This is a genomic window from Bosea vestrisii (genome assembly GCF_030144325.1).
Classification (GTDB): domain Bacteria; phylum Pseudomonadota; class Alphaproteobacteria; order Rhizobiales; family Beijerinckiaceae; genus Allobosea; species Allobosea vestrisii_A.
This window is the reverse complement of record NZ_CP126307.1, coordinates 3480833-3538136: the sequence shown is the minus strand read 5'-3', so window position 1 is coordinate 3538136 and position 57304 is coordinate 3480833. Positions and strand designations below refer to the sequence as shown.

Sequence of the window (57304 nt, the reverse complement as noted above, 5' to 3'; positions counted from 1 at the left end):
GGACTGCCCATGACCGAGCGAGCGCGGCATGATGAGCGTCAACGACCTGAACTATGAAGTCACCACGGCAGCCGACCAGCGCGCCAATGTGCTGCGACACTGGATCGGCCTGATCACCGCGCTGGTCGATGCGGTGACGGTTCTGACCGTGGTCGGCGGCACCTCGATCGTCTACCACTTCGTCGCCTATCGCCATCTCGGCAACGACAAGGTCACCGTCGAGCTCGCCTCGATGATCGCTGCGATCTTCGTCTTCACCAATCTGATGCGCGGCCGCTACCGGCTGGAAAACTACCTCTCGACCAAGGGGCAGATCACCTCGGCCTTCACGGTCTGGAACCTGACGATGATCGCCTTCGTCGCCCTCGTCTTCATAGCCAAGGTGAACGACCAGTATTCGCGCGCCGTCGTCCTCGTCACCTATGTCGCCGGCGTGCCGCTGATCGCGCTCGCCCGCTCGGCGATCGTGCGCACCATCTCGATGGCCTCGAAGACCGGCAGGATCACCTCCGAGCGGGTATTCCTGATCGGCCGCGAGAGCGAGGTGATGTCCTTCGTCTCGCGCCACCAGCCCTGGAATATCGGGTTCTCGATCGTCGACGTCGCCTTCCTGCGCAGCAACGATTCGCGCCGCATCAACGATCCCGCCGCGGCCCTCGCTGCCGACCTCGCCACCGCCTCGGCCAGAGCCCGTGATCTCAAGCCGGACGCCGTCTTCATCGCCCTGCCCTGGTCGGACCATGAGACGATCGACGCCTGCATCGACGCCTTCATGAATCTGCCGGTCGCGATCCACCTGACGCCGGAGCGCGTCATGGACCGCTTCGACAATCCCCATATCGTGCGGATCGGCTCGCTCGCCTCGCTCAGGCTGACGCGCCCGGCCCTGTCCTTCGTCCAGATCCTGTTCAAGCGCGTCTTCGACGTCCTCGCCGCGAGCGCGATCCTGACGCTGAGCCTGCCGCTCCTCCTCCTGGTCGCGATCGCGATCAAGCTCGACTCGAAGGGCCCGGTGCTGTTCCTGCAGCGCCGCTTCGGCTTCAACCAGGAGCCGTTCCGGATCTTCAAGTTCCGCACGATGACGACGACCGATGACGGCGAGGTGGTCAGGCAGGCAACGCGCAACGATCCGCGCATCACGCGGATCGGCGGTTTCCTGCGGCGCTACAATCTCGACGAGCTGCCGCAGCTCCTGAACGTCATCGCCGGACAAATGTCGCTGGTCGGCCCGCGCCCGCACGCGCTCGCCCATGACCGCGAGTTCCAGCGCAAGATCGCGCTCTATGCGCGGCGCCACAACGTCAAGCCGGGCATCACCGGCTGGGCCCAGGTCAACGGCCTGCGTGGCGAGACCGACACTGACGAGAAAATGGCCCGGCGCATCGCCTATGATCACTGGTACATCGACAACTGGTCGTTCTGGCTCGATTTTGGCATCCTGCTGCGCACCGTGTTCAGCCCAAGCGCCTTTCGAAACGCGCGCTGAGGAGCCAGCCTGACGCAACCCTCCCTTGAGCTGCCGCGACTTTGCGGTGGATGGCTTTGCGCTAAAGTCCGCACGCAGTTCCAGGGAGGGGCATCATTTCAATGAATCAAATCGATTTGAACGGCAGGGTCGCCATCATCACCGGCGGCGCGCAGGGTATCGGCCGTGCCGTTGCCGAACGTCTTGCCAGCAGCGGCGCCAAGGTCGCGATCTGGGACCTCGACGGCAAGCTCGCCGATGACGCGGCCGCCGCGATCGGGCCGGCGGCAAGCGGGCTTGCAATCGACGTGACCGATGCCAAAGCGGTGAACGCAGCCGCCGCCGAGCTGGAGCAGCGTCATGGCAGCGTCGACATCCTCGTCACCAGCGCCGGCATCGCCGGGCCGAACCTGAAGACCTGGGAATACCCGCTCGACGAGTGGGCGAAGATCATGCGCCTCAATGTCGATGGCACCTTGCATTGCTGTCAGGCGGTGATCCCCGGCATGCTCAAGCGCAATTACGGGCGGCTCGTGCTTGTCGCCTCGATCGCCGGCAAGGAAGGCAACCCCAACGCCTCGGCCTATTCGGCCTCGAAGGCAGCGGTGATCGCGCTGACCAAATCGCTCGGCAAGGAGCTGGCCCAGCAGGACATCGCGGTGAACTGCATCACCCCGGCCGCCGCACGCACCCGCATCTTCGACCAGATGAGCGAGGAGCATATCGGCTACATGCTGGCCAAGATCCCGCGCGGACGCTTCCTGCAGCCTGACGAAGTCGCTTCGATGGTCGCCTTCCTCGCCTCAGCCGAAAACAGCTTCACCACCGGCGCCGTCTTCGACCTGTCGGGCGGGCGCGCGACCTACTGACAGCCAAATCGCTCCTGCCGCGCTAAAGCGGGCTGGCCACGTCCATGACCAGCCCGCTAGATTGACCTCATGACCACGCCCCTGCCTTCGCCCGCCGTGCTCGGCGCCCGCGCCTTCGCCGCCCTCGCCGGCCTCAACCGGTTCACCGACGAGCCGCGCAAGCTGACGCGGCTCTATCTCTCGCCGTCGCACCGGCAGGGCGCGGAATACGTCAAGGGCGCGATGGAGGTCTCTGGCCTGACCGCCTTCATCGATGCCGCCGGCTCGGTGCAGGGCCGGCGCGAGGGCGCAATCCCCGGCCTGCCGGCAGTGCTGATCGGCTCGCATATCGACACCGTCCGCGATGGCGGGCGCTTCGATGGCAATCTCGGCGTCGTCGCCGGCATCCTGGCGGTGCAGGCGATCAGGGATGCCGGCATCCCCCTGCCTTTCGCGCTCGAAGTCGTCGCCTTCGGCGACGAGGAGACCGTGCGTTTCCCGACCTCGCTCTCGACCTCGGCGGCGCTGACCGGCCGCTATGACCAGGGCTGGCTCGCGGCGCGCGACGCTGAAGGCGTCGTGCTGCGAGACGCACTTATCGCCTTCGGCGGCGATCCGGCGGGAATCGCGGCGCTCGCCCGCAAGCCGGGCTGCGTGAAGGCCTATCTCGAGGTCCATATCGAGCAGGGTCCGGTGCTCGAAGCCGAGAATGAAGCGGTCGGCATCGTCACCGCCATCGCCGCGCAGGGCCGCGCCGGCGTGCGCGTCACCGGCGAGGCCGGCCATGCCGGGACGGTGCCGATGGAGTTGCGCAAGGATGCGCTCACGGCGGCGGCCGAGATGGCGCTGGCGCTGGAGGCTATCGCGCGGGAACATGAGCGCGCGGTTGGCACGGTCGGCGTGTTCCGGGCCGATCCCGGCGCCACCAATGTCGTACCGGGCGCGGTCGACTTCACCATCGACTTCCGGGCACCGGACGGGACGATCGTCGCCAGCATGGACGTGGAGATCCAGCGTCGCTTCGCCGAGATCGCGACGCGCCGCGGGGTCGACCTGACGATCACGCCCTATTCGCGCGGCGACGCCGTGCCGATGGACGAGGGCCTGCAGGAGGCGCTCGCTGTCGGAATCGCCCGCACCGGCTCGAATTTGACGGCGCGGCGCCTGCCCTCGGGCGCTGGTCACGACGCCATGGAAATGGCGAAGCTCTGCCCCTCGGCCATGCTGTTCGTGCGCTGCGAGAAGGGCATCAGCCATTCGCCGCTGGAGGCCATGACCGAGCTCGACGCCGGTATCGCCATCCGCGTGCTGATCGAGACCATATTGGAGCTAGCGCGGCGCGAGGGCTGAGGCTCAGCCGCCAGCCGCCTCGGAGGCCATTGCCGGCGGGCGCTCACGCCTTGCCGGCTTCGGTGCAGGCTTGCGGAAAAGATGCAGCACCGCGAGCCCGAGCCCGACCAGCGCAACCCAATGGCCCGGCCGCACAGCCGTCCAATCCTGATAGACGACGATGTCGGCATTGGCCTGGAAGATCAGCCAGGCCGAGGCGCCGGTGGCGAAGGCGTACCACGCGGTTTCGGCCAATGCGGTGGCGAGGCCAGTGGCTAGGGCGGTCAGCGCGAGCGAGCCAAAGCTCAGCGGAATGCCAAGGCGACCCAGCCCGCGATAGGCCAGCAACAGCGCGAACAGGCCGGTCAGCAGCACAGGCTGGGTCACGTCGATCTTCGACTGCAGCGCGAAATGAAACAGGCCGAGGCAGGCGATCAGGTAGACGAGGTTGTGCAGGCGCTGCCAGCGCCCCGAACCGAGACGGCGGATCATGCCGTCGGTCGAGGTGATGCCGAGCACGACGAGGCCGATGAGCCCGGTGATGCCGACGACGAGATAGAAGCGCTTGACGATCTCGGAGACGATCAGGCCCCAGTCGAAGGCGAGATCGATGCAGTACAAGGTGAGATGGCCCAGCGCATAGGCCATGGCCGACAGGCCAAGCATGCGGCGAATGCCGATCAGCTTGTTCCAGTCGAGGATGCGGCGCAGCGGCGTCACCGAGAGGGTGATGACGAGGATGCGCAGGGCCCAGGTGCCGGTATCGTGCACGGCCTGCGTCCAGGGTTTGGAACCGAGCTGATGGCTCCAGGCCTGCCAGGCGAGGATCAAGGCGGGGATGAGCACGAGCGCAAAGCAGCAGGCCCGCAGCGCCGAGAAGCGCCCCTGCCGGTCGTTCCAGGGCCAGTAACTACCTCTTGCTGCCGAAGCCATCCGTCGCGCCTTTGCTGATCCTTTACGCGAATACGCCAAAAGCCTTGTGAAGGTTACGTGCGTCCGTGCACAAGGGCGTGAGTTGCATCAGCTACGTCGATGCACGCCTGACTGGAGAAGCCTACCGATGCCTGCAAATCGCAAGGTCGTGTTCGATGTCGGCAACGTCCTGTTGCGCTGGGACCCGTTCCATCTCTATCGCGACCTCATTCCCGATGATGCCAAGCGCGACTGGTTCCTGAAGAACGTCTGCACCTCCGCCTGGAATATCGAGCAGGATCGCGGCCGGCCCTGGACCGAAGCCGTGGCGACATTGGTCGCCAGCCATCCGGAATGGGAAGTCGAGATCAAAGCCTTCGACGAGCGTTGGCACGAGACCGTGCCCGGCACGATCGAGGACAGCGTCGCGGTGCTGGCCGATCTCCAGGCCAAGGGCGAGCAGGTCTACGCCATCACCAATTTCTCACGCGAGAAATGGGCAGAGTGCCTGATCCGCTTCCCGTTCCTGCAGAGCTTCGACGGTGTGATCGTCTCGGCGCATGAGCAACTGCTGAAGCCCGATCCGGCGATCTACAACGTGCTGCTGGAGCGTTACGGGCTCGATGCCGGCGAGTGCATCTTCGTCGATGACAGCGCCAAAAACGTCGAAGCCGCCCGCTCGGTCGGCATGCAGGCGGTGCACTTCGTCGAGCCGATCGACCTCAAGGCAGAGCTGCGCGGGCTCGGCGCCAATCTCTGACCGCTGCTACGCCCTGCGCGGCCCGAGCTGCGCAGGGCGGTCAGATGGCTACCAGTAGCGGCGGCGATAATAGTAGCGCGGCCGGTAATAGCGACGGCGGTAATAATAGCGCGGCCGATAATAGCGGCGGCGCCAGTAGCGCCTGCGCCAGCGCCGACGACGGCGATAATAATACTGGGCGTAATCGGCATCGGTCTTGTCGAGCGCTTCCGCATCGACCTGCGGCGCAGCTTCAGGCGGGTGAGGCTCTGCTGCTACCACCGGTTTCGGCTGCGGCTTGGCAAGCGCTGCCGTGCCGAAGCTCGCCGCGGCCAGGCCACCGACCAGACTCGCCAGGAAAGAGCGTCTATCCACGATGCTGTCCTCCCTTCGGTTGAGGGTTCCGGATCAACACCGTGTCTGCCGGAATGGTTCCCTGACCTGCGGGCGCTTCGGCTGAGCCTCCCGGCTCAGCTGTCCATCTTCAACGCGGCGATGAAGGCTTCCTGCGGGATCTCGACGCGGCCGAACTGCCGCATCTTCTTCTTGCCTTCCTTCTGCTTGTCCAGGAGCTTGCGCTTGCGCGAGGCGTCGCCGCCATAGCATTTCGCGGTCACGTCCTTGCGCAGCGCCCGGATCGTCTCGCGGGCGATGATCTTGCCGCCGATCGCCGCCTGCACCGGAATCTGGAACATGTGCGGCGGGATCAGCTCCTTGAGCTTCTCGCACATCGCCCGGCCGCGGGCGTCAGCGCGTGAGCGGTGGACGAGCATGGAAAGCGCATCGACCGGCTCGGCATTGACCAGGATCGACATGCGCACGAGGTCACCCTCGCGATAGTCGGTGATGGCGTAGTCGAAGGAGGCATAGCCCTTCGAGATCGACTTCAGCCGGTCGTAGAAATCGAACACCACCTCGTTCAGCGGCAAGTCGTAAACGACCTTGGCGCGCGAGCCGACATAATTGAGGTCGATCTGCAGGCCGCGCCGATCCTGGCACAGCTTCAGCACCGAGCCGAGATACTCGTCCGGGGTGAAGATCGTGGCGCGGATCCAGGGCTCCTCGATGGTCTCGATCTTCATCACGTCCGGCATGTCGGCCGGGTTGTGCAGTTCGAGCGTCGAGCCGTCCCGCAGCTTGAGATGGTAGACGACCGAGGGCGCGGTCGAGATCAGGTTGAGGTTGAACTCGCGCTCGAGCCGCTCCTGGATGATCTCGAGATGCAGCAGCCCGAGGAAGCCGCAGCGGAAGCCGAAGCCGAGCGCCGCCGAGGTCTCCATCTCATAGGAGAAGCTGGCGTCGTTCAGGCGCAGCCGCGACATGGCGCTGCGCAGCACCTCGAAATCGGCGGCATCGACCGGGAAGATGCCGCAGAACACCACCGGCTGCACCGGCTTGAAGCCCGGCAGCGGCTCGGCGATCGGCTTCTTGTCGTCGGTGATGGTGTCGCCGACAGCGGTGTCGGCGACCTCCTTGATCGAGGCGGTGAAGAAGCCGACCTCGCCGGGGCCGAGTTCCTTGACCTCCAGCATCTTCGGCTTGAACACGCCGACGCGGTCGACGCCATAGACGGCGTTGGCGCGCATCATCCGGATCGTCATGTTCTTCTTCAGCACGCCGTCGATGATGCGCACGAGCACGACAACGCCGAGATAGGCATCGTACCAGCTATCGACCAGCAGCGCCTTGAGCGGGGCTTCGAGGTCGCCCTTCGGCGCCGGCAGCCGCTTGACGATGGCTTCGAGCACACCCTCGATGTTGAGGCCGGTCTTGGCCGAGATCGGCACGGCCTCGGAGGCGTCGAGGCCGATCACGTCCTCGATCTGCTGCTTGATCCGCTCCGGCTCGGCCGCCGGCAGGTCGATCTTGTTGAGGACCGTGACGATCTCGTGGCCGGCGTCGAGCGCCTGGTAGACATTGGCGAGCGTCTGCGCCTCGACGCCCTGCGAGGCGTCGACGACCAGCAGCGAGCCCTCGCAGGCCGCGAGCGAGCGCGAGACCTCATAGGCGAAGTCGACGTGCCCGGGCGTGTCCATCAGGTTCAGGATGTAATCCTTGCCATCCTCGGCTCGGTAATCGAGCCGGACGGTCTGCGCCTTGATGGTGATGCCGCGTTCCTTCTCGATATCCATCGAGTCGAGGATCTGCTCGCTCATGTCGCGCGCGGCGACCGTGCCGGTCTGCTGGATCAGCCGGTCGGCGAGGGTCGACTTGCCGTGGTCGATATGGGCCACGATCGAGAAATTGCGGATGTTGTCGAAACTGCGGGTGCTCATGCGCGCGCCATAGCAGTGCGCGCCCCTTGCGCCAAGGGTGTGGGGCAGATCGGCCGCCGTTTCACTCCGCCGCGAGCAGGCGCTCCTGCGCCCAATTCAGCCTCTTATAGTCGAAACCGGCCTCCAGGGTCGGCTTCACCACCGAGAAATAGGGCGAGATGTCGAAATCGCGCGGCATATAGAGCGAATGGTGCCGGATGTGCAGGATCTCCTCGAAATCCTGCTCGTCCATCGCGCTGGCATATTCGACCGTCGGCAGCACCGGATAGCGCGCCGCCTCGAAGGCCTGGGCGATGAGGGTCGAGCAGATCGCCCGTGTCGGATCGCCGGAGCCGAGCGCGATCATGCGACGGCGGAAGCCGGCTGGCGCCCAGGGAATCGGGATCAGCCAGCGCGCCAGGTCGAGGATGTTCTTGAGGTCGTACTGCGTGCCGAGCCGCTCGAGCACGTAGTCGACGGCGATCTGGCGGCCTTCGCGGTCGAGGGCCTGGGGCCGGCAGATCCGGGTGCCGAAGGCGCCGTATTTCGACAGGGGCGAGAGCACGCAGCCGACATCCATCTCGACTTCGGCCAGTACCAGCGGCTCGCCCTCGGGACTGAACTTGCCGGTGTCGCCGACATAAAGCGCCGCATGCGACCAGGTCGACTGGGTCAGGTATTTGATCGCCGCCGAGACTTTCATGTGGCCTTCGACCAGCAGCACATCGCCCGGTCTGAGCGCGGCCTCAAGCCGCGCCAGGGCCTTGCGATCGACCGGGCCGCTTTGCGGCTTGCCGCGCGTGATGAAGCGGACCACCGACCGGCCGACGTATTCCAAGCCCCTGTTCATCGACGCCTCCCCTTGCGCCGGCGCCGTTTCCGGCGTCTTCCGGCCCTGAGCAAAACGCGAGCCCGTGACTTTTTCGGAAATCACCTGCCCGATTTGGGCTGGAGAGACCGGAATTCGCCAAACGTCGTAAAATCCGGGTTGACGGTCGGGCGGAGTGGCCGGGCTTACCGTGATCTATTATAGTAGAATCAATCTTGCATAGTAGACACTGCCGCCAGCCGGCGGCCCGCGGAGACGAAGCATGACGGAGTTGGACAGCGTGACGATCGAACAGCTCGACGGGGACGCCGCGCTAGCCGCCATCCCAGCGCTAGCCGAGATTTTGCGCGACGCCGTCGCCAATGGCGCCTCGGTCGGCTTCATGAATTGGAACACGCAGGATGATTTCGCCGGCTTCTGGCGCGGCATCGCCGCTGAGGTCGCTGCCGATCGCATTGTGCTCTTCGTCGCGCGCGACGAGAGCGGCATCGTCGGCACGGCCCAACTCCATCCGACGGCCAAGCCGAACCAGCCGCATCGAGCCGAGATCGCCAAGGTGCTGGTGCATTCGCGGGCGCGCCGCCGTGGCATCGGCGAAGCGCTGATGCGGGCGGCGGAGGCTGCTGCGCTGGCGCTCGGGCGCGACCTGCTGGTGCTCGACACCGACGAGGCTGGCGCGGCGCGCCGGCTCTACAACCGCCTGGGCTGGACCGAGGTCGGCACCATCCCGCGCTATGCGCTGATGCCGGATGGAAGCGATTGCGCTTCGACCTTCTTCTACAAGGCACTTTCGCGGGAAGCATGCTAGCTCTGGTTGTACGCTCTGCGAGAGGGAGACCCGGTTGCCATTCGGGGATGGATACGAGGCGCTGATCGACGGTCTCTATGAGGCCGCCGTGATTCCCGAACGATGGCAGGGCTGGCTCGAGGGGCTGGCGCGCGATTGTGACGCAACGGCTGCGCTGTTCTCCCGGATCGGCGAGGCGCGCTTGTCGGTCGTCAGCACGAGCGACACGTTCAAGGAGATGTGGGACGACATATGGCTCGCCCAGGGCGGAGCGCAGAACGAACGCACCAAGCGGGCCATCGCCTTTCAGCACGCCGGCTTCATCACCGACGGCGACGTCTTTGCCCCCGGCGAGGCCGAACAATTGCCCCTCTATAGCGACTTTCTGATTCCGCGCGGCTACGGCTCCGGTGTCGCGACCGCGATCAGCATCCCCTCCGGCGACTTCGCGATGATCAATCTCGAAAAGCCGTTCGCGGACGGACCGTTCCCCCGGACGATCGTCGCGGCGCTCGACCGGGTCCGGCCCCATCTGGCGCGGTCGGCCTTGATCGCCAACCATCTGGAGGTCGAGCGTGCGCGCAGCGCAGCCGCAGCGCTGGAGCTGATGCGCCTGGCAGCAGCGGTGCTCGGCAAGGGTGGCCGGATTCTCGCCGCCAACAGCCTTCTCACACGGCTGATGCCATCGGCCATCGAGGACCTTCCCTCACGCCTGAAGCTGACCGATGCCGGCGCCGATGCGCTTTTCGCGACCGCGCTCGAGGCGCTGGGCCGGGGCGGGCCGATGGCTGCGGTCCGTTCGATCCCGATGCGGGCGCGCAATGACCTGCCGCCGATCATCTTTCACCTGGTCCCGATCAAGGGCGCAGCCCACGACCTGTTCAGCCAGGCGACCGCGATCCTCGTCGCAACTCCGCTGGTCCAGGCCAAGGCGCCGTCAGCCGACCTCGTCGCCGGCCTCTTCGACCTCAGCCCGTCGGAAGCGCGGCTCGCCGCGCTGATCGCGGGTGGCCACGCCCCGCGCGAGGCCGCCGTCATGCTCGGCTGGACTGAAGGGACAGCCCGCACCACGCTGAGGCAGGTCTTCGCCAAGACCGGCATGACCCGCCAGGCCGACCTCGTGGGACTGCTGCGCGGCGCCGTGCCGGGCTGACGTAGAACGGCATCGACTTTCGGTGTGGGCGTTGGTCTAGCTCGACTCCCCTGTGCGCGAGAGCGTGCCGACGATGCGGCGCAGCCCCACCAAGAAAGCTTCGCGCTCGTCATCGGAAAACCCGGCCAATGCCCGCGCATTGACACCCTTGGCGGCGGCGAGCGCCGGTTCCTGCAGAGCCCGCGCCCGTCCTGTGAGCTGGACGCGGCGGGCGCGGGCATCGGCCTGATCGCGCCGACGCTCGATCAGCCCGTCGCGCTCCATCCGGGCAAGCGTCGCCGCCATCGTCGCCTGCTCGACATCGAGCCGGCCAACCAGGTCCTTCTGCGTCAACCCTTCCTCGCGCCAGAGCTCGAGCAGCACCATGAACTGCGCCGGCGCGAGGCCGAGCGGGCGGACCGCCTCGGCCAGCTCACGTGCGAACAGGCGGGCGACATGGTTGGCGAGGTAGCCGGCGGAGCTGGTCTTGAAGCTGGTCATGCAGGACTCGTTTCGACGAGATTGCAATTGAACAGCATGCTATGCAATAATGAATAGCATGCTGTTCATTTCAAGGAGGCGGCCATGCCTGACTCCAGTCTTGATACGACCACGCAACGCCGCGGCGTTTCCGCCATCGGCCTCGCCGCGCTGATCCTGGCGACACTGTTCGCCGGTGCTGCGATCTACATCCTCGTCGCCGAGCAGCCAGCCCGACTCGCATTGGAGGATCGCTCGCTTGTGCTGCACTGGCAGGAGAGCTATCCGCGCGCGGCGCGGATGCAGGCCGGGCTCGCAGTGCTGGCGAGCCTTGCCGGGGCGTTCGCTTTCTGGCGGAGGCGAAATCCACTCTGGCTCGCCGGCGCGGCGCTGATGCTCGCCAATCTGCCCTTCACGCTGATGGTGATCGCACCGGTGAACGACACGCTGCTAGCGCTCGGCGCCGAGCAGGCGAGAGCGGCAAGCCGGGCGCTGATCGAGCGCTGGGGAGCGCTGCATGCTGTACGCGCCGGTCTTTCCGTACTGGCGATCGCCGCCTTCGCGCTGGCGATCGCTCGCGGCGGCGAGTCTCAATCGGCCTTGCGGAAATAGGGCTCGACCGTGCCCTTGAGCTTGATCGTCATCGGGTTGCCATGGCGATCCTTGGCATTGCCGGCGGTCAGCCGGACCCAGCCCTCGCTGACGCAGTATTCCTCGACATTGGTCTTCTCGGCGCCCTTGAAGCGGACGCCGATGTCCTTCGCGAGCAGCTCCTCGTTGTAGAAGGGGCTGTTGGGATTGGAGGACAGCCGGTCGGGCAAGGTCTCGGTCATGGCGCTACTCGTCGGTCGAGGTGATTTGCCGGACAGGTAGCAGGCTCAAGCTGTCGGGGCAAAGTCGCTGGGCAAGCCATGAATACAAAATGGCCGACCTGTGGGTACGGGCCGGCCATTCAAAGCGGTTTTCGCTAGAATTCAGCGCTCGGCAAAAGCCTTCTCGATGACGTAGTCGCCGGCTTCGCCGTGATTGCCTTCCTCGAGGCCGCGCTCGTCGAAGATCTGCCTGAGGTCGACCAGCATCTGCGGGCTGCCGCAAAGCATGAAGCGATCGCCGGCCGGGTCGAACGGTCCCATGCCGGTATCGCTGAAGAGCTGGCCGGAGGTGATGAGATCGGTGATGCGGCCGCGATTGCGGAAGGGCTCGCGCGTCACGGTCGGATAGTAGACGAGCTGCTCGCGGATCATCTCGCCCAAAAACTCGTCGTTCGGCAGCTCCTGCTGGATGCGCTCGCCATAAGCGAGCTCGGAGACCTGGCGGCAGCCATGGACGAGAACGACCTTCTCGTAGCGCTCATAGGTCTCGGGATCGCGGATCAGCGACAGGAACGGGGCGAGACCCGTGCCGGTGCCGAGCAGGAACAGGCGCTTGCCGTCCTTGAGGTTGTCGAGCACGAGCGTGCCCGTCGCCTTCTTGCCGATGATGATGGGGTCGCCGACCTGCAGGTTCTGCAGGCGCGAGGTGAGCGGGCCATCCGGCACCTTGATCGAGAAGAACTCGAGGTTCTCGTCGTAATTGGTGCTGGCGACGCTGTAGGCGCGCAGCAGCGGCTTCTCGCCGACCTTGATCCCGATCATCGTGAACTGGCCGTTCTTGAAGCGGAAGGTCGTGTCGCGGGTCGTCGTGAAGCTGAAGAGCGTATCGGTCCAATGATGGACTGAGAGCACGCGCTCCTCGTAGAAATTGCTCATCTCATCGATCCTCAGATAGTCTAGCGATTTAGCAGATTATCGGATGCAGGCCACCCAATATCACATTCCCGGGCGTTCGGAAAGCAGGTCGATCTTGTCCGGTATTCCCTTCCAGTCGTCGGCATCAGCCGGCGGCTCGCTCTTCTGGGTGATGTTGGGCCAGAGCGGCGCCAGTCTTGCGTTCAAAACCAGCCATTGCTCGGCCCCGTCGACGCTGTCGGCGACGATTGCCTCCGCCGGGCACTCCGGCTCGCAGACGCCGCAGTCGATGCATTCGTCCGGGTGGATGACGAGCATGTTCTCACCCTCATAGAAGCAGTCGACAGGGCAGACCTCGACGCAATCCATGTACTTGCAGCGGATGCAGGCGCTGGTGACGGCGTAAGGCATGCGCGATCCTTGCTGCTTGACAGCCGGGTTCGGACGGGGCAGAAATTCATTCGTATACAAACAATATCTCGCATCCCGCCGCGCTTGTCAATCAGGCTTGCGGCGATGAGGATGGCGGCAGATTTCGAACAATGACGACAGGGCGGATACGATGGCTGAACAGCAGGCGACCACGGTCAGCAGCACCCACAAGCTGGTGGTGAAGAATATCGGCCTGATGCTCTCCGGCGATATCGAGCGCCCGATCCTCGAAGCCGACACGCTCATTGCCATCGGCGGCCGGATCGCCGCGGTCGGCCGTTTCAAGGATCTCGACACCGACCAGGCCGATACCGTGATCGATGCCAACGGCACCGTGCTCTCGCCCGGGCTGATCGACAGCCATGTCCATCCGGTCGCGGGCGACTGGACGCCGCGCCAGAACCAGTTCGGCTGGATCGACTCGACCATGCATGGCGGCGTCACCACCATGATCTCGGCGGGCGAGGTGCATACGCCCGGCCGGCCAAAGGACATCGTCGGCCTGAAAGCCATGGCGATCTACGCGCAGCGCGCCTTCACCGCCTTCCGCCCCGGCGGCGTCAAGGTTCATGCCGGCGCGCCGGTGATCGAGCCCGGCATGGTCGAGCAGGACTTCAAGGATCTGGCCGATGCCGGCGTGAGGCTGCTCGGCGAGGTCGGGCTCGGCGGCGTCAAGGACGGGGCGCGGGCCAGGGAGATGGTGGCCTGGGCCCGCAAATACGGGATCCAGTCGACCATCCATACCGGCGGTCCGTCGATTCCCGGCTCGGGGTTGATCGGCGCCGATGTCGTGCTGGAGGCGGACACCGACGTGGTCGGGCACATCAATGGTGGCCACACCGCTTTGCCGGACAAGGAAATCCGCTGCATCTGCGAGGGCTGCAAGCGTGGCCTCGAACTGGTGCATAACGGCAATGAGCGCGCCGCGCTCTACACCCTGCGTGTCGCCCGCGAGATGGACGAATTGCAGCGCGTCATCCTCGGCACCGACGGGCCGGCGGGCTCGGGCGTGCAGCCGCTCGGCATCGTCAGGATGGTCTCGATGCTGTCCTCGCTCGGCGACGTTCCGGCCGAAATCGCCTTCTGCTTCGCCACCGGCAACACCGCCCGCATGCGCAGCCTCGATTGCGGGCTGATCGAGGTCGGCCGCAGCGCCGATTTCGTCTTCATGGACAAGGCCCAGCACTCGGCGGGAAAGAACTTCCTCGACTCGATCCAGCTCGGCGACCTGCCCGGCATCGGCATGATCGTGATCGACGGCATCGTCCGCAGCGGCATCAGCCGCAACACCCCGCCGGCGGAGAAGATCCCGTCGGTGGCGCACTGAGCGCGACTGGCTTCAGCGTCATTCTCGGGCAAAGCCAAGCGCAGACCCGGGAATCCCAGGACAAGAAGGCGCCGATCGGAGCCTCCTCCGGCCTGAGATGCTCGGGTCAAGCCCGAGCATGACGGAGTGGGCCTCCCCACCAAGATCCCGCTTGCGGGGCAGTTCGATTTGTCATTATTCTCATTCGTATACGAATGATCTTGGTGGCCGTGACGATCAGGATGAACAGGCGCGCCTCGCCCCGCTCGGGCGAGCCATGAGGGCGACGCGGCGCTTCACGCTTCGCGTCAACGGCGCGAGCCATGAGGTCGAGGGCGAAGCCCAGACGCCGCTGCTGTTCTTCCTGCGCAATGACCTCGCGCTCAACAGTCCGAAATTCGGCTGCGGCCTTGGCGAATGCGGCGCCTGCACGGTGCTGATCGACGGCCAGGCGGCGCGCGCCTGCGCCCTGCCGGTCAGGCTGGCGGTGGAGCGCCAGATCGTCACGCTCGAAGGGCTAGGCAGCGTGGAAGCGCCGCACCTAATCCAGCAGGCCTTCATCGATGCGCAGGCGGCGCAGTGCGGCTACTGCATCGCCGGCATGGTGATGACGGCGAAGGCTTTCCTCGATGCCCAGCCGAACCCGAGCGAAGCGGAGGTGCGCGAGGCGCTGCGCCACAATCTCTGCCGCTGCGGCACCCATGTCGAGATCGTCAGGGCGGTGATGCTCGCCGCCGAACGCGGTCGGCAGGACGCAGCGGCGCCATGAGCGAGCCCCTCTCCCGCAAGGCGCTGTTGAAGCGCGCCGGCGTGATCGGCGTTGTGGCGCCGCGCAAGGGCGCAGCCGCGGACGCCGCGCCGGAGGATGGGCTCGACCTGCATGTCTGCCTGACGGCGGAGGGGCGCGTCCTCGCATTCAACGGCCATGTCGACCTCGGTACCGGCATCCGCACGGCGCTGGCCCAGATGGTGGCGGAGGAGCTCGATTTCCCGCTTGCGGCAGTCGAGATGGTGCTCGGCGACACCACCGAGACGCCCGATCAGGGCCCGACCATCGCCAGCGAGACGATCCAGGTTACCTCGCTGGCGATCCGGATCGCGGCGACCCAGATCCGGGCCAGATTGATCACGCTCGCAGCTGCCGCGCTGAGCTGCGGCGAGGACGAGATCGCGCTGAGCGAGGGCGTGATCTCGCGCAAGGGCGAGACGGTCCTCGCCATCACCCTCGACACGCTGCTCGCCAATGAGCGCATCCTGCTGCCGCTGGCCGAGAGTGCTGACTTCAAGCAGGTCGACCAGCACAAGCTCGTCGGCCGCTCGGTCGCGCGCGTCGACATCCCGGCCAAGGTCACCGGCAGCTTCGCCTACGTCCACGATGTCCGCGTCGCCGGCATGCTGCATGGCCGGGTGGTGCGCCCACCCTATGCTGGCATGGATGCCGGCGATTTCGTTGGCCGGAGCCTGATTTCGGTCGATCGCGACTCTATCGCCGACGTGCCCGGCATCCGTGCCGTGGTGGTCGAGGGCGACTTCATCGGCATCGTCGCCGAGCGCGAGGAGCAGGCGGCGGAAGCGGCGCTGAAGCTCACCACGCAATGGCGCGCGTTCACGCCGCCCGACCTCTCCGATCTCGGCCAGGCGCTGCGCACCCATCCTTCGACGCCGCGCCTTTTGGCCGAGGAGGGCGATGTCGAGGCGGCGCTGGAGGGCCTCGAGACCCGGCTCGACCGATCTTACGTCTGGCCCTACCACATGCACGGCTCGATCGGCCCGTCCTGCGCCGTCGCCGATGTGCGCGCGGACGGGATCACCGTCTGGACCGGCAGCCAGAACCCCTATCCGCTGCAGGACGACCTTGCCGTGCTCACCGGCCTGCCGAAGGAGCGGATCGAGGTCATCCGCTTCGAGGCCGCCGGCTGCTATGGCCGCAACTGCGCCGACGACGTCGTCGCCGACGCGGTGCTGTTGTCACGCGCGGTCGGTGCGCCGGTGCGGGTCCAGCTCACCCGCGAGCAGGAGCATCTCTGGGAGCCGAAGGGCGCGGCCCAGCTGATCGACATCAAGGGCGGGCTCGGGCCGGGCGGCTCGCTCAAGGCCTACGACTTCCACACCTGGTACCCGTCCAATGCCGCCCCGACCCTGGCGCTGCTGCTGACCGGGCGCATCCCGAACCAGCCGGCAACGCTACGGATGGGTGATCGCACTGCGATGCCCTCGTATAATTACGAGAACATGCGGCTGACGGCCTATGACATGCCGCCGATCGTGCGGGCGTCCTGGCTGCGCGGCGTCTCGGCGATGCCGAACGTCTTCGCCCATGAAAGCTATATCGACGAGCTCGCGCATGAGGCCGGCGTCGACCCTGTCGAGTTCCGCCTGCGCCACATCAATGACGAACGCGCCGCCGAACTGACGCGGGCGACCGCCGAGCGCGCCAACTGGCAGCCGCATGTCGGCCCGCGCATGCAGGCCGATGGTGAGGTGCTGCGCGGGCGCGGCTTCGCCCAAGCCCGCTATGTCCATGGCAGCTGGCCGGGCGTCGGCGCCGCCTGGGCCGCCTGGGTCGCCGATGTCGCGGTCAACCGCATGACGGGCGAAGTCACCGTCAATCGCGTCACCGTCGGCCAGGATACCGGCATGATGGTCAATCCCGCCGGGGTGACGCACCAGATCCACGGCAATGTCCTGCAATCGACCAGCCGCGTGCTGCGCGAGGAGGTGAGCTTCTCGCAAACGACCGCCGTCGCCAGCCGCGACTGGGGCTCCTATCCGGTGCTGACCTTTCCGGAATTGCCGACGATCGACGTCATGTTGATGGACAGGCAGCATCTGCCGCCGATGGGCGCGGGCGAGTCGGCCTCCGTCCCGAGCGCAGCGGCGATCGTCAATGCCGTCTTCGACGCGACCGGGGTACGCTTCCGCGAATTGCCGCTGACGCCGGAGCGGGTGCTCGCCGGCCTCAACGGCACGAAGCTGCTTAAAGCCCCGCCGCGCGAGCCGGCAAAACGCCTGCCCTGGTGGAGCAAGCTCGGCGCCGCCGTGGCGGGCGCCGCGACCTTCGCCGCGGTGTCGCTGGCCTTCGCACCTTCGATCGCGCCGATCGCCCGGCCGGACCCGTCGACCTGGTCGGCGGCGACGATCGAGCGCGGCCGCCAGCTCGCGGCGCTCGGCGCCTGCGCGGTCTGCCATACGACGAAGGATGGCGTGCCCTATGCTGGCGGGCTTGCCCTGCCGACCCCCTTCGGCACGGTGCTGACCACCAACATCACGCCCGATCCGGAGACCGGCATCGGCAACTGGTCCTATGCCGCCTTCGAGCGGGCGATGCGCGCCGGCCTGCATCGCGACGGCCGTCAGCTCTACCCGGCCTTCCCCTATCCGAGTTTCGCCAAGACGAGCGAGGCCGATCTGCAGGCGCTCTACGCCTTCCTGATGTCGCAGCCGGCGGTGCGGCAGGAGAATGAGACGAGCCGGCTCACCTTCCCCTTCAATCTGCGCCCGCTGATGGCCGGCTGGAACCTGCTGTTCAACCGGCAAGGCGAGCTGACGCCCGATCCGGCCCGCTCTGTCGCATGGAATCGCGGGCGCTATCTCGTCGACGGGCTCGGCCATTGCGGCGCCTGCCACACGCCGCGCAATGCGCTCGGCGCGGAGAAGGGCGGCAGCGCCTATCTCGCTGGCGGCCAAGCCGAGGGCTGGGAAGCGCCGGCGCTGACGAAGCTCTCGGCCGGGCCGATCCCCTGGAGCGGGGCCGAGCTCTACGCCTATCTGAAGACCGGCACCTCGCAGCATCATGGCGCGGCGGCGGGGCCGATGGCGCCTGTCATCGCCGAGCTCAGGGAATTGCCCGATGCCGATATCCGGGCGATGGCGAGCTATCTCGCCTCCTTGAACGAACCTCTACCCGCAGCTGAAGCCGAGGCGCTGGCGGCGCGGGTCGGGCAGCAGACGGCGCGGGCTGCCAATCCCGCAACCTCGCCTGCCGCGCGTCTCTATGAAGGGGCTTGCGCCGCCTGCCACGAGACAGGCCGCGCCGCGCCATTGCTCAATGCCGGACCGGCGCTCGGCCTGTCGTCGAAGCTGCATGCGGCGACGCCGGCCAATCTCGTCAACATGCTGCTCGAAGGCGGCCAGCACGGCATCGGCTCGATGCCGTCCTTCGCCGGCGCGCTCGACGACCGGCAGCTGGTGGAGCTGGCGGCCTATCTGCGCGGGCGCTTCGCGCCCGGGAAGCGGGGCTGGGAGGGGATCGAAGCGGCGGTGGCGCGAGCCCGGAAGTAGAACGCGGGAGCCGCAACAGAAAACCCCTCTCCTGGAAGGAGAGGGGCAGGGGTGAGGTGCTGAATCGTTGGGCTGAAGCCAACCGCGCGGTGAGCGCTCGCGGAACTGGTCACCGGGCCTACCCCTCACCCTGCCCTCTCCCTCCGGGAGAGGGTTCCCCGCGCTTCCGTCTTACTATCACGCGGATCGGGCTTTTACCGCAGCCCGTCCTCACCCTCGGCCTCGGCATGGGTCAGCCCACCGACGCGCGGCAGCGGCCGCCCGCCGCTGGTCAACGCCACCGCGACGACGATTTCGCCGGCGCGCGGCGCGTCCGAAATCCGGACCTCCATGCCGTCGAAATGGCTGCGGACATAGGCCGCCGCCTTGTGGCCGAGCGGCACGTCGAGCACGACACCGAGCGGGCCGCGCTTCTTCGAGGACGGGATCAGCGCCGGCGCCTTGCCCAGGAGCTTTCGCAGGGGGGCACCGAGCTTGGGATGCAGGATCGCGGCGGCGTGCTCCAGCTCGCCGTCCTCGCCGACGGCGGCGGCCTTGCCATAGCCCTGGACCGCCTCGCCTTCGATACCGAGCGCGGCGAGCGCATGGCGGCCGAGCAGGTCACCGAGCTCTTCGCCGATATCGATCAACTCGGAGAGGTCTTCCTGATAGGTGCCGGCGAAGGGATTGGCTATCACGGCGACGGCGGCAGCGCGGCGGATCGGCGGCGAGACCGGCCGGCCGAGCTCGCTATGGGTCTCGTCGAGAACCGTGACGATCTTGCGAATCCGGGCTTTCATCGCAGGCCGTCCTCACCCTTGATCTCGCTCGCCTTGAGCCCGCCGACGCGGGCGTGGATGCGCGAGCCGGTCGTCATCACCAGCGCGAACAGCAATTCATCGGCCCGGGGCGCGTCGGTGATGCCGATCTCGAAGGAGTCGAAATGACTGCGGACATAGGATGCGTTGACATGGGTGACCGGAATGTCGAGCCGCGTGCCAGGGCCACCAACCTTCTTGGTCGAGGGCACGATCGCCTTGGCGTCGCCCAGCAGTTCGCGCATGGCGTAGCCGCCCGGCACATGCCAGAGCGCACCATGCTCGATCTCGCCGGCGGCGCCGACGATGGCGCCCTTGCCGTAGCCCTGGATCGCCTTGGCGTCGCCGCCCATCGCCGCGAGCAGGCGCTGGGCCATGGCCAAACCGAAGGGCTTCAGATCGTCCATGAAGCCCTGGATGTCCTCGACATAGCGGCCGGCATAGGGGTTGGCGATCACGGCCAGCGCCGCGCCGCGCTTCAGCGGCACCGCAGCGGCCGGGCCGCCCTCGTGAAAGATCTCTTCCACGGTCACGGCGTATTTTCGCACGACGATCTCAGGCACGGGCAAGTCTCCTCTCGGCTTGTTCTTGAACGATCATAGGGGTGGCGAGCGTGCGGCTCACGCCCTGCAGATGCATGGCGGCCGAGACGATCAGGCCTGCGGCGCGCAGGCGCTCCGCTTCGGCGAGGCCGGCAGCGAGCGCGGTTTCGATCTCGTCCGCGGCCAGCGGGCCGACATGACGGGTGACGAGCCGCTCTCCGAGATCGCTGTCGGCCTGGATCGAGCTGGCCGACCGGCGTTCGATCGCGGGATGGCCGGGCAGGTCGATCGCATTGGCGATCACAGTCGCAGCGGCGTCGGCCATGGCAGCCGACGGCGCGAGCACCGTCACGGCCTCGGCGATCCCCAGCGAGAAGCTGCGGCCGGGATAGCCCGAGGTCGCGATGCCAGCGACGCCGTCCTCGAGCCGGATCGTCGCGGTGGCGAAAAAGTCCGGCTGGTCGGGGCGCTTCACCAAGCCGATGCGGAATTGCTCGCCGGAGGCGAGATGCAAGGCGATGTCACCGCCATTGTTGACATAGGCGCGGGTGAGCGGCGCGGCCGCGCACATCACACCGAGGATCTCCTGCGCGACCGAGCCGGCGACGGCGGCCATCGGGGTGATGAAGCTGTGCTCGGCAAAAGGCGCCACGGCAGCGTGCATGCGTCGAGCGGCCGGCCCAAGCGGCAGCGGGCTTTTCGGGCTTACCGCCGTCCGCAACAGCTTCAACTCATCGCAAAGCTCGGCGAGCAGGCCGTCGAAGCGGCGGATCGCCGCCTCATGCGCGGCCCTGACCGCGTCCCGCTCTCCGACGGCTTCGATGACGAGATCGATCGGCCCCTGCTGCAGGAGCAGACGCCGGCCATCCGGCAGGAAGCGCGCGGAGGGAGCTTCGAAGCGCATCGCTAAGCCCTGCCGCTCTGGTGCGGAACCACAACAGGCTCTCTCTCCCGCTCGCGGGGAGAGATGGAGAGGGGGCTTGCCACCCGCGACGATCGACCTGCTCACGATGGGAAAGGGCGAGGCCTCGAAAGGCCCCCTCCCAACCCTCCCCGCAAAGCGGGAGAGGGCTCCAGCGCCCTATTGGCAACGTCGAACGGATGGGACAGGCCAACATCGCCCTAGCCGAGCGAGCGGCGCGGCTGCTCGGGCGCCAGCGGCCAGGGATTGTCCGGGCGCTGGGGCAGGCGCAGCTGGCTGCCGCCCTTGAGCGAGGCTAGCGGCTGGATCGCATCCATATGGCCGCCGAGCGCCTCGTAATCGGTCCGGCTCATGGTGAACTCGAGCGGTGCGACCAGCGCCGGCGTCGGCACATAGCCGAAGGCGTTCTCGGGCAGGCGGGTGACGTCGACCATGAAGGTGATGCCGCCGCCCGGCCAGATATAGACCGGCGCGCCGCCGCAGGTGACATAGGTCAGCGCGTCCTTGACCGAGCGGGTCAGCCGGACCGGATTCTCGGTAACGCCGGCGCGCAGCGAGCCGCCGGCGCCGCCAATGAACAGCACGGTCGAGAGCGCCGGCTCGCAATTCTCGGCGATGCGCTCGACCGGCTCGACCAGCGGCTGCGGCATCTCAGTCTCGACCGGCACGAGATTCTCGTCGAGCTCGTAATAGGCGGCGTGCTCGCCGGTGGTCGAGACCATCAGCAGGCGCAGGCCGGGATAGGCGACCTTGGGGTCGAACGGCCCGAGAATGGTGAGCGGATCGCTGATATTGGTACCACCCCAGCCGGTGCCGGGCTGCGCCACTTGGAAATAGCGACCGGGCGTCGAGCGGCGGCCCTTCAGCTTGATGCCGGTGCCCGCCATGCCGAGCAGCTTGCCGGCCTGGTGCTCGGAGAGCACGCCGGTGATGTGGTCGTCGACGACGACGACCTCGTCGACCTTGCCGTGCCATTGCTTGGCGAAGATACCGATCGTCGCCGAACCGCAGCCGACGCGCATCCGGCTCTCCTGGATGCCGTTGACGATCGGCGGCTTGCCGGCTTGGACGATCACGCTCTCGCCGCCGTCGATGGTGAGCTCGACCGCCTTGCCGTTGCTGAGCTGGAGCAGCGCGTCGCAGGTGACGCGGCCCTCCTTCTTCGAACCGCCGGTGAGATGGTGGACACCGCCGAGCGAGAGCATCTGCGAGCCGTATTCGCCGGTGGTGACGTGGCCGATCGCCTCGCCCTCGACCCGAACCGTCGCCTGCTCGGGGCCGAGGAAGCGGTCGGTGTCGATCTTCACCTTGACGCCGCAATAGCTGAAGATGCCCTCGGTCACGACGGTGACCATGTCGACGCCGTCGACCTCGGACGAGACGATGAACGGGGCCGGCTTGTAGTCGGGATAGGTCGTGCCGGCGCCGATCGCGGTGATGAAGGTGCCCTGCTGGTGTACGATTTCGCCTTCCCATTCGCGCGATCCGGCGAAGGGAACGATCTCGCCGCCGTGTTCCAGCGTGCGCTCGAGCACGACATGCGGCTCCATCCGCACCAGCTCGCCCTCGATGTTGCCATAGCGGTCGCAGGCGCCGACAGCGCCGGGCTTGATGAAGCACATCACCGGGCAGGCGTCACAACGGATCTTGTCGTCCGCGACCGGGCTCGCTTCGTCCAGCGCCATGCTTGATCCTCGCCGCAAAGCGGGTGTTCTGATTTTGTTTGTGTACAAACGATACTGGCGCGCCTCTTAGACCAAGTCAAGACAGCGGCGAGGCGCGGGACGGCTGCCACTCTACGCCCGATCTCAGGATTGGCCCACGTTCTCAGCCGGCGCGGCCAAGCCAGCGCTGGTCCGTCGGCGGGAAGAAAGCTACGGCCGGCAATTCTTGCATACAAGATTACTTGCAGCGGCACCGAAGCATGATTCTACCCGGCGGAGATGACCTCGCCATGACGCGATTGCCGGTTGCAAGCACGGCTTTGATGGCGCATTGACAGCCAAATTTCCCCGCTGCTATTGTTTGCATACAAACATGTTTCGAGCGGCGTCGCCGCGGGAGAGAGGGCCTGCCATGTATGACAGCTTCGCCACGGATCGCCTGATCGACCATTGGCTGATCGAGGACATCGGCGCCTGCGACCTCACCGTCCAGGTGATGATCGAGCCCGGCGAGACCGGCAAGTTCCAGATGAACGCCCGCGAGCCGATGATCGTGGCCGGCGTCGAGATCGCAGCCCGGGTGTTCAAGCGCTACGATCCCGAACTCAAGGTGACGCTGCTGGTCAAGGACGGCGACAAGGTCGAGAAGGGCGCGATCCTCGTCGAGATCGAGGGCGCCGCCCGCAGCGTGCTCACCGCCGAGCGCACCGCGCTCAACATCGCCCAGCGCCTCTCCGGCATCGCCAACGAGACCGCCCGCTATGCCGCCGCCATGGCCGGCAGCAAGGCGCGCCTGATCGACACCCGCAAGACCACGCCGGGCCTGCGCATGATGGAAAAGCACGCCGTGACCTGCGGCGGCGGCCTCAATCACCGCCTCGGCCTCGATAACGGTGTGATGATCAAGGACAACCACATCGCCGTCTGCGGCAGCATCACCGCCGCCGTCGAGCGCGCCCGCAAGAAGCTGCCGGTGCTGACCAAGCTCGAGGTCGAATGCGACCGGCTCGAGCAGGTCGAGGAGGCCGCCAAGGCCGGCGCCGACGTGATCATGCTCGACAACATGTCGGTCGCAGACATGACAAAGGCAGTTGAGCTGATCGCCGGCCGCGCCAAGGTCGAAGCCTCCGGCGGCATCAACATCGACACGATCGGCCCGATCTCCAGGACCGGCGTCGACTACATCTCGACCAGCAAGATCACCCAATCGGCGCCGGCGGTGGATATCGGCCTCGACGAAGCCTGAGCGACGATGCGGCCCGGTACCTTCTTCCTCGTCGTCGGCCCGAGCGGGGCCGGCAAGGACTCGCTGATCGACGGCGCCCGCGCCCTGCTGGAGCCGACCGGCCGCTATGTCTTCGCGCGTCGCGTCGTCACCCGCCCGGCCGGCTCGCCGGGCGAGGATCACGACGCGGCGACGGACGAGGCCTTCGATGCGCGCGAGGCCAAGGGCGACTTCCTGATCACCTGGGGCGCCCATGGCCTGCGCTACGGCCTGCCGGCCGAACTCAAGCGCCTGGTCGAGGCCGGCCGCAATGTCATCGCCAACGGCTCGCGCGCCACAATCGCGGCGCTCGCCAACAGCCTGCCGCGCTTCGTCGTCGTCGAGGTGACCGCGCCGCCCGAAGTGCTCGCCGCCCGCATCGCCGGGCGCGGGCGCGAGAGTGGCGAAGCGATCGAAAAGCGCCTGTCGCGCACGGTCGAGCCCCGCCCGGAAGGGATCAGGGCGGCGACGATCTGCAACGACCAGAGCGTCGAGATCGGCGTCGAGCGCTTCATCGCCGCGGTCGAGGCGGCCGCCAACACGATGCGGCTGCGCCGGCTGCCGCTCTTCGCAGGCAGAGCGCATTGCGCCTATCTCCCGGCCAAGGGCGAGATCGTCAACGGCTTCGACTATCTCGGGCCGGGCCGGATCGAGATTTCGGGAGCCACGGCCAGCACCCGCTCGGACGTGCAGGTGATCGACCTGCCCTCGCTGCTCGCCGGCGACGAGATCGGCCTCTCGGCCGAGGCTTTCGACGAGCTCGGCTTGCCCGAGGGTAGCGAGGTCACGCTCCGGCGCACGCCTTCGCCCGAGAGCCGCGCCGCGCTGACCCGCAAGATCCAGGGCGGCGAGCTCTCGGAAGAGCAGTACCACACGCTGATCCGCGACATCGTCGAGGCGCGCTATCCCGATGGCGAAGTCGCGGCCTTCCTGGTCGCGGCGACGCAAAAGCTCTCCGACAAGGAGGTCGTCGCGCTGGCGCGGGTACGCACGCGCTTCGCGCAGAAGATCACCTGGCCAGACAAGATCGTCGTCGACAAGCATTCGATGGGCGGCATCCCCGGCAGCCGGATCACGCTGATCGTGGTGCCGATCGTAGCGGCGCACGGCGCCTTCCTGATGCCGAAGACCTCATCGCGCGCCATCACCTCGGCGGCCGGCACGGCCGATGCGATGGAAGCGCTCGCGCGCGTCGAGCTCAATCCGGCCGAGTTGCGCGCCTGTGTCGAGACGGCGCGTGGCTGCATCGCCTGGAACGGGCGATTGAACCATTCCGTCGTCGACGATGTGATGAACGCGATCACGCGGCCGCTTGGGATCGATTCGAACCGCTGGTCGGTCGCCTCGATCCTGTCGAAGAAGCTCACCGCAGGCTCGACCCATGTCATCGTCGACCTCCCCTATGGCCCGCGCACCAAGCTGAAAAGCGGGGCGGAGGCCGCCGAACTCGCGAAACTGTTCGAGACGGTCGGAGCCGGGCTCGGCCTCGTGGTCAAAGCCTTCCCGACCGACGGCAGCCGCCCGATCGGGCGCGGCATCGGCCCGGCGCTGGAATGCCGCGACGTCGGCTGGGTGCTCGACAACGACCCGCAGGCGCCGACCGACCTGGTCGAGAAAGCGCTGTTCTTCGCCAGCCGCATCCTCGGCTGGGACCCGGCGGTCGGCTCGGTCGCGGCCGGGCGTGCACGGGCAGAGGAGCTGCTGCGCTCCGGCGCGGCACGCACCGCCTTCGAGCGGATCATCGATGCGCAGGGTCGGCGCGAGCCGCCGGTCGCGCCCGGTCTGCTTGTCCATACGGTGCGCTCGCCCAAGGCCGGCACGGTCAGCGAGATCGATGGCTGGGCGGTCGCCGGCATCGCCCGGCGCGCCGGTGCGCCCTTCGACAAGGCGGCGGGCATCGACCTGCGCCGTCATGTCGGCGATCGGGTCGCGGTGGGCGATCCGCTTTTTGTCATCCACGCCAGCGCATCGAGCGATCTCGATGAAGCGACGGCGATGGCTGAGAGCTGCGACTGCTACGTGATCGGCTAAAGCTCTCATCGTCATCTGGGCGAACGAAGCTCGGCCCGGGATCCATCGTAGAGCTCCGGAACCTTATGATGGATCCCGGAGCTGCGCGGCTTCGCCGCTTGTCCAGGATGACGGCGGGGTTCCGAGGAACATCAGCTTGCTTTAGCGGCCTCGCCTCAGCGCAACTGCTTCAGCAAGGCGATCAGCGTGGCGCGCTGGTTGGTGGCGAGCGGGGCCAGCGTCACCTTGGTGACCGTCTCAGCCTTCGGCAGGAGCTCGCGGGTGTAGTCGACGCCGGCCGGGCTGAGCTCGACGATGAGCCGGCGGCCATCCTCGGGATCGGGCTTGGTCTGCACCAGCTTGCGCTTGAGCAAACGGTCGACCACGCCCTTGATCGTGGCGGCGTCCATTGCGGTCTGGCGGCCGAGCAGGTTCTGCGAGGAGCCGCCATCCTGATAGAGCCGCGCCAACACCGCCCATTGCGTCGGCGTCAGGTCGCTGCCCATGATCTCGTTGAAGATCGAGACATGGCGCTGCGCCACCTGGCGCATGATGAAGCCGACCTGTTCGGCGAGATCATAGCTCTCATCGGCAGGTTCGGGCGTCTCGGCCGCAGTGCTCGGTCGCGCCATCGCTGATCCTCGTTCGTATACGAACGATACCCCTAGAGCATGTCCAGCGAAAGTGGGAACCACTTTTGCGATCAGTCAAACCGTCGTCCAGCGCCCCTCGCGGAAACTCCTGGCCGCAGCCTCGACCGTGCGCTCGATGCGCAGGCCGGCCTCGAAATCGAGGAGATGTGCCGGTTCCCCCGTGATCGCGCGCAGCAGTTCGCGGCATTCGATGATCTTGAGCTCGTTGAAGCCGAGCCCGTGGCCGGGAGCCGGGATGAAGTTGCCATAGGGCTCATGCGTCGGGGCTGTCAGGATGCGGCGGAAGCCCTGGACATCGCTCGCGCTCTCGGCGGTGTAGAGCTCGATCTCGTTCATCCGCTCCTGATCATAGGCGATCGTGCCCTTCGCACCGAAGACCTGCAAGGCGATGCGGCCCTTGCGGCCCCAGGCCGAGCGGTTGAGGGCGACGAGCGCGGAGGCGCCGGAGGAGAGGCGCAGCAGCAGGGTGGCGATGTCGTGCGTCTCGACCTCACGGCTGCCACCGGCCGCGAGCGGACGCTCGGCATAGGGCCTGGCCATGTCGGCCATCACCGAATCGACCTCGCCGATGAGGACCTTGATCAGCGAGAAGGCGTGCACGCCGAAATCGTCGAGCGCGCCATGGCCGGACGCAGCCTCGCTCTTCCAGGAGAAGAGTGCTCCGGCATCAGCCATGAAGTCCTCGTCCATCTCGACGCGGACATGGTTGACTGCGCCGATCGCGCCATCCGCGATCAGGCGCTGCGCCAGCCGGATCGCCGGGTTCTGGATGTAGTTGTAGCCGAGCGCCGCAACCGTGCCTGCCTCCTTCGCCGCCGCCAGCATGGCTTCAGCATCGCCGAGGCTGGTCGCCATCGGCTTCTCGCACCAAACATGCTTGCCGGCGGCAAGCGCGGCGATTGCCATCTGCGCATGGAAAGCGTTCGGCGTGGTGATCGAGACGACATCGACATCGGGATGGGCAATCAGCGCCTTCCAGTCGGCGGTCGCCCCGATGAAGCCGAACTCACCGGCGCGCTGCGCCGCCAGCGCTTCATCGACCTCGCAGAGCATGGCGAGCTTGGGACGCGGCACATCGCCGAAGACCGGCGCGACCGCGTTCCAGGCCAGGGCATGGCACTTGCCCATATAGCCGGTGCCGATCAGGCCGACGCCGAGCGCGCGCATGAGCAATCTCCGTAGTGAAGAGGAGGGAAGGATCGGATGTTCGCCAGAAGTCAGACCGTACCGCCGAGCTCCTCGGAGACCGCCTGCAATTCCTTGCCGCCGGCCATCAGGTTCTGCAGCTCGTCCATGGCGATACCGGACTTGGCGTAGGTCCCGAGCGTCTTGCCACGGTTGAGCACGGTGAAACGGTCGCCGACGGCATAGGCGTGGCGGACATTGTGGGTGATGAAGATCACGCCCAGCCCCTTGGCGCGCACGAGGTTGATGTACTTCAGCACCATCGAGGTCTGGGCGACGCCGAGCGCCGAGGTCGGCTCGTCCAGGATCAGCACCTTGGCTCCGAAATAGACGGCGCGGGCGATGGCGACGCATTGCCTTTCGCCGCCGGACAGCGTGCCGACCGCCTGATGCGGGTCGCGGATATCGATGCCGATCCTGTGCATCTCGTCGCGGGTCACCGCATGGGCGAGATCGAAATCGATCCATTTCAGCGGGCCGAAGCCGCGGATCGGCTCGCGGCCCATGAAGAAGTTCCGCGTGATCGACATCAGCGGGATCATCGCCAGATCCTGGTAAACGGTGGCGATGCCGGCATCGAGCGCGTCGCGCGGGCTGGAAAAGGCGACCGGCCGGCCCTCGACCAGGAACTCGCCCGAGCTCGGCTTATGACAGCCCGACAGCGTCTTGATCAGCGTCGACTTGCCGGCGCCGTTGTCGCCGAGCAGGCAGAGCACCTCGCCTGAGGAGACCTTGAGCGAGACGCCCGAGAGCGCGATCACCGAGCCGAAATGCTTGACGATGTCACGGACTTCGATGAGCGGCGCCTGTTCCGGAGCTGCGTTTGTCATGTTCAGCGCTCCCCTGTCGCCTTGCGGCGGATGAAGTTGTTGAACAGCACGGCGAGCAGCAGCATGCCGCCGAGGAAGACCTGGAACCAGTCGCTGTCGAAGCTGGTGTAGGTCAGGCCGATCGAGACCATGCCGAAGATGATCGCGCCAAAGAAGGCACCAACCGCCGAGCCATAGCCCCCGGTCAAAAGGCAGCCGCCGATCACCGCAGCGATGATCGCCTCGAACTCCTTCTGGAAGCCGCGGCGGGCATCGGTCGAGCCTGCGTCGAGTACGGTCAGGATGGCGACGAGCGTGGCGGCGCAGGCGGTCAGCACGAACAGCGTCGTCTTGACCAGGTTGACCGGGACGCCGGAATTGCGGGCCGCGTTGGGGTCGCCGCCGGCGGCGAAGATCCAGTTGCCGAAGCGGGTGCGCAGCAGGACATAGGTCGCAAGCGCTGCGATAGCGAGGAACCAGAGGACCCCGACGGGAACGCCGGTCACGGTCGGCGTGCCGTTGGGAAACTTGGCGATCCAGTTGGCCTGCGCCAGCCAGGCGAACAGCCCCTCCAGCGCCTGGCCGGAGAAGAGCTCGCGCACCACGCCCTGCCCCGCCTTCTCGCCGATGCCGCGCAACTGCGTCGAGCCGCCCGTCGCCCATTTCAGCCCGACCAGCGAAAGGCCGCGCAGGATGAACAGGAAGGCGAGGGTGACGATGAAGGAGGGCAAGCGCGTCCGGATGACGATCTGCCCGTTCACCGCGCCCATCAGCCCGGCGAAGACGAAAGTCGCGACGATCGCCGCCAGCAGCGGCAGGTCGCCGACGACGATCAGCGCGCCGAAGACGAGGCCGGAAAAGGCGATCATCGAGCCGATCGAAAGGTCGAACTCGCCGCCGATCATCAGCAGCGCCGCCGCGATGGCGAGGATGCCGAGCTGCGCCGCCGGCGAGAGCACGGTCATCACCCCGGCGAGGGTGAACATCGCCGGGTTGGCGGTGAGCCCGAAGAAGACGGTCACCAGGACGAGACCGGCGACCGCCCCGAGTTCGGGCCGGCGCATCAATCGGGCGATCAGCGAGACGCGGCGCAGACGCTCGTCGCGGGCCTCTTCGGCCGGGTCGGCGGGACGGGACGCACCCGTGGCGAGATCGGCGGTCGACGTCGTCATGGCGCGCACCCTCAGCTTCTGAACCGTCCGGGAGGGGAGCGGCGGCGCTGGACGCGCCGCCGCAGAACGCTCAGCGGATGCCCTTGGCCGAGAGGTCGACGACCTGGGCCGCCTTCTCCTTGGTGACGAGGTTCGGGCCGGAGGGGACATTGCCGCCGGGAACGAGCCCATATTCGGCGTTGAGCGCCAGGAAGGCGACTGGCAGATAGCCCTGCAGGAACTGCTGCTGGTCGATGCCGAAGGCGGCTTCGCCCGCGACGATCGCCTTGAGGAAGTTGGCCGAGAGATCGAAGGTGGCGACGCGGACGCTGGCGATCTTGCCGGCCTCCTTGACGCCCGCCAGGGTCGGCTCGCCGCCGAGCGAGGCGCTCAGCGCCATCACCGTATCGACGCTGGCGTCGGAGAGTGCCGCCTTGACCTTGGAGCGGATTTCGGACGGATCATTCGAGACCGGCAAGGTCGTGACCTTGCCCTTGAAGCCTTCGGCGAAACCCTTGCAGCGCAAATCGAGCGCGACATTGCCGACCTCGTGATTGACGCAGACGCCGACCTTGCCGCCCATACTGGCGAGCTTCTCGCCGGCAGCCTTGCCGGCGTCGAACTCGTCCTGGCCGACATGCAAGAGGGCGCCGAGCTTCTTCGAGACATCGGAGCCGGAATTCATCGAGATCACCGGGATGCCGGCAGCGACCGCCTTCTGGATGGAGGGGCCGAGCGCCGAGGCGTCGGGGATCGAGACGACCAGACCGGCCGGCTTCTGGTTCACCGCGGCGTCGATGAGCTGGCTCATCGCGACCATGTCGAAGGTCTCGGGAGCGCGGTAGTCGACGGCGACCTTGAGGTCGGCGGCAGCCTTGGCGACGCCGTTCTTCACCACCGACCAGAACGGGTCCGCGGCCTGGCCATGGCTGACGACGATGATCCTGGTGCTCTGGGCGACGCTCGGCGTCGCACCGGCGATGGCAGCGGCAGCAATCATCCCTGCGAGAAAACGCTTCATCTCATCCTCCCTTGCGGGGATGTTCCCCGCTTTCGTTGTCGGTCCGATCGGGCGCGATCGGCCGGTTGTCGGGCGATTTGGCGGGCCGCGAAGCGTCGCGACCGACCTGGATGGCGAAGAAGGGAGGACGCACTTCGAGCGCGGCCGCCGACTCTGCGCTTCATTCAAAACGAAACAAAAAAACCGTTTTTGATATTCAATAGAATAATCATTCCACTGGGCATGCATACCTGTCAAGCGCCTTCTGCGCCGATCACACACCGGAGCGTGTGCCTGTTCATTCCACCCGGACCGGAGAAACCCATCACCAATATCGATTTGCCAGAAGCGGGCTGCGGCCCCGATTGTCCTTCGATCGAAGCGGCACCAATTGGCCGCCAGATCGGGGGAATCCATGGGTCTGCCAGCGACTGCGCGCATCGATATCGGGCGCTTCTGGACGACGATCGAACGCTCCGGCGAGATCGGCACCGGCCGGCCGGGCGGGCTGTCGCGGCTGGCGCTCGGCAATGCCGACAGAGAGGTGCGCGACGTCTTCATCGAGTGGTGCCGGCAGGCGGGCCTGAGCGTGCGCATCGACGGCATCGGCAACATCTTCGCGCGCCGGGCCGGGCAGGACGACAGCCTGCCGCCGGTGGTGATCGGCAGCCATCTCGACACGCAGGTGAATGGCGGGCGCTTCGACGGCATCGCCGGCGTGCTCGGCGGGCTCGAGGTCTGCCGCACGCTCGACCAGCTCGGCCATCGCACCAGGCGGCCGCTCGAGGTCGTCAACTGGACCAATGAGGAGGGCGGGCGCTTCTCGCCGCCCATGGTCGGTTCGGGCTGCTTCACCGGCGCCTATGCGCTCGACTGGGCGCTGGGCCGGCACGACGACGACGGCAGGACGATCGGCGAGGAGCTCGACCGCATCGGCTATCGCGGCGCGATGGAGGCGGCGCCGCATCCCCTCGACGCCTATGTCGAGTTCCATATCGAGCAGGGGCCGATCCTCGATCGCGAGGGCATGCAGGTCGGCGTCGTCACCGGCGGCTTTGCCAGCACCGGCATGCTGGTCGAGTTCAAGGGCGAAACGGCCCATACCGGCCCCTGGCCGATGGAGCGGCGCCGGAACGCGCTGATCGCCGGGGCGCGCCTGCTGGTGGCGGTCGACGATCTCGGCTGGGAACATGCCGGCAGCGGCGGCAAGGCGACGGCATCGCGGCTGGTGGCCTGGCCGAACAAGCCGGGCATCCTCTCCGACTGGGCGCAGGCGACCTGCGATGTCCGCCATGCCGACCCGGAAACCGCAGCAGTCATGGCCGAGCGGGTGCGCCGCGCCGTGCACGAGGCGGCGGCGCGGGCCGACTGCACCGCCGAGATCCTCGATGTCTGGAACTGGGGCGGCAAGGTCTTCGCCGACGAGCTGATCGAGCAGGTCCGATCGACCTCGCTCGGGCTCGGCTACCGCACACGCGATATCCTGAGCCAGGCCGGGCACGACGCCTACTTCGTCGCCCGCCATGCGCCGACGACGATGATCTTTTCGCCCTGCAAGGGCGGCATCACCCACAACAATCAGGAGCTCTGCACCCCGGACGACCTGGAACCAGGCCTCAACGTGCTGCTGCACACGGTGGTGGCGCGGGCGGACCGCTGAGTCGCAGGCTCAGCCGATCGCCGCGACGCATTCGATCTCGATGTCGAAGGGCAGCGGCCAGGGCCGGATCGCGGCGCTGGTCCGGGCCGGAAAGCCATTGGTGAAATAGGTCCGGTAGACCGCGTTGACGCCAGCCATCAGGGCGGGGTCGGTGACGAAGATCGTCGCCTTGACGACCGCGTCGAGCGAGGAGCCGCCATGGCGCAGGGTCACGGCGAGCGCATCGAGCGTGGCGCGGGTCTGCACCTCGATATCGCCGCTGACGATCTCGCCGGTCACTGTGTCGATCGGCGGCATGCCGCAGGTGAAAAGCAGGTCGCCGGCGCGCGCCAGAGCCGAGGTCGGCGCACCGAGCCGGCGGATCGCCTCGGAGATGACGGGAACTTCGATGATCTCGCGGCGCATGATGTGACCCACTCTCCCTTGTCTGCGACCTAGTAGACCAGCTCAGCGGCCCCGCAGCAGCCCGTCGATGCCGGCGGCGCAGAAGCCGGTCAGGCGCTGCAGCAGGAGATCGGCGTTCTCGGCCACCGGAACGGAATCGCGCGCCTGATCGAGCCGGGTCGCGCGGTCGCCGGCAGCCATGGTCATGACCAGTGCGCCGACCATGAAGAGATAAGCGTCGACCAGAGCGCCCTCCGGCGCCTGCGGATAGAGCTTGCCGAGCGCGGCGAGGAACTGCCGCGCCGTCGGATCGAAATGCTCGGCGAGGACACCGCGTGCCGCCTCGCGCGGGTCGACGGCCTCGCGGGCGGTCATCAGCGCAAAAGCCGCGCCCTGCACGCCTTCGGTAAAGCGCTGGCGGACGGAGGGGCCGATGAAGGCGGCGACGATCTCGTCGATGTCGAGCGCCGACCGGGCCAGCGCTTCGCCGAGCGCCTGGGCACGCGCCAATGCCAAAGCATGCGCCCGGCGGGCGAAGACGGCGCGGTAAAGCGCCTCCTTCGAGCCGAAATGATAGCTGAGCTGCGAGAGCCGCACACCCGCCGCAGCCGCAAGATCGCGCATGGATGCGCCGTCGGCACCGCCGCGCTCGGCGAAGAGCCGTTCAGCAGCGTCGAGAATGCGGTCGCGCGTCGGCATCGCGGACATCGGGTCCTCCGGAAATCCCAGCGAACCCGCTCTTACCAGAAAGCCGCGGGCTTGCTATAGGTCGGACGTTCGTCCAAATTCGAACCTCAGAGAACACGCGTCAAGGGAGGACACACCGGCATGCTGCCTGGCCGCCTCGTCGACCTGTCGATTCCGCTCGAGAACGACGTCCCCGCCGATCCGCCCTTCCAGAAGGTCAGGATCGACTATCGCACGCATGAAGCGACGGCGACGGACATCGCGGCGGCATTTCCAGGCCTGAAGCCCGAGCAGCTTCCGGACGGCATGGGCTGGGCGGTCGAGCTCGCGACGATCTCGACCCATAACGGCACCCATGTCGACGCGCCCTGGCACTACCACCCGACGCAGGATGGTGGCGCGCCGGCGCTCCGGATCGACGAATGTCCGCTCGACTGGTTCCTGCAGCCGGGCGTGAAGCTCGACTTCCGCCATCTGCCGGACGGGCATGTCGTCAGCCCCGCCGAGATCGACGCCGAGCTGGCACGGATCGGCCACAGACTCAGCCCGCTGGAGATCGTCATCGCCAACACAAGGGCGGGCGCCCGCTATGGTGAGGCCGACTATGTCGATTCCGGCTGCGGCTTTGGCCGCGAGGCGACGCTGCATCTGGTGCGGCAGGGCATCAAGGTGGTCGGCACCGATGGCTGGAGCTGGGATGCGCCGTTCAGCCACACCGCCCGCCGCTTCGCCGAGACCGGCGACGCCTCGTTGATCTGGGAAGGCCATAAGGCGGGGCGCGAGGCCGGCTACTGCCAGATCGAGAAGCTGCACAATCTCGAAGCGCTGCCGGCGACAGGCTTCACCATCAGCTGCCTGCCGGTGAAGGTCCGCAACGGCTCGGCCGGCTGGACGCGCGCCGTGGCAATCCTGCCAGCCTGACCGTAGCGAGGAAAGAGAGCTCGATGAGCAAGGTCATCATCACCTGCGCGATCACCGGCGGCATCCATACGCCGACCATGTCGGACCACCTCCCGATCACCCCCGACGAGATCGCGAGCCAGGCGATCGCGGCGGCGGAAGCCGGAGCGGCGATCCTGCACCTGCACGCGCGCGATCCGAAAGACGGCCGCCCGACGCCGGACCCGGCGGTGTTCATGGAGTTCCTGCCGCGGATCAAGCAGGCGACCGATGCCGTGGTGAACATCACCACCGGCGGCGGCCTGACCATGACCGTCGAGGAGCGCCTCGCGGCGCCGCTCAAGGCCGCGCCCGAAATGTGCTCGCTCAACATGGGCTCGATGAACTTCGCGCTGCATCCGCTGGCGGAGAAATACAGCGACTGGAAGCATCCCTGGGAGCAGCCCTATCTCGCGGGAACCAAGGATTTCATCTTCCGCAACACCTTTGGCGACATCGAGCGCATCTACAAGCTGCTCGGCGAGGGGCACGGCACCAAGTTCGAGCACGAATGCTACGATGTCGGCCACCTCTACAATCTCGCCCATTGCCTCGATCGCGGCTGGTTCCGGCCGCCGGTCTTCCTGCAGTTGATCTTCGGCATTCTCGGCGGCATCGGCGCCGATCTCGAGAATCTGATGTTCATGAAGCGCACCGCCGACAAGCTCTTCGGCAAGGATTACCACTGGTCCGTGCTCGCGGCAGGTCGCCATCAGATGGCGTTCTGCACTCAAGCCGCGATGCTGGGCGGCAATGTCCGCGTCGGGCTCGAGGACAGCCTGTTCATCGGCAAGGGCAAGCTCGCGACCTCCAATGCCGAGCAGGTCGCCAAGATTCGCCGCATCGTCGAGGAGCTCGGCTACGAGATCGCGACCCCCGAGGAGGCCCGCGCGACGCTCGGCCTCAAGGGTGGCGACCGCGTGAACTTCTAGGGCTCGGCATGTCGCGTCGCCCCAACCCGCTCGACGGCTTTGCCATCGATCCGGCTGCTATCGGCTATGTCGGCGAAGGCCTGCAGCGGCCGGAATGCATCCTTGCTGAGCGCGACGGCTCGCTCTGGAGCGCCGATGCACGCGGCGGCGTCGTCCATATCAAGCCGGACGGCAGCCAAAGCCTGATCGTGCAGACGGCGAGCCGCGGTTTCGCCGAGGCGGCGGACGAGGAGGCACGCTTCGTCTCCGGCACCTTGCCGAACGGCCTCGCCTTCGCCCGCAATGGCGACGTGCTGATCTCGAATTTCGGCACCGACCGGCTGGAAGTGATGACGCGCTCCGGCGAGAGCCGCGTGCTGGTCGATACGATCGACGGGCAGGCGATCGGCAAGGTCAATTTCGTGCTGCGCGACAGCAAGGACCGGATCTGGCTGACGATCTCGACAAGGACGAAGAACTGGATGCGGGCCATGAGCCCCAATGTCCGCGACGGCTATGTCGCGCTCTATGATGGCGGGCGCTTACGCATCGTCGCCGACGGCTTCGCCTTCACCAACGAGATCAGGCTCGATGCCAGCGAAGAATGGCTCTATGTCGCCGAGACCTGCGCCTGCCGGGTGACGCGGCTGCGCGTTGGGGCCGATGGCAGCCTCACCGATCGCGAGACCTTCGGCCCGAGCGACCATGGCGCCTTCATCGACGGCATCGCCTTCGACGCTCATGGCAATCTCTGGGGCACGCATGTGATGCTCGACCGGGTCTTCGCGATCACGCCGGAAGGGGATCTTCGCATCCTGCTCGACGACGATCGTGGCAGCGCCGCCGGCAAGGCGCTGATGGCCGCCTTCGCCCGGGACGAGGCGACGCCCGAACTGATGCTCGCCTGCGGTGGGACGATCGCACCCTGGTTCGCCAGCATCACCTTCGGCGGGCCTGATCTCCACACCGCCTATATCGGCAGCCTGCGCGGCAGCCGCGTTCCCTTCTTCAGATCGCCAGTGGCTGGCCTGCCGATGGCGCACTGGCACGACCGCTAGCAACAACGAACGACATTCCGGGAGGATTTCACATGAAGGGACTGGCCTCGGCACTCGCCATCGCCACCGCATTGCTCGGCGCCCTGCCTGCCGCGGCCGAGATATCGGACGGCGCCGTCAAGATCGGCGTGCTGACCGACATGTCCGGCGTCTATTCCGACATCACCGGCAAGGGCTCGATCGCTGCGACCCGCATGGCGGTCGAGGACTGCCTGAAGGCCGAATGCGCCGGCATGAAGATCGAGGTGATCTCGGCCGACCATCAGAACAAGGCCGATGTCGGCTCGGCGATCGCGCGCGAATGGATCGACCGGCAGGGCGTCGACGTGCTCGCCGACATGTCGAACGCCTCGCTGCAGCTCGCCATCCCGCCATTGCTGAAGGACAAGAACCGGGTCGGCCTGTTCCCCGGCGGCACGGCTCGACTGACCGGCGATGCCTGCCAGCCCGACCATGTCGTCCAGTGGATGTGGGACACCTATGTCCAGGTCGCCGGGATCGCCAACCACCTGACCAAGCCCGGCACCAAATGGTATCTGGTCACCGCCGACTATGCGCTCGGCCACCAGCTCGAAGCCGACGCCAAGACGCTCGTCACCGCCAAGGGCGGCAGCTATGTCGGCTCGGTCCGGCACGCTTTCCCGGCGGTCGATCTCTCTTCGCAGCTCCTGACCGCGCAGGGCTCGGGCGCCGACCTGATCGCGCTCGCCAATGCCGGCGGTGACACCGTTGCCGGGATCAAGACCGCCCGCGATTTCGGCATCGGCCAGGACAAGCAGAAGCTGGTCGCCTTCTTCCTGACCGCGATGGACGTGAAGAGCGTCGGCCTCGCCTCGGCGCAAGGCACGATCCTGACCGAGGGCTTCTACTGGAACATCGACGAGCGCACCCGCGCCTTCTCCGAGCGCTTCAAGACGGCGCATGGCGCGGTGCCCTCGGCAATCCAGGCCGGCGTCTATTCCTCGGTCCGGCATTACCTCAAGGCGGTCGTCGCGGCGAAGTCGGACGAGGCCAAGACGGTGATCGCCAAGATGCGCGAGCTGCCGATCGAAGACGAGGTCGTGCGCAATGCCAAGCTCCGCGAGGACGGGCGCATGGTGCACGACTTCTACGTCTTCCAGGTCAAGAAGCCGGCGGAGTCGAAGGGCGAATGGGACCTCTACGACCTCGTCGCCACCATCCCCGGCGACCAGGCCTTCCGCCCGCTCGCCCAGAGCGCCTGCCCGGCGATCAAGAAGTAGCCGGACCGCTCAGGCGACGCGGCGCAGCTCCTCCCCGGTGACGCCGAGGCTGCTCAGCAACTGGCTGCGCACTTCGGCGAAGCGCCTCTGCCGCGCTCCGGCCTCGGCCGGCAGATCGACATTAAGATCGACGACGAAGCGCCCTTCGTCGAGCACCAGCACGCGCTGGGCGAGGTGGATCGCCTCGTCCACATCATGGGTGACGAGCAGCACCGCCGGGCGATGGCGGGCGCAGAGATCGAGCAGCAGCGCCTGCATGCGCAGCCGGGTCAGTGCATCGAGCGCGCCGAAGGGCTCGTCGAGCAGCAGCAGCTCGGGCTCGCGCACCAGTGAGCGTGCGAGGGCGGCGCGCTGCTGCTCACCGCCGGAGAGCTGCGTCGGCCAGGCCTGCGCCCGCGCCGTCAGCTCGACCTCGGCGAGGGCGTGCAGAGCGCGTTCGCGCGGCGTTTCACCCCTCAGCCCGAGCGTTACATTGTCGACGACCTTCTTCCAGGGCAGCAGGCGCGCATCCTGGAAGACGACCGAGACGGCATCTGGCGTTCCCAGCCGGCCGGAGCCGGGCACGCCATGGTCGAGCCCGGCGAGGGCGCGCAGGAAGGTGCTCTTGCCCGAGCCCGAGCGACCGAGCAACGCGACGAACTCGCCGCGGCCGATGTCGAGATCGACCCCGTCGATGATGGTGCGCTCGCCATAGCGGCGGGTGAGGCTGCGGACTTCGACGACAGGCGGCTGGGTCAGTCGGCCAGAATCTTGCGCCATGGCAGAGCCTTTCGGGTGATGAAGCGGACGAGCCAGTCCGAGCTCAGGCCGAGCGCGGCATAGACGGCGAGGCACAGGATGATGACCTCGGTCTGGCCGTAGGTACGGGCGAGGTTGATCATGTAGCCGAGGCCGCTGGTGGCATTGACCTGCTCGACCACGACCAGCGCCAGCCAGGAATAGGTGACGCCGAAGCGCAGGCCGAGCAGGAAGCCGGGCAGCGCCGCCGGCAGCACGACATGGCGCAGGAACTGCGCATTGCTGAGGTCGAGCGTCTCGGCGAGCTCGATGAAGCGGGCATCGGTCGAGCGCAGCCCGTCATGGGTCTGGATGTAGATCGGCGCGAAGGTGATCAGCGCGATCGTCAGGACCTTCATGCCCTCGCCGATGCCGAACCAGAGCATCAGCAGCGGGATCAGCGCCAGCGCCGGAATGGCGCGCTTGATCTGGATCGGCCCGTCGACGAGGTATTCGCCGATGCGGCTGAGGCCGGCGATGACACCGAGCGAGGCACCGGCGACGATGCCCCAGAACAGGCCCCAGAAGGAGCGCTGGAACGAGGTCCAGAGGTTCTCCTGCAGGCGCCCGTCCTGGATCAGCTCCCAGCCGGTCGTCGCTACCGTCCAAGGCGCGGAGAGGATGCGGTCGTCGATGATGCCGGTCGCTGAGCCGACGCTCCAGAGGATCAGCAGCAGGGCCGGCCCGAGCGCGGCGCCATAGGGGATCGGCCGGCCAGGGCCGAGCTTGCGCCGGCGGCGGGGCTTGTCGATTGCGCCGGTCGTTTGGCTGCGGCGCAGCTTGAGCCAGGCGGGGTCGATGGCGCCCTGTCCGCCGGTGAGCGAGAGATCGGCCATGCTCATTCTCCCTGATAGGCTGCGCCGGCGACCTGCTCGAAGCGCCGGTCGAACAGCGCCGCCGCCCTGAGCACCGGCTTCTTCAGCTCGGCGGCGAGGAGATCGATGGTTTCCTGCTGGCGTTCGATCGCCCCGCTCCAGTCGAGTGGCACATCGGGATCGCCGTTCGATTCGACCAGGAAGCGACCGGAATCGGCCTTCAGGCCCTGATCCTTGACGTAGTAGCCCTTGATCCACTCTTCGGGATGGGTCTCGACCCATTTCGTGGCGCGGCCCCAAGCCTGGACATAGGCACGGATCGCCGCCGCCTTGCCGGGGTCCTCCAGAGAGGCCTTCACCACGTAGAGATAGGCGGGATCGTCGCGTAGGCCGTGCGGCAGCGCCCTGGCGCCGTCGCGCTCGTAATTCTGGACGAAGCGCTGCTTGTTCGCCTCTGCGATCGGCGCTGCGTCGACGAGCTTGCTCGCCAGCGCGTTGACATAGGCGTCGCCGACACTCGGCAGTTCGACGAGCTGGACCTCGTCATGCCTGAGGTTCAGCTTCTTCAGCACGCGCAGGACGAGCGCGCCCTGCGCCTGGCCGGGGCTGAAGGCGATCTTGCGGCCCTTGACGTCCTCGAGCTTGGTGATGCCGGAGCCCGGAGCGGTGGCGATCACGTAGATCGGATGGCCGACCGGGTCGCGCCGGAACTTGGCAGCGACGATCCTGACCTCGAGCCCGGTCCATTGCGCATGGATCGGCGGAATGTCGGCGACGGAGCCGATATCCAGCGCCTTGGCCCGGAAGGCCTCGATCGTCTGCGGGCCGCCGGAGATGTTGGCCCATTCGACCTTGAACGGCAGCTTGGCGAGCTCTCCCGACAAGGTGAGTGCAACCCTGGTCTGCGGATCGCCGATCACCAGTGTCGTCCCCGACGGAACCCGCTCGGGGATCGCTGCGGTCTCCGGCAGCTTCTGGGCTGCGGCAGGGCCGGCGAGCAGCGCGGCGGCGAGCGGCAGGGCGTAGATCAATTTCATCGAATATCCTCTGCGGGGCCGGCAAGGCCCGTCGCGTCTTGGCTGAATCGAAAAGGCCCGGCGGGTAGGCTCAGGCGCTCTTGCGCTGCTCTGCGGCGAAGAAGCTATCCGGCCGCGGCAGCCCGTAATGGTCGCGCAGCGTCGCGCCGGAATACTCCTGCCGGAACAGGCCGCGCTGGCGCAGGATCGGCACCACCTCGGCGACGAAGTGGTCAAAGCCGCCGGTCAGGTAAGGCGGCATGACGTTGAAGCCGTCGGCCGCGCCCCGCTCGAACCAGCTCTGGATCTCGTTCGCGACATGCTCCGGCGTGCCGACGACGACGCGATGCCCACGCGCTCCGGCGAGGCGCCGGATCAGCTGGCGGATCGTCGGGTTCTCGCGGTCGACGATGTCGACGACGAGCTGAAAGCGGCTCGCCAGCCCCTTCGGCCCGTCGGTGTCGATGATGTGGCGCGGCACGGGGCCGTCGAGATCGTAACCGCTGAGGTCGACACCGATCATGCGCTTGAGCTGGTCGAGCGACGCGGCAGGCTGGATCAGCTCGTTGATTTCCTCCTCGAGCCGGCCGGCTTCCGCCTGCGTCGAACCAAGGAAGGGGCTGATCCCCGGCAGGATGCGCAAATGATCCGGCCGACGGCCGAGAGCGGCGGCGCGGGCCTTGATGTCGGAATAGAACTCCTGCGCGCTTCCCAGCGTCTGGTGCGCCGTGAAGATCGCCTCGGCGAACTGGGCGGCGAAGGAGCGACCGTCCTCGGAGGAGCCGGCCTGGACGTAGACCGGCCGCCCCTGAGGCGAGCGCGAGACGTTGAGCGGCCCGCGCACCCGGTAATGCTTGCCGACATGGTCGATGCGGTGGACCTTGTCGGCATCGGCGAAGACGCCGCTCTGCGGATCGGCGACGAGGGCGTCGTCCTCCCAGCTGTCCCAGAGCTTGGTGACGACGTCGAGGAACTCACGCGCCTTCTCATAGCGCTCACCATGCGGCGGATGCTCCGGCAGGCCGAAATTATGGGCGGCCCCGGCATCGCTGGTGGTGACGATGTTCCAGCCGGCCCGGCCGCCGCTGATATGGTCGAGCGAGGCAAACAGCCGGGCGAGGTTGTAAGGCTCGTTATAGGTCGTCGATGCCGTGCCGATCAGGCCGATCTTCTCGGTTGCGGCGGCGATTGCGGTCAGCCAGGTGATCGGCTCGAACCGAACGCGCGAAGAGTAGCGGACGTTCTCCGGCAGCGACGGCCCATCGGCGAAGAAGATCGCGTCGAACTTCGCCGCCTCGGCCTTCTGCGCCAGCTCCTGATAGTAGCGGATGTCGAGCACCCGCGCCGGCTCGGAGTCCTTGTAGCGCCAGGCAGCCTCGTGATGGCCGCCAGGATAAATGAACAGATTGAGCGTGAGCTGGCGGCCAGCACTGGACATCGCGGACCTCGCATCGAGCGAATGTTTCGGCGGGATGCGAGCCTCGCGATCCCTTACATTCACGATGACGGACGGCTCCGCGCATGGTCAAGAGAAGTGTTTTTTAAAAAGAACGCTCGCGAGAGCACATTTTATTAGAAAACGGGAGAATCAATAAATTCATTCCAAGAATAAAATTTCGATTAAACGTATATTATTGATAAATATTCGCTGATTCGGGCTCGAAAATTAGAACAATAATCTTAGCAAGACCTCACAACCTCGGTACAGTTCTTCGATAACGTACAGGTTCGGAGTGAATCAGATCCGCGGCGTCGAACGTCATCCGGCGTTTTGAAGGATGGCATGTCTGGAAAGTCGCACTTGCGCCGAATGGCAAGCGTCTGACGGGTCGTGCCGGAGCCGAGCTGTGTCGATGGCAAAATTGTCCGTTGATCGGCCTGAGGCCGGCCCCCAACGTCTTTGCGGGTTCCGAAGCGCTCTCTCACCAGGCGTGCGGCCGGGAAAACCAGATATCGATCTATCAGGGAGATTTGGTGGAGCCAGGCGGAATCGAACCGCCGACCTCTTGAATGCCATTCAAGCGCTCTCCCAACTGAGCTATGGCCCCACACTGCCGACCTTCTTGGGGAAAGGCCGGAAAATCGTCGCGGTCCTGAAGGCTCTCAGAGCCGGTCCGCGCCCGCCGCCGCAGCGACGAAGCGCTCTATAGGCAAGCTTGCGCCGAGACACAAGCACTGATGTCACGTTCCCCTCGCGCTTTTTCCAAAGCCGCGACTCTGGCGCAACTCAGACGTCCTCGTCGCCCTCGATGTCGCTATCGATCAGGTCCGCGACGTCGTCGTCGCCTTCCTCGTCCTCTTCCAGGAAAGTGTCGTCGCTATCGGCGGCGCCGTCATCCTCAATCTCGATATCGTCGTCGCTGGTGACCACCGGCTCCTTCTCGGCGGCTTCCGCGTCGGCATCGTCGAGCGAGACGAGCTCGACCGCGCCGTCAGCGGCATCCACCTCTTCCTCGTCATCGGCCGGCTTGGGCGCGACCACCGCCGCCGCTTTGCCTTGCGGCTCGAACAGCGAGCGCGGATAGGATTGGCCGGTATAGGGCGAGACGATCGGATCCTTGTCGAGATCGTAGAATTTGCGCCCCGTGACCGGGCAGACGCGCTTGGTGCCAAGTTCCGGTTTCGCCACTGCGTCGGACCTTTGAGTTCGTGCTGAGTTCCAAAAAAGCAGGGGCGTCCGTTAGTCGGGCCAAGCGCCCCTGTCAAATCTTGATTTGGTCGAGGAGCAAGTCCACGACGCCAGCTGCAAAACCGCTTCGCATCATTGCCCCCAGTGATTTAGAAATCTGCCCGCCTTCTTGCCAGATGAAAGACGACGCCGTGCCCGACGCCCAGCCGCCCGCTTCCGCGACCAACGGGGTTCGCCTGGTCATCGCCGTCGACGGGCCGGCCGCCTCCGGCAAGGGTACATTGGCGCGCCGGCTCGCAGCCCACTACGCCCTGCCCTATCTCGATACCGGCCTGCTCTACCGCATGGTCGCCCGCGCCATGCTCGATGCCGGAGAGTCGCTCAACGACATCGATGCCGCCGCCGCCACCGCAGCAGGCTTCGACGACAGCGCGATCGACGAAGCCCGGCTGCGCGGCCGTGAGATCGGCGAGGCGGCCTCGGTCGTGGCGGCGATTCCGGCGGTCCGGCGTGCCCTGATCGACCGGCAGCGCCGCTTTGCTGCGGCGGGCGCGGGGGCCGTACTCGACGGGCGCGACATCGGCACGGTGATCTGCCCGGACGCGACGGTGAAGCTCTTCGTCACCGCGACCCCGGAGGTCCGCGCCGCGCGTCGGCACAAGGAATTGGCCGGGCGCGGGGAGGCCGCGACACTCGACGGCATCCTGGTGGACATCCGCCGCCGCGACGCCAGGGATTCAGGCCGCGGCGATGCGCCGCTAAAAGCGGCGGACGATGCCGTCCTGCTCGACACCTCCGCGCTCGGCGTGGAGGAGGCCTTCCAGGCGGCGATCGCGATCGTGGAAAGCCGCAGCCGGGGCTAGCCCTCCAGAATACCGGCTCACCCGAAGCAGTGCCCAGTTTTCAGGCTGGCGCTCTCGCTTTCGTGCTTGGCGCGAATCGAAACTGGGCGCAGACTTCAATGACATTCGTTTGAAGCCTGCCTTCGTCCGAAACTTAGCCTCCTTTCGGCGTCACGCTTCGACGACAGATGACGGAGGTTTCGATGCGGCGCTGGCTGTTCGGTCTCTTTTGTCTTGCGGCAGCCGGGCTCTGGCCGGCGTTGGCGCTCAATGCCCAACAAGCGGCCGCGCCATCCGAGGAAGTCGACGTCGCGCTGGTGCTGGCGGTCGACGTCTCCTACTCGATGGATCTCGACGAGCTCGCCTTGCAGCGCAACGGCTACATCGAGGCCTTCCGCTCGAAGCTGCTGCATGAGGCGATCGCCAAGGGCGCGATCGGCAAGATCGCCGTCACCTATTTCGAGTGGGCGGGCGGCGACTTCCAGCACATCGTCAAGCCCTGGACCGTGATCGAGAGCCCGCAATCGGCGATCGCGTTCGCCGAGGAGCTCGGTGAGGCGCCGACGCGGCGCGGCCGGCGCACCTCGATCTCCGGCGCGATCGATCTCGCCGTCTCGCTGCTCGAGACGAGCAATGTCGCGGCGATGCGCCGCGTCATCGACATCTCTGGCGACGGCGCCAACAATGACGGACGGCCGGTGACGCAGGCGCGCGACGCCGCCCGCGACAAGGGCATCGCCATCAACGGCCTGCCGGTGATGCTGAAGCAGGCGAGCTATTTCGACATCGACAACCTCGACGTCTACTACGAGGAGTGCGTCATCACCGGCATCGGCGCCTTCGTCATCCCGATCCGCGAACGCAAGCAGTTCGCCGATGCGACCCGGACCAAGCTGGTGCGCGAGATCGCGGAGAGACCGGCCTCGGGCTCTGAAGCCCTTGTCCAGAAGGCGCAGCAAGCGCCGGCAGCGCGCCTCTCCTGCCTGCAGGGCGAACGGCAATGGCGCGACCGGATGGGGAACTGAGCCTCAGGTCTTGCCGGCTCGGATCCCGGCGCTGGCGTGGAAGAGGATGAGCGTCGCCACACCGATCACCGACATCACGACGGGCAAGGGCAGCGCGCTGCCTTTCAGCAGATGGCCGACGAGCAGGCCGACGCAGGCTGCGAACAGCATCTGGCAAAGACCGGTCAGGGACGAGGCCGCACCGGCCCGCTCGGGGAAGGGCATCATCGCCGCAGCCTGGGCCTGCGGCATGGTCAGGCCGATGCCGCAGGCATAGAGCGCCATCGGGCCGATGACGCCGAACGGCCCGCCGAAACCGGTCGCAACGCAAACCAGCATGGCGAGCCCGCCCGCGGCGAGGCAGGCAACGCCGAGGGCGATCACGCCATCGAGACCGCGCCGCCCGACCAGGCGCTGCGCGATGATCGTGCCGAGGATGAAGCCGAGTACGGCACAACCGAAGGAGAGGCCGTAGGCCGGCGCCGAGAGACCGTAGACGCCCATCAGCACGAAGGAGGACCCGGAGATGAAGGCGAAGAGCCCGGCATAGGCGAGCGCGGTCAGGCCGACATAGACCCGGTAGGCCCGGTTCCGCAGCAGGAGCCTGTAACCGCGGATGATCGCGAGCGGGGAGAGGCCGTCCGGAGAGCGCTGGCGCAGCGTCTCCGGCATGATCGTCACGATGATGGCGAGCATGGCCAGCGCGAAGACGAGCGAGGCGAGGAAGGTCGAGCGCCAGCCGAAGGCGTTCTGCAGCACGCCGCCGATCACAGGGGCGATCGCCGGGACGAGGCCCATGATCATGCCCATGCTGGCGAGCTCGCGGCCGGCGCGCGGCCCTTCATAGAGATCGCGGACCATGGCCCGGCCGAGCACGATCGGGCCGGACGCACCGAGCGCCTGGGCGAAGCGGGCGCCGATGAGCGCCTCGATCGATGGCGCGAAGGCGCAGGCGAGCGTCGTCGCGATGAACAGGCCAAGGCCGATCATCAGTACCGGCCGGCGGCCGAGCCGGTCGGAGAGCGGCCCCCAGATGATCTGGCCCGCGGCATAGCCGAACAGGAAGGCCGAGAGCGTCGCCTGTGCGCCTGCGAAATCGGTCCCCATCACCCGCGCGATCTCGGGCAGCGAGGGCAGGTAGAAATCGGTCGAGAGCGGGCCGAGCGCCGTCAGCATGGCGAGGACGGCGGTCATCGCCAGCGTGTCGGGGCGCAAGGGCATGGTTCGGCGGCTCTCGGTCGGTGGCCGCGGTCTAGACCATGTCGGCTCGCGACGGAACCACAGCGTCATCCCGGTGCGGCCGAAGGCCGAGCCCGGAAACCATGACCACGACGGCGATCGGGAGGGCGACAATCCTCCTGCCTCGTCGGCAGCGTCGGCGGATATGGGTTCCGGGCCCATGGCTTCGCCATGTCCCGGAATGACGGCCGGGGTCAGCGGAAGAAGATCAGCGTCTCCAGCAGGAAGAGCGGGATCAGGATCGCGCCCGACCACAGCATGTAGCCGAAGAAGCTCGGCATCGCGACCTTCCGGTCCTTGGCGATGGCATAGACCATGAAGTTCGGCGCGTTGCCGATATAGGAGTTGGCGCCCATGAAGACGGCGCCGGCCGAGATCGCGGTCAGCGTCAGCGCCCCGGTCGTCATCAGCGCCTGGGCGTCGCCGCCGGCGAGCTCGAAGAAGACGAGATAGGTCGGGGCGTTGTCGAGGAAGGAGGAGAGCGCGCCGGTCAGCCAGAAATAGGCGGTGTTGTTCGGGCTGCCATCGGCATTGCTGACGAGGGCGACCAGCGGCGCGAAGGCGCCGTCACGCCCGGCCTGCAGCATGGCGAGCACCGGGATGATGCAGGCGAAGATGCCGGCGAACAGCTTGGCGACTTCCTTGATCGGGCCCCAGCTGAACTCATTGCCGGCGCGCACCGGCTTCGGCGTCAGGACGAGCGACAGGCCGGCGAGCGCGAGCAAGGCGAGGTCGCGCACAAGGTTCTGCCATTCAACGGCGATGCCATGGATGGTGAAGGCGACACCCGGCTTCCAACTCGCCGACATCAGGATGGCGAGGATGACGCCGCCGAGCAGGAGGATGTTGATCTTGCCGAACAGCTTGATCGCGCGGTCCGGCGTCGGATCGCGCAGCGGGGGATAGTTCTCCTCCTTGCGGAAGAACCAGCTGTCGAGCGCGAAGAATACAGCGAGCAGAACCGCGACCGCGAACAGCGTCTCCGGCAGCAGGTGTGTCGTCGTCCAGAAGAAGGAGACGCCGCGCAGGAAGCCGAGGAAGAGCGGGGGTCGCCGAGCGGTGTCAGCGAGCCGCCGATGTTCGAGACCAGGAAGATGAAGAAGACGACGACATGGACGTTATGGCGCCGGTTGTCGTTCGCCCGCAGCACCGGGCGGATCATGATGATCGAGGCGCCGGTAGTGCCGACGAAGCTTGCCATCAGCGTGCCGATCGCAAGCAGCACGGTGTTGGTCGCCGGCGTGCCGTGCAGGTTGCCGGTGATCAGGATGCCGCCGGCGATGGTGAACAGCGCAAAGAGCAGGATGATGAAGGGGACGTATTCGAGCAACCCGGTATGCAGCAATGCGCCCAGCGCCGGATCGAAGCCGCGAAACAAGGCGAGCGGCACGACGACCAGCACGGCCCAGAAGGCGGCGAACTTGCCGTAGTTCAGCTCCCAGAAATGCGGGAACAGCACCGGGCCGAGCGCGATCGAGAGCAGCATGCCGGCGAAAGGCAGGGCCCAGGCGACGCCCATGCTGGCGCCGCCGATGTCGCCAGCGGCGAAGGCGGCCTGAGGAGCGAGGGTAAACAGGAGCGCCGCGCCGGCGAGCTTCGTCAGCATGAAAAATCGGCCCCTTCCCTGCCCGCTTGCCGCGGGACGTCGTCGTCACCCTATCGCCGCGACGGTTATAGCAAGGCTATGCGGCTCGCAATCACGCCACCTTATTCCCCTCCCCCTTGTGGGGACGGGTTAGGGGTGGGGGGCGTAAAGTCGGAGCGAACTCCTCGGGAAATGGATCGGCCCGCTCCTACAATACGGCCTTACACCCAGTCGTTCGCCCCCCATCCCCATACCCTTCCCCACAAGGGGGAAGGGTGGAGGGGTGCTTGCCGGCACGGAGTCCGGCAAATGTAATCGTCGAATCCGCCCGAGGGGCCACGTCGTGGGAGATGAATCGTTATGCCGGCATTCATTCTCGTGGAATAATCTTCTCCTGCGGCGTCCCGCCCGCACCTGATTCGGGACCACCATGTGCCGTTTCCTCGCCTATGCCGGCGCCCCCGTCTTCCTCGAGGACTTCATCGCCTCGCCCTGCCATTCGCTGATCCACCAATCGCTGCACGCCGAGGAGGCCAAGACCGGCACCAATGGCGATGGTTTCGGCGTCGGCTGGTATGGTGAGCGGGCCGAGCCCGGCCAGTATCGTGAGATCAGGCCGGCCTGGTCGGACGAGAACCTGCTCTCGATCGCGCGCCTTGTGCGCTCCCATTTGTTCTTCGCGCATGTGCGCGCCGCCACCGGCACAGCCTCGACACGGGCGAACTGCCACCCCCTTCGTCCATGGCCGGCATCTGTTCATGCATAACGGCCAGATCGGCGGCTATGCCTTGATCAAGCGCAGGCTGGAAAGCCTGATCCCCGATGCGTTCTATGACGCCCGCGTCGGCACCACCGATTCCGAAGCGCTGTTCCTGCTGGCGCTGGCACGCATCGCCGAAGGCGCTGCGCCCGGCGAGGCCTTGGCCGGCGCGCTCGGGGATGCGCTCGCGCTGATGCAGGAGGCCGGCGTGCGCGAGCCCTTGCGCTGCGCCGCCGCGCTCGCCGATGGCGAGACGATCCATGCGGTGCGCTGGTCGTCCGACACTAAGCCGCCGACGCTCTATCTCTGCGATCGCGCCGATGCAGTGGTGATCGCCTCCGAACCGGTCGATGCCGCCCGCGACTGCTGGCAGGCCCTGCCCTGCAACACGCTGGTTTCGGTGAAGGCTGGCGCGGTCAGCATGACGCCGTTCGAGGTGGGGTTGAGTCAGGCGGCCTGAGCGGCGACCGCGAGCCCATCCGTCATATGAAGGATGCGTTGCGAGACGGACCGGACTTTGATGGATCACCATCGGCACGGCGTAATGGTGCGCAGCATCGCACGGATATGAGCAGGGCATGTCTCAGGCTAAACTGAAAGCCAATGTCCTCAAGATCCTGGCCAGCCCGGCCGTCAAGCACATCAACTTTCGGATCGCAGGCAATCACTTCTACAACGAGCGCTTCACCAAGGTCGCGGTGGCGATCAAGGTCGGGCTGATCAATGTCGTTCCGTTCAAGGACTTCGCGAACCCGAAGGTTCGCGGCGCTTATAGCAACACCAGCAACATGCTGCTGCTCCATCCGGATATCGGCAGCGCGTCGGTATCGCGGAAGAACCAGAACAACGTGATCCACGAATGCTTCCATGCCATCAACGACATGGACATGGTCCAGGGCATATCGCCGACGGAGGAGGAGACCTGCGGCTTCATCGCGGCCGCGATCTACGAGAAATACCACTATGGGAAGAGCTATTACGATAAGAAGCACCCCATGGTTGCGATGCTTGCGATCCTCAAGGGTAGTCCGGGTTACGAGTTGCGCAACGACCCCGTCTTCGGCGAGCTCTACAATCTGACCTACGAGAAATACGCTAGGAACAACCCCGACTGGGGCCGTTCCAACGTCCCGAACGACGGGCTTTGACCCCCGGCGCGTCGATAGTGGAAGCTACGCTTGCACCAAGCCCGGGGCTGGGCCACATGCCGAGGCATGCGCGCCTTCGGTACCCCTCTTCCAATCGACGCGGTCCTCGACGCCCTCGCCGGCTCCCTGCGCGAGCGGCCGAACGCCGTGCTCGTCGCCCCGCCCGGCGCCGGCAAGACCACGCGCGTGCCACTTGCTCTCCTCGACGAGCCCTGGGCCAAAGGTAACGGCAAACTGATCGTGCTGGAGCCGCGGCGATTGGCGGCACGCGGCGCGGCCAATCGCATGGCGCAGACACTGGGCGAGCGCGTCGGCGAGACGGTAGGCCTGCGCGTCCGGCTCGGTTCAAAGATCGGGCCGAAGACTCGGATCGAGGTTGTCACCGAAGGCGTCTTCGCCCGAATGATTCTCGACGATCCCACTCTCGATGGCGTCGCCGCCGTGCTGTTCGACGAATTTCACGAGCGCTCGCTCGACGCCGATTTCGGGCTGGCGCTGGCGCTTGATGCGCAGGCAGGCCTGCGCGAGGACCTGCGCATCCTGGTGATGTCGGCGACGCTGGACGGAGCGCGTGTCGCCCGGCTTCTCGGCGATGCCGAGGTGATCGAGAGTGAAGGCCGCGCCTACCCGGTCGAGACGCGCTATCTCGGCCGCGACCCGCTGAAACGGATCGAGGACCAGGTCACCGAGGCCGTCCTGCAGGCGCTGAACGAGCAGGTAGGCTCCCTGCTCGTCTTCCTGCCGGGGCAAGGCGAAATCCGCAGGGTCGAGGAACGCCTGCGCGAGAAGATCCGTGATCCCGCGACCGAGATCGCGCCACTCTATGGCGCGCTCGACCAGGCCGAGCAGGATCGCGCCGTGCTGCCGGCGCCAAAGAACAAGCGCAAGGTCGTGCTCGCCACGTCGATCGCCGAGACCTCGCTGACGATCGAGGGCGTGCGCGTCGTGATCGATGCCGGTCTCGCCCGCGTGCCGCTCTACGAACCCGATATCGGCGTCACCCGCCTCGTCACCCAGCGCGCCAGCCGCGCGGCGTCCGACCAGCGCCGTGGCCGCGCCGGCCGCACCGAACCAGGCATCTGCTACCGGCTCTGGGAGGAGGCGGGCAACGGCGCGCTCGAAGCCTTCGCCCGGCCGGAGATCCTCTCGGCTGATCTTGCTCCCCTCCTGCTCGACTGCGCCGCCTGGGGCGTCATCGATCCGACCACGCTCGCCTTCCTCGATCCGCCGCCGGCGCCGGCGCTGAAGGAGGCGCGGGCGCTGCTCAATGATCTCGATGCGCTTAGCCCGGACGGGCGCATAACCGAAGACGGCAAGGCGCTACAGGTGCTGCCACTGCCGCCGCGGCTCGCACATATGGTCGTCGGTGCCGCACATTATCGCCAAGCCGAGCCGGCTACCTTACTGGCGGCCTTGCTGGTCGAGCGTGGGCTCGGCGGCGACGCCATCGACCTCGCCGAGCGGCTGGAGCGTTTCGGGCGCGAGCGCAGCGGCCGTGCCGGCGACATGCGCCGCCTCGCCGAGGGCTGGGCCCGGCAGGCGGCGAGCAAGGTACAGGCGGGCGCAGAGCAACCGCTCTCTCCCGGTTTCCTGCTGGCGCTCGCCTTCCCCGACCGCGTCGCCAAGGCACGCCAGCCCGCCTCGGGGCAATACCTGCTCGCCAATGGTCGGGGCGCGGCGCTCGAACCCGGCCAGAGGTTGGCGCGCGAACCCTATCTCGTCGTCGGCGAGATGACCGGCTCGGCGCAGCAGGCCCGCATCCTCAGCGCCGCCGCGATCAGCGAAGCCGACATCGCCGCGCTCGCCGCCTCCGACCTGATCCGGATCGCCCTGTCGGAACGCAACGAGACCGTGTTCGACAGGCAGGCGCGCGCGCTGCGGGCGCGGGCCGCACGGAAATACGGGGCACTGGTACTGGCCGAGCGGCCTTTGCCGGTCGGGGCATCACAGGAGAACGCCGAGGTGCTGGCGAGGGGCATCGCCGCGCTCGGCATCGACTCGCTGCCCTGGAGCAAGGGGCAGCAGCAATTGCGCGAGCGCGTCGCCTTCCTGCGTTCGGCCGAAGGCGAGGATGCCGGCTGGCCAGACCTGTCCGATAGTGGACTCGCCGAGACCGCCGCGGACTGGCTCGCGCCGCACATTGTCGGGCGAAGCTCGCTCTCGGCAATTACGCCCGGGGATCTCGACGCGGCTCTTTCGACACTGCTGCCCTGGGAGCTGAAGCGGCGGCTCGATGCGGAGGCACCGACGCATTTTACGGCGCCGACCGGCTCGCAGCTCGCGGTCGACTATGGCGCCGAAGCCGGGCCGGCGATCTCGGTCCGGGTGCAGGAGCTTTACGGGCTGGCGCAACACCCCTCGCTCGCCGGCGGGCGCGTGCCGCTCGTGCTGGAGCTGCTGTCGCCGGCGCATCGGCCGATCCAGGTGACGCGCGATCTGCCGGGCTTCTGGCGCGGCTCCTGGGCGAGCGTGAAGGCCGAGATGAAGGGTCGCTACCCGCGCCATCCCTGGCCGGACGATCCCGCAGCGGCGGCGCCGACGACGCGGGCCAAGCCGTGCGGGACGTAAGGGTCAGCCGCCGAACAGGCGCTCGAAGAAGTTCTTCTCCTGCGGTGCCGGCGGCGTCCAGGCGCGGTCGCCAGTGGCGGCCTGCTGGGTCCGCGGCGACGGCGCGACGCCGGCGACCGGCTCGCCCGTGTCGAAGATCGACTTCGGCGCCGACTGCCAGAGCCCGCCCGGCAGTTGCACCGGCTGCTGGCCGGCATGGGCCGCCTTCATGTACTTGCCCCAGATCTCGGCCGGCAGGCCGGCGCCGGTGACGCGCTTCATCGTCGAGTTGTCGTCATTGCCGACCCAGACCGCCGTGACGAGGCGCCCGGTGAAGCCGACGAACCAGGCGTCGCGATAATCCTGCGTCGTGCCCGACTTGCCGCCGACCTCCCAGCCAGGGAGGTTGACCTTGCTGCCAGTGCCGCCGGTCATCACTGCATGGAACATGGAATTCATCATCGAGAGCGTCTGCGGCTGGATCACCGGGCCGAAATTGTTCGCCTTGCGGGCATAGACGACCTTGCCGCTCGTCGACCTGACCTCGCGGATCACATAGGGGAGCACCGACTGGCCGCCATTGGCGAAGCTGGCATAGGCGGCGGTCATCTCGAGCGGTGTCACTTCCGACGTGCCGAGCGACAGCGACGGATTGGGCTGCAATGACGAGTTGATGCCGAGCCGCTGGGCCGTGCGCACGACCTCGCGCGGCGTCACCTCCTGGATCAGGCGCGCCACGACTGTGTTGAGCGAATGCGCGAAGGCGGTTTGCAGCGTGACCGGGCCGCGGAAGTTGCGGGAGTAGTTCTCCGGCTCCCAGCCCTTGATCGAGACCGGGGAATCGTCGCGGATCGTGTCCGGCGTCATGCCCTTCTCGAGTGCGGTGAGATAGACGAAGGGCTTGAAGGACGAGCCCGGCTGGCGGTGCGCGGCCGTGGCGCGATTGAACTGGCTCTTGGTGTAGTCGCGCCCGCCTATCAGCGCGCGGATCGCCCCGTCCGGCGCCAGCGAGACCACCGCGCCCTGCGAGGCGTTGAGCTTGGCCCCCCTGCGCCGAGAGCGCATCGACCAGGATCGTCTCGGCGCTAGCTTGCAGCTTGGTGTCGACCGTGGTCAGCACGGTGACGTCGCCCTCGATCGCGCCGATGAAGTCGTCGAGCACGTCCATGACATAGTCGGCGGCGTAGTTGACCGAGCCGGCCCCGACGCGCTCGGGCACCTCGGCCGGCGCGACGAGCGCCGTCTTGGCCGAAGCCTGCGAGATCAGGCCCTGGTCAGCCATGGCGGCGATGACGAGTTGGGCGCGCTTCTCGGCCGCCTCGGGGTTGCGATTGGGCGCGAGCCGCGACGGCGCCTGGACGAGGCCGGCGAGCATGGCGGCTTCGGCAATCGAGACCGAACGGGCCGATTTGTTGAAATAACGCTGCGCCGCCGCCTCGACGCCGTAGGCGCCCGAGCCGAAATAAACGCGGTTGAGATAGAGCTCGAGGATCTGGTCCTTGGTGTAGGTCCGTTCCAGCCAGAGCGAGAGGATCGCCTCCTGGATCTTGCGCGCGGCAGTGCGCTCCTGGGTCAGGAACAGGTTCTTGGCGAGCTGCTGGGTCAGGGTCGAGCCGCCCTGCACGCCGCCACGCTTCGTCAGATTGTTGACGACGGCGCGGCTGAGGCCGATCGGGTCGATGCCGAAATGCTCGTAGAAGCGCTTGTCCTCGATCGCGACGAAGGCCTTGGGCAGATAGGGCGGCACCTCGCCGATCGTGATCGTGCGCCCACCCGTCTCGCCGCGATTGGCAAGCAACGTGCCGTCTGCGGCGAGGATGGCGATGTTCGGCGGCCGCTTCGGCACGGTGAGCTGGTCGATCGGCGGCAATTGCGCAGCGTGATAGGCGACCACGCCGCCAAGCCCGAGCACGACCCAGAGGCCGAGTACGAAGCCCCAATAGAAGATGCGACCGAAGAACGAGCCGCGCTTGCGGCGCTGCTTGCGGCCGCCACGCGGCGAGGTCTTCTGGCGGCTCGGTTGCTGGCGCGGTGCCACCGGATTCTTTCCTCCGCGGTAGGGGCGATCCTCGGCCGACAGGCGCAGATCGCCGTCGTCGCGCTCGTAATCGTCGCGCGCACGCTCGAAAGACGGCTCGCGCCGCTCTCCGCCTCGTTTCGACCGGTCGTTCATCCCGCCCCGTTCAGGCCCATCGCCGCGCCGCAGTACACAGCCCGATGATTTCCAGACAGGATTCAAACATGGCGCTTTTAAGAGGTGGTTAAGCCCGATTCCGGCGATTTTTCTGCAATGGTGAACGGAGCTTACCGCTGTTGCCGATTTGCCGCTCACCGATTTTGCTGCGCTGCAAACGAAAATGTGACTTGATCGGCCCAGTCGAGCCACTGACAAGCGCCAAGTGGCAGAAGGATTTCTTCGCCAGCAAACACAATTACTTAGATCAATTCAAACCGGACGGACCCAGCCCATGCAGGCTCTCAACTCATTGAACCGCTATGCGCCACAGGCGCTCGCGCTGCTTCGCATCGCGGCGGCGCTGATCTTCATCGCCCATGGCACGCAGAAGCTGTTCGGCTTCCCAGCTCCGCCGGCCAGCGGACTGCCGGCGATGTTCACGCTGTTCTGGTTCGGCGCGATCCTCGAAACCTTCGGCGGCCTGCTCATCCTGATCGGTCTGTGGACCCGCCCCGTCGCCTTCATCCTCGCGGGCGAGATGGCCTATGCCTACTGGATGTTCCATGCACCGCGAAGCGTCTACCCGCTCCTGAATGGCGGCGACGCCGCGATCCTCTACTGCTTCGTCTTCTTCTATCTCGTGTTCGCCGGCGCCGGAGCCTGGGCACTCGACAACCGCTCGAAGTAATCCGGAACAGCTGAAACAAAGAAGGCCCGCCCTCGATGAGGGCGGGCCTTTCTCATTCTGCTACCGACTGGATCAGACCGCGGCCGAAATCCAGCGCGACAGATCGCTCTTGGGGGCAGCACCGACCTTCTGCGAGGCCAGCTTGCCGTCCTTGAACAGCATCAGCGTCGGGATCGAGCGGATGCCGAACTGAGCCGGAATCTGCTGGTTCTCATCGACGTTCATCTTGACGATCTTGACCTTGCCGTTGAGTTCGCCAGCGATCTCCTCGAGCGCCGGGCCGATCATCCGGCAGGGGCCGCACCACTCGGCCCAGAAATCCACAACCACCGGCTCGCTCGACTTCAACACGTCGGCCTCGAAGCTCGCATCGGTCACTTTGATCGTCGCCATGGCTCATCGCCTTTCGATTCGCATGCGGCCACAACGCCGCCATTCACCAGTGAAGCTATGAACGGGCGGGCACAGGGTCAAGGCTGGCTCACCTTCCGGTGAAGCGGGGCTGATCCGTCATAGTTGCCAGGGTCGCGTCGAGCAGCTCGGCGCCGGGCTCCAGCGGCTTCAGGCTCGCCGTGTAGATCGCGATCGCCCTGACGCGCCGCCCTGGATAGATCTCACCGACGAGCCGCCGATAGACCGCGAGCTGCGCCAGCGTCGAAGCCGGCAACGCAGTGGCATTTTCGGGTGGGCGGGCGGCGGTCTTGAAGTCGGCGATCAGCACCTCGTCATCGCCGACGGCGAGCCGGTCGATCCGGCCCTGCACCGGTCGCCTGCTGCCATCAGCCATGATGATCTCGCCAGCGAGCGGCACTTCGGCCAGGCTGCCCGGTCCGAACAGGCCGCCGAATTCCGGCGCGGCGATGAGCGCGAGCGCATCCTCGACGATTCCGGCGCGCCGCTCCTGCGGCAGCGAGCCGCCGCGCGCCTCCGCTAGCGCATGGGCGGTGCTGGCGCGCCGCTCGGGCGGCACCTCCGGGAGGACCTGCAGCAGTAGATGCGCGAGCCGGCCGGCCGCTGCCGCTCCGGCGAGGAACGGCCCGTCATTGGGGCGATCTTGTCCATCGGCAGCGGCAAGCGCGCTCGAAGGGCGCAGCGGCGGCGCGGGCTCAGCTTCATCAGGAGCGGCACGCGTCAGCCAGTCGGGCGACGTGGTCGCGACCACCGCCGCAGCGCTTTCCTCGGCCGCCACGTCTCCCGGCTGCGAAACCATGAAGCGCCGCACCTCGCCGTCGCCATCGGGCGCCGGCACGTCCCGCAGCCAGGGCTCGGAGCCGGCAAGGCCGGTCCCGGCCATGGCGTACCAGGACCCTTCCGGCGCCTCGCCCTTGGCTTGCGTGCCGCAGAGGATCAGCCGATCTTCGGCGCGGGTCAGCGCGACATAGAGCAGGCGGTGATGCTCCTCGATCATCTGCGCGACCACCGCGTCCTTGGCGCGCCGCATCGCCGTGGGATCATCGGCCCGCTTCGTCGGCCAGACCGGCACATGCTGCCCACGCGGCGGCACGACCGCCATCAGCTTCGGCAGACGTCGCTCGCCCGGCGCGACGCCAAGATCGGCGAGGATGACGACCGGCGCCTCCAGACCTTTCGAGCCGTGCACGGTCATCACGCGGACCTCGCCGGCGCTGGCCGAAAGATCACGCTTCACCTGCGTCGCCACTGCGCCGATATGATGCAGGAAGCCGGCGAGCGAGGGGCCGTAGCGGCGCTCGTGGTCGAGCGCGGCACTGAGGAAAGCGTCTAGCGCATCGGCGGCTTCCGGGCCGAGGCGAGCGAGTGCGAGATTGCGACCGCCGCCTGGCCCGAGCAGCCCGGCGAAGAAGCGGAATGGACCGCAGCGTCCGGCTTCCTCGGCGAGCTCGGTCAACCGTGCCTCGATCGCGGCGTAGCGCGGCTCAGACTGCGCTGCCTTGCGGAAAGCCTCGCGCAAGGAGCCCTTTCGCTCCGGTGCGAGCCGCATGAGGTCCTCGTCGTCGAGGCCGAAGAGCGGCGTCTTCAGCGTAATCGCCAGCGAGAGATCGTCCTGCGGCAGCAGGATGGTGCGCCCGAGCGCGGCCAGGTCTTCGACCGCTGGATGGTCGGCGAGGGTCAGCCGGTCGCGGCCGGCAACCGGCACGCCGCGATCCTTCAGCGCCTTGACGATCGCCTCGAACAGCGCGCCGCGCTGGCGTAGCAGGATCATGACGTCGCCGGGCTTGAACGGGCGGCCGATATCGTCGCGACCGGCATCGCTCCAGCGCTTCAGCACATCGGCGATCCGGGCGGCGAGCTTGACCAGGCCCGAGCGCCGCTCGGGCGCGTCGACCGGCGCGGTCCAGGCATCGGGCTTGTCGCCGGCATCGTCGCCGGAGACCGGCCAAAGATCGACCGCCCCGATCGCCAACCGCTTGACGGTGTCGTGCCGCTCCGGTCCGGCGCCGCCGTCGAAGACGAGACCGCGCCAGTGTTCCCTGGGCGCGAACACCGCGTCGACGGCACGCATGATGTCGGGTGCCGAGCGGAAGGAGGTGGTCAGGCTGATCGGTTCGAAGCGCTGGCCGGCTTCCTGGAGGCGCCGGCCAAGCAACCGCCTTTCCTCGCTGAAATGCGCGGGGGCGGCGCCCTGGAAGCCATAGATCGACTGTTTCTCGTCGCCGACGACGAAGACGGTTCGGGGCCGCACCTGCTCGCGCGCGCCCT

Annotated in this window: 49 protein-coding genes, 1 tRNA gene and 3 pseudogenes (1 of these 53 only partly in view); 23 read left to right on the top strand and 30 right to left on the bottom strand. The window is 67.0% G+C overall.

The genetic code is table 11. The features are described 5' to 3' along the window. Positions 1-31: 31 nt before the first annotated feature. From QO058_RS17510 to QO058_RS17500, 3 genes are all read left to right on the top strand, one after another. Positions 32-1486, top strand: coding sequence for an undecaprenyl-phosphate glucose phosphotransferase (locus tag QO058_RS17510; RefSeq protein ID WP_284167558.1), 1455 nt, complete (start codon positions 32-34; stop codon positions 1484-1486). Positions 1487-1587: 101 nt separating this feature from the next. Beyond that, a complete protein-coding gene (locus QO058_RS17505) occupies positions 1588-2334 on the top strand; it encodes an SDR family NAD(P)-dependent oxidoreductase (RefSeq protein ID WP_284167557.1) in 747 nt (248 codons plus the stop codon). A 69-nt stretch (positions 2335-2403) separates the two neighbouring features. Then, positions 2404-3663 carry an allantoate amidohydrolase gene (locus QO058_RS17500; RefSeq protein WP_284167556.1) on the top strand — a complete coding sequence of 420 codons (1260 nt, stop codon included), beginning with the start codon at positions 2404-2406 and terminating at the stop codon, positions 3661-3663. 3 nt (positions 3664-3666) lie between these two features. On the opposite strand, the gene QO058_RS17495 is transcribed toward QO058_RS17500, so the two are convergent. After that, positions 3667-4575: a protein-methionine-sulfoxide reductase heme-binding subunit MsrQ gene (locus QO058_RS17495; protein WP_284167555.1), complete on the bottom strand. Its 909-nt coding sequence runs from the start codon at positions 4573-4575 to the stop codon at positions 3667-3669. 127 nt (positions 4576-4702) lie between these two features. On the opposite strand from QO058_RS17495, the gene QO058_RS17490 reads away from it, so the two are divergent. Then, positions 4703-5314 carry an HAD family hydrolase gene (locus QO058_RS17490; protein ID WP_284167554.1) on the top strand — a complete coding sequence of 204 codons (612 nt, stop codon included), beginning with the start codon at positions 4703-4705 and terminating at the stop codon, positions 5312-5314. Between the two features lie 48 nt (positions 5315-5362). On the opposite strand, the gene QO058_RS17485 is transcribed toward QO058_RS17490, so the two are convergent. The 3 genes from QO058_RS17485 to QO058_RS17475 form a co-directional block, all read right to left on the bottom strand. Then, positions 5363-5668, bottom strand: coding sequence for a hypothetical protein (locus QO058_RS17485; protein ID WP_284167553.1), 306 nt, complete (start codon positions 5666-5668; stop codon positions 5363-5365). 95 nt (positions 5669-5763) lie between these two features. Next, positions 5764-7569, bottom strand: coding sequence for a translation elongation factor 4 (gene lepA / locus QO058_RS17480; RefSeq protein WP_284167552.1), 1806 nt, complete (start codon positions 7567-7569; stop codon positions 5764-5766). Between the two features lie 61 nt (positions 7570-7630). Then, entirely contained in the window at positions 7631-8398 is a 768-nt protein-coding gene (locus QO058_RS17475; protein ID WP_284167551.1) for a YiiX/YebB-like N1pC/P60 family cysteine hydrolase, read from the bottom strand. A 241-nt stretch (positions 8399-8639) separates the two neighbouring features. Between QO058_RS17475 and QO058_RS17470 the strand changes: the two genes are divergently transcribed. Both QO058_RS17470 and QO058_RS17465 read left to right on the top strand, forming a co-directional pair. Next, complete coding sequence (locus tag QO058_RS17470; RefSeq protein WP_284167550.1) at positions 8640-9185, top strand: GNAT family N-acetyltransferase; 546 nt, start codon at positions 8640-8642, stop codon at positions 9183-9185. A 34-nt stretch (positions 9186-9219) separates the two neighbouring features. Continuing rightward, on the top strand, positions 9220-10317 hold the full coding sequence (locus tag QO058_RS17465) for a helix-turn-helix transcriptional regulator (RefSeq protein WP_284167549.1): 1098 nt from the start codon (positions 9220-9222) through the stop codon (positions 10315-10317). A 36-nt stretch (positions 10318-10353) separates the two neighbouring features. On the opposite strand, the gene QO058_RS17460 is transcribed toward QO058_RS17465, so the two are convergent. Beyond that, entirely contained in the window at positions 10354-10797 is a 444-nt protein-coding gene (locus QO058_RS17460) for a MarR family winged helix-turn-helix transcriptional regulator (protein ID WP_284167548.1), read from the bottom strand. Between the two features lie 84 nt (positions 10798-10881). Between QO058_RS17460 and QO058_RS17455 the strand changes: the two genes are divergently transcribed. Then, complete coding sequence (locus QO058_RS17455) at positions 10882-11388, top strand: anthrone oxygenase family protein (protein WP_284167547.1); 507 nt, start codon at positions 10882-10884, stop codon at positions 11386-11388. Here the strand turns inward: QO058_RS17455 and QO058_RS17450 are convergent. From QO058_RS17450 to fdxA, 3 genes are all read right to left on the bottom strand, one after another. Beyond that, a complete protein-coding gene (locus QO058_RS17450; protein WP_284167546.1) occupies positions 11367-11609 on the bottom strand; it encodes a DUF3297 family protein in 243 nt (80 codons plus the stop codon). The two genes, QO058_RS17455 and QO058_RS17450, sit on opposite strands and share 22 nt — an antisense overlap. 141 nt (positions 11610-11750) lie before the next feature. After that, positions 11751-12524, bottom strand: a complete 774-nt coding sequence (locus tag QO058_RS17445; protein WP_284167545.1) for a ferredoxin--NADP reductase — start codon at positions 12522-12524, stop codon at positions 11751-11753. 60 nt (positions 12525-12584) lie between these two features. After that, a complete protein-coding gene (gene fdxA / locus QO058_RS17440; RefSeq protein ID WP_284167544.1) occupies positions 12585-12914 on the bottom strand; it encodes a ferredoxin FdxA in 330 nt (109 codons plus the stop codon). Between the two features lie 151 nt (positions 12915-13065). Here fdxA and QO058_RS17435 point away from each other — a divergent pair, with 151 nt between their 5' ends. The 3 genes from QO058_RS17435 (at position 13066) to QO058_RS17425 (ending at position 18522) form a co-directional block, all read left to right on the top strand. Further along, entirely contained in the window at positions 13066-14262 is a 1197-nt protein-coding gene (locus QO058_RS17435) for an amidohydrolase family protein (protein WP_284167543.1), read from the top strand. Between the two features lie 256 nt (positions 14263-14518). Continuing rightward, entirely contained in the window at positions 14519-15010 is a 492-nt protein-coding gene (locus QO058_RS17430) for a (2Fe-2S)-binding protein (protein ID WP_284167542.1), read from the top strand. After that, positions 15007-18522 (top strand): molybdopterin cofactor-binding domain-containing protein, encoded by a 3516-nt coding sequence (locus QO058_RS17425; RefSeq protein WP_284167541.1) that lies wholly within the window; start codon positions 15007-15009, stop codon positions 18520-18522. Before QO058_RS17430 ends, QO058_RS17425 begins: the two co-directional genes overlap by 4 nt. A 194-nt stretch (positions 18523-18716) precedes the next feature. On the opposite strand, the gene QO058_RS17420 is transcribed toward QO058_RS17425, so the two are convergent. The 4 genes from QO058_RS17420 to QO058_RS17405 form a co-directional block, all read right to left on the bottom strand. Next, complete coding sequence (locus QO058_RS17420) at positions 18717-19301, bottom strand: amino acid synthesis family protein (RefSeq protein ID WP_284167540.1); 585 nt, start codon at positions 19299-19301, stop codon at positions 18717-18719. After that, on the bottom strand, positions 19298-19882 hold the full coding sequence (locus QO058_RS17415) for an amino acid synthesis family protein (protein WP_284167539.1): 585 nt from the start codon (positions 19880-19882) through the stop codon (positions 19298-19300). The genes QO058_RS17420 and QO058_RS17415 overlap by 4 nt, the downstream gene beginning before the upstream one ends. Next, positions 19875-20765, bottom strand: coding sequence for a UPF0280 family protein (locus QO058_RS17410; RefSeq protein WP_284167538.1), 891 nt, complete (start codon positions 20763-20765; stop codon positions 19875-19877). The genes QO058_RS17415 and QO058_RS17410 overlap by 8 nt, the downstream gene beginning before the upstream one ends. A gap of 218 nt (positions 20766-20983) precedes the next feature. Beyond that, complete coding sequence (locus QO058_RS17405; RefSeq protein ID WP_284167537.1) at positions 20984-22468, bottom strand: 6-hydroxynicotinate reductase; 1485 nt, start codon at positions 22466-22468, stop codon at positions 20984-20986. Positions 22469-22859: 391 nt separating this feature from the next. Here QO058_RS17405 and nadC point away from each other — a divergent pair, with 391 nt between their 5' ends. Further along, positions 22860-23693, top strand: coding sequence for a carboxylating nicotinate-nucleotide diphosphorylase (gene nadC / locus QO058_RS17400; RefSeq protein ID WP_126114391.1), 834 nt, complete (start codon positions 22860-22862; stop codon positions 23691-23693). A gap of 6 nt (positions 23694-23699) precedes the next feature. Continuing rightward, positions 23700-25742 (top strand): phosphonate metabolism protein/1,5-bisphosphokinase (PRPP-forming) PhnN, encoded by a 2043-nt coding sequence (phnN, locus tag QO058_RS17395; RefSeq protein ID WP_284167536.1) that lies wholly within the window; start codon positions 23700-23702, stop codon positions 25740-25742. Positions 25743-25897: 155 nt separating this feature from the next. On the opposite strand, the gene QO058_RS17390 is transcribed toward phnN, so the two are convergent. The 5 genes from QO058_RS17390 to QO058_RS17370 all read right to left on the bottom strand — a co-directional run bounded on the left by QO058_RS17390 (position 25898) and on the right by QO058_RS17370 (position 30540). Further along, positions 25898-26353: a MarR family winged helix-turn-helix transcriptional regulator gene (locus tag QO058_RS17390; protein WP_284167535.1), complete on the bottom strand. Its 456-nt coding sequence runs from the start codon at positions 26351-26353 to the stop codon at positions 25898-25900. Between the two features lie 75 nt (positions 26354-26428). After that, positions 26429-27541 carry a Gfo/Idh/MocA family protein gene (locus QO058_RS17385; RefSeq protein ID WP_284167534.1) on the bottom strand — a complete coding sequence of 371 codons (1113 nt, stop codon included), beginning with the start codon at positions 27539-27541 and terminating at the stop codon, positions 26429-26431. A gap of 50 nt (positions 27542-27591) precedes the next feature. Further along, positions 27592-28389, bottom strand: a complete 798-nt coding sequence (locus QO058_RS17380; RefSeq protein WP_284167533.1) for an ATP-binding cassette domain-containing protein — start codon at positions 28387-28389, stop codon at positions 27592-27594. A 2-nt stretch (positions 28390-28391) separates the two neighbouring features. After that, the gene (locus QO058_RS17375) at positions 28392-29540 is read right to left on the bottom strand and encodes an ABC transporter permease (protein ID WP_284167532.1); all 1149 of its coding nucleotides are present in this window, start codon (positions 29538-29540) and stop codon (positions 28392-28394) included. 70 nt (positions 29541-29610) lie between these two features. Continuing rightward, positions 29611-30540 carry a sugar ABC transporter substrate-binding protein gene (locus tag QO058_RS17370; RefSeq protein WP_284167531.1) on the bottom strand — a complete coding sequence of 310 codons (930 nt, stop codon included), beginning with the start codon at positions 30538-30540 and terminating at the stop codon, positions 29611-29613. 394 nt (positions 30541-30934) lie between these two features. On the opposite strand from QO058_RS17370, the gene QO058_RS17365 reads away from it, so the two are divergent. Beyond that, positions 30935-32179, top strand: coding sequence for a Zn-dependent hydrolase (locus QO058_RS17365; RefSeq protein ID WP_284167530.1), 1245 nt, complete (start codon positions 30935-30937; stop codon positions 32177-32179). A 9-nt stretch (positions 32180-32188) separates the two neighbouring features. Here QO058_RS17365 and QO058_RS17360 read toward each other — a convergent pair whose 3' ends face one another. Together QO058_RS17360 and QO058_RS17355 are read right to left on the bottom strand one after the other, a co-directional pair. Beyond that, positions 32189-32584 (bottom strand): RidA family protein, encoded by a 396-nt coding sequence (locus tag QO058_RS17360; protein WP_284167529.1) that lies wholly within the window; start codon positions 32582-32584, stop codon positions 32189-32191. 42 nt (positions 32585-32626) lie between these two features. Beyond that, entirely contained in the window at positions 32627-33271 is a 645-nt protein-coding gene (locus QO058_RS17355) for a TetR/AcrR family transcriptional regulator (protein WP_284167528.1), read from the bottom strand. Between the two features lie 120 nt (positions 33272-33391). Between QO058_RS17355 and QO058_RS17350 the strand changes: the two genes are divergently transcribed. Genes QO058_RS17350 through QO058_RS17335 form a run of 4 tightly spaced genes read left to right on the top strand, consistent with a single transcriptional unit; the run spans position 33392 to position 37399 of the window. Then, positions 33392-34171 carry a cyclase family protein gene (locus QO058_RS17350; protein WP_432211947.1) on the top strand — a complete coding sequence of 260 codons (780 nt, stop codon included), beginning with the start codon at positions 33392-33394 and terminating at the stop codon, positions 34169-34171. 23 nt (positions 34172-34194) lie between these two features. Continuing rightward, complete coding sequence (gene kce, locus QO058_RS17345) at positions 34195-35121, top strand: 3,5-dioxohexanoate:acetyl-CoA acetone transferase (RefSeq protein WP_284167527.1); 927 nt, start codon at positions 34195-34197, stop codon at positions 35119-35121. An 8-nt stretch (positions 35122-35129) separates the two neighbouring features. Beyond that, the gene (locus QO058_RS17340) at positions 35130-36158 is read left to right on the top strand and encodes an SMP-30/gluconolactonase/LRE family protein (protein WP_284167526.1); all 1029 of its coding nucleotides are present in this window, start codon (positions 35130-35132) and stop codon (positions 36156-36158) included. Positions 36159-36190: 32 nt separating this feature from the next. Beyond that, a complete protein-coding gene (locus QO058_RS17335) occupies positions 36191-37399 on the top strand; it encodes an ABC transporter substrate-binding protein (RefSeq protein ID WP_284167525.1) in 1209 nt (402 codons plus the stop codon). Between the two features lie 9 nt (positions 37400-37408). On the opposite strand, the gene QO058_RS17330 is transcribed toward QO058_RS17335, so the two are convergent. The 6 genes from QO058_RS17330 to QO058_RS17305 form a co-directional block, all read right to left on the bottom strand. After that, on the bottom strand, positions 37409-38158 hold the full coding sequence (locus tag QO058_RS17330; protein WP_284167524.1) for an ABC transporter ATP-binding protein: 750 nt from the start codon (positions 38156-38158) through the stop codon (positions 37409-37411). Further along, positions 38134-39012, bottom strand: a complete 879-nt coding sequence (locus QO058_RS17325) for an ABC transporter permease (protein WP_284167523.1) — start codon at positions 39010-39012, stop codon at positions 38134-38136. The genes QO058_RS17330 and QO058_RS17325 overlap by 25 nt, the downstream gene beginning before the upstream one ends. Before the next feature lie 2 nt (positions 39013-39014). Next, positions 39015-40028 carry an ABC transporter substrate-binding protein gene (locus QO058_RS17320; protein WP_284167522.1) on the bottom strand — a complete coding sequence of 338 codons (1014 nt, stop codon included), beginning with the start codon at positions 40026-40028 and terminating at the stop codon, positions 39015-39017. Positions 40029-40098: 70 nt separating this feature from the next. Next, entirely contained in the window at positions 40099-41445 is a 1347-nt protein-coding gene (locus tag QO058_RS17315) for an LLM class flavin-dependent oxidoreductase (RefSeq protein WP_284167521.1), read from the bottom strand. 534 nt (positions 41446-41979) lie between these two features. After that, positions 41980-42055, bottom strand: a tRNA-Ala gene (locus QO058_RS17310). Between the two features lie 179 nt (positions 42056-42234). Then, complete coding sequence (locus QO058_RS17305; RefSeq protein ID WP_284167520.1) at positions 42235-42636, bottom strand: TIGR02300 family protein; 402 nt, start codon at positions 42634-42636, stop codon at positions 42235-42237. Positions 42637-42872: 236 nt separating this feature from the next. Here QO058_RS17305 and cmk point away from each other — a divergent pair, with 236 nt between their 5' ends. Further along, complete coding sequence (cmk, locus tag QO058_RS17300) at positions 42873-43499, top strand: (d)CMP kinase (RefSeq protein WP_284172937.1); 627 nt, start codon at positions 42873-42875, stop codon at positions 43497-43499. A 182-nt stretch (positions 43500-43681) separates the two neighbouring features. Beyond that, on the top strand, positions 43682-44503 hold the full coding sequence (locus QO058_RS17295) for a DUF1194 domain-containing protein (RefSeq protein WP_284167519.1): 822 nt from the start codon (positions 43682-43684) through the stop codon (positions 44501-44503). Positions 44504-44506: 3 nt separating this feature from the next. Here the strand turns inward: QO058_RS17295 and QO058_RS17290 are convergent, their stop codons facing one another. Beyond that, positions 44507-45703, bottom strand: a complete 1197-nt coding sequence (locus tag QO058_RS17290) for a multidrug effflux MFS transporter (RefSeq protein WP_284167518.1) — start codon at positions 45701-45703, stop codon at positions 44507-44509. Between the two features lie 212 nt (positions 45704-45915). Continuing rightward, positions 45916-47327: pseudogene (locus tag QO058_RS17285) on the bottom strand (sodium:proton antiporter). A gap of 409 nt (positions 47328-47736) precedes the next feature. Here QO058_RS17285 and QO058_RS17280 point away from each other — a divergent pair. The 3 genes and pseudogenes from QO058_RS17280 (at position 47737) to hrpB (ending at position 51782) form a co-directional block, all read left to right on the top strand. Then, positions 47737-48526 (top strand): annotated as a pseudogene (locus tag QO058_RS17280) (class II glutamine amidotransferase). A gap of 118 nt (positions 48527-48644) precedes the next feature. Next, on the top strand, positions 48645-49214 hold the full coding sequence (locus tag QO058_RS17275; RefSeq protein WP_284167517.1) for a hypothetical protein: 570 nt from the start codon (positions 48645-48647) through the stop codon (positions 49212-49214). A 66-nt stretch (positions 49215-49280) separates the two neighbouring features. Further along, positions 49281-51782, top strand: a complete 2502-nt coding sequence (gene hrpB / locus QO058_RS17270) for an ATP-dependent helicase HrpB (RefSeq protein ID WP_284167516.1) — start codon at positions 49281-49283, stop codon at positions 51780-51782. A gap of 3 nt (positions 51783-51785) precedes the next feature. Here hrpB and QO058_RS17265 read toward each other — a convergent pair. Continuing rightward, positions 51786-53934 (bottom strand): annotated as a pseudogene (locus QO058_RS17265) (transglycosylase domain-containing protein). 295 nt (positions 53935-54229) lie between these two features. Between QO058_RS17265 and QO058_RS17260 the strand changes: the two are divergent. Then, the gene (locus tag QO058_RS17260; protein ID WP_284167515.1) at positions 54230-54625 is read left to right on the top strand and encodes a DoxX family protein; all 396 of its coding nucleotides are present in this window, start codon (positions 54230-54232) and stop codon (positions 54623-54625) included. 72 nt (positions 54626-54697) lie between these two features. Here QO058_RS17260 and trxA read toward each other — a convergent pair whose 3' ends face one another. Next, a complete protein-coding gene (gene trxA / locus QO058_RS17255; RefSeq protein WP_284167514.1) occupies positions 54698-55018 on the bottom strand; it encodes a thioredoxin in 321 nt (106 codons plus the stop codon). 88 nt (positions 55019-55106) lie between these two features. After that, a protein-coding gene (addA, locus tag QO058_RS17250; protein WP_284167513.1) for a double-strand break repair helicase AddA crosses the window boundary here: on the bottom strand, positions 55107-57304 show its 3' portion. The gene runs 1288 nt beyond the window's last position; the window shows 2198 of its 3486 coding nt (coding positions 1289-3486); its start codon lies off the right edge, out of view; it ends in the stop codon at positions 55107-55109.

Coding starts and splice junctions, on each gene's coding strand:
- QO058_RS17355 (WP_284167528.1), bottom strand. CDS start 33,271: ATGTCCGCGATGCCGACGCGCGACCGCATTCTCGACGCTGCTGAACGG.
- QO058_RS17455 (WP_284167547.1), top strand. CDS start 10,882: ATGCCTGACTCCAGTCTTGATACGACCACGCAACGCCGCGGCGTTTCC.
- QO058_RS17420 (WP_284167540.1), bottom strand. CDS start 19,301: ATGAAAGCCCGGATTCGCAAGATCGTCACGGTTCTCGACGAGACCCAT.
- QO058_RS17410 (WP_284167538.1), bottom strand. CDS start 20,765: ATGCGCTTCGAAGCTCCCTCCGCGCGCTTCCTGCCGGATGGCCGGCGT.
- QO058_RS17475 (WP_284167551.1), bottom strand. CDS start 8,398: ATGAACAGGGGCTTGGAATACGTCGGCCGGTCGGTGGTCCGCTTCATC.
- QO058_RS17385 (WP_284167534.1), bottom strand. CDS start 27,541: ATGCGCGCGCTCGGCGTCGGCCTGATCGGCACCGGCTATATGGGCAAG.
- QO058_RS17330 (WP_284167524.1), bottom strand. CDS start 38,158: ATGGCGCAAGATTCTGGCCGACTGACCCAGCCGCCTGTCGTCGAAGTC.
- QO058_RS17405 (WP_284167537.1), bottom strand. CDS start 22,468: ATGGCGCTGGACGAAGCGAGCCCGGTCGCGGACGACAAGATCCGTTGT.
- QO058_RS17335 (WP_284167525.1), top strand. CDS start 36,191: ATGAAGGGACTGGCCTCGGCACTCGCCATCGCCACCGCATTGCTCGGC.
- QO058_RS17365 (WP_284167530.1), top strand. CDS start 30,935: ATGGGTCTGCCAGCGACTGCGCGCATCGATATCGGGCGCTTCTGGACG.
- hrpB (WP_284167516.1), top strand. CDS start 49,281: ATGCGCGCCTTCGGTACCCCTCTTCCAATCGACGCGGTCCTCGACGCC.
- nadC (WP_126114391.1), top strand. CDS start 22,860: ATGTATGACAGCTTCGCCACGGATCGCCTGATCGACCATTGGCTGATC.
- QO058_RS17275 (WP_284167517.1), top strand. CDS start 48,645: ATGTCTCAGGCTAAACTGAAAGCCAATGTCCTCAAGATCCTGGCCAGC.
- QO058_RS17320 (WP_284167522.1), bottom strand. CDS start 40,028: ATGAAATTGATCTACGCCCTGCCGCTCGCCGCCGCGCTGCTCGCCGGC.
- lepA (WP_284167552.1), bottom strand. CDS start 7,569: ATGAGCACCCGCAGTTTCGACAACATCCGCAATTTCTCGATCGTGGCC.
- QO058_RS17325 (WP_284167523.1), bottom strand. CDS start 39,012: ATGGCCGATCTCTCGCTCACCGGCGGACAGGGCGCCATCGACCCCGCC.
- QO058_RS17315 (WP_284167521.1), bottom strand. CDS start 41,445: ATGTCCAGTGCTGGCCGCCAGCTCACGCTCAATCTGTTCATTTATCCT.
- QO058_RS17295 (WP_284167519.1), top strand. CDS start 43,682: ATGCGGCGCTGGCTGTTCGGTCTCTTTTGTCTTGCGGCAGCCGGGCTC.
- QO058_RS17390 (WP_284167535.1), bottom strand. CDS start 26,353: ATGGCGCGACCGAGCACTGCGGCCGAGACGCCCGAACCTGCCGATGAG.
- QO058_RS17380 (WP_284167533.1), bottom strand. CDS start 28,389: ATGACAAACGCAGCTCCGGAACAGGCGCCGCTCATCGAAGTCCGTGAC.
- QO058_RS17510 (WP_284167558.1), top strand. CDS start 32: ATGAGCGTCAACGACCTGAACTATGAAGTCACCACGGCAGCCGACCAG.
- QO058_RS17445 (WP_284167545.1), bottom strand. CDS start 12,524: ATGAGCAATTTCTACGAGGAGCGCGTGCTCTCAGTCCATCATTGGACC.
- trxA (WP_284167514.1), bottom strand. CDS start 55,018: ATGGCGACGATCAAAGTGACCGATGCGAGCTTCGAGGCCGACGTGTTG.
- phnN (WP_284167536.1), top strand. CDS start 23,700: ATGCGGCCCGGTACCTTCTTCCTCGTCGTCGGCCCGAGCGGGGCCGGC.
- QO058_RS17340 (WP_284167526.1), top strand. CDS start 35,130: ATGTCGCGTCGCCCCAACCCGCTCGACGGCTTTGCCATCGATCCGGCT.
- QO058_RS17370 (WP_284167531.1), bottom strand. CDS start 30,540: ATGAAGCGTTTTCTCGCAGGGATGATTGCTGCCGCTGCCATCGCCGGT.
- QO058_RS17430 (WP_284167542.1), top strand. CDS start 14,519: ATGAGGGCGACGCGGCGCTTCACGCTTCGCGTCAACGGCGCGAGCCAT.
- QO058_RS17425 (WP_284167541.1), top strand. CDS start 15,007: ATGAGCGAGCCCCTCTCCCGCAAGGCGCTGTTGAAGCGCGCCGGCGTG.
- QO058_RS17360 (WP_284167529.1), bottom strand. CDS start 32,584: ATGCGCCGCGAGATCATCGAAGTTCCCGTCATCTCCGAGGCGATCCGC.
- QO058_RS17495 (WP_284167555.1), bottom strand. CDS start 4,575: ATGGCTTCGGCAGCAAGAGGTAGTTACTGGCCCTGGAACGACCGGCAG.
- QO058_RS17470 (WP_284167550.1), top strand. CDS start 8,640: ATGACGGAGTTGGACAGCGTGACGATCGAACAGCTCGACGGGGACGCC.
- QO058_RS17505 (WP_284167557.1), top strand. CDS start 1,588: ATGAATCAAATCGATTTGAACGGCAGGGTCGCCATCATCACCGGCGGC.
- QO058_RS17490 (WP_284167554.1), top strand. CDS start 4,703: ATGCCTGCAAATCGCAAGGTCGTGTTCGATGTCGGCAACGTCCTGTTG.
- QO058_RS17500 (WP_284167556.1), top strand. CDS start 2,404: ATGACCACGCCCCTGCCTTCGCCCGCCGTGCTCGGCGCCCGCGCCTTC.
- QO058_RS17350 (WP_432211947.1), top strand. CDS start 33,392: ATGCTGCCTGGCCGCCTCGTCGACCTGTCGATTCCGCTCGAGAACGAC.
- QO058_RS17260 (WP_284167515.1), top strand. CDS start 54,230: ATGCAGGCTCTCAACTCATTGAACCGCTATGCGCCACAGGCGCTCGCG.
- QO058_RS17450 (WP_284167546.1), bottom strand. CDS start 11,609: ATGACCGAGACCTTGCCCGACCGGCTGTCCTCCAATCCCAACAGCCCC.
- QO058_RS17375 (WP_284167532.1), bottom strand. CDS start 29,540: ATGACGACGTCGACCGCCGATCTCGCCACGGGTGCGTCCCGTCCCGCC.
- QO058_RS17290 (WP_284167518.1), bottom strand. CDS start 45,703: ATGCCCTTGCGCCCCGACACGCTGGCGATGACCGCCGTCCTCGCCATG.
- QO058_RS17460 (WP_284167548.1), bottom strand. CDS start 10,797: ATGACCAGCTTCAAGACCAGCTCCGCCGGCTACCTCGCCAACCATGTC.
- kce (WP_284167527.1), top strand. CDS start 34,195: ATGAGCAAGGTCATCATCACCTGCGCGATCACCGGCGGCATCCATACG.
- fdxA (WP_284167544.1), bottom strand. CDS start 12,914: ATGCCTTACGCCGTCACCAGCGCCTGCATCCGCTGCAAGTACATGGAT.
- QO058_RS17435 (WP_284167543.1), top strand. CDS start 13,066: ATGGCTGAACAGCAGGCGACCACGGTCAGCAGCACCCACAAGCTGGTG.